This is a genomic window from Streptomyces sp. NPDC098781, assembly GCF_044759995.1.
Taxonomy (GTDB): domain Bacteria; phylum Actinomycetota; class Actinomycetes; order Streptomycetales; family Streptomycetaceae; genus Streptomyces.
In genome coordinates this window covers 1-57,671 of sequence record NZ_JBIWAK010000004.1, presented here as the reverse complement: position 1 = coordinate 57,671, position 57,671 = coordinate 1, and the positions used below count along the sequence as shown (strand labels likewise).

Annotated in this window: 44 protein-coding genes (1 of these 44 running past the window's edge); 33 read left to right on the top strand and 11 right to left on the bottom strand. The window is 70.9% G+C overall.

All coding sequences use genetic code 11. The features are described 5' to 3' along the window. Together ACIQWG_RS17135 and ACIQWG_RS17130 are read right to left on the bottom strand one after the other, a co-directional pair. A protein-coding gene (locus ACIQWG_RS17135) for a glycerophosphodiester phosphodiesterase (RefSeq protein WP_404096002.1) crosses the window boundary here: on the bottom strand, positions 1 to 363 show its 5' portion. Its footprint begins 333 nt before the window's first position; only the first 363 of its 696 coding nucleotides appear in the window; the start codon lies at positions 361 to 363; its stop codon lies beyond the left edge, outside the window. A gap of 37 nt (positions 364 to 400) precedes the next feature. Next, the gene (locus ACIQWG_RS17130) at positions 401 to 1,528 is read right to left on the bottom strand and encodes an adenosine deaminase (RefSeq protein ID WP_404097689.1); all 1,128 of its coding nucleotides are present in this window, start codon (positions 1,526 to 1,528) and stop codon (positions 401 to 403) included. 90 nt (positions 1,529 to 1,618) lie between these two features. On the opposite strand from ACIQWG_RS17130, the gene ACIQWG_RS17125 reads away from it, so the two are divergent. Beyond that, positions 1,619 to 2,392, top strand: coding sequence for a DUF4190 domain-containing protein (locus ACIQWG_RS17125; protein ID WP_404097767.1), 774 nt, complete (start codon positions 1,619 to 1,621; stop codon positions 2,390 to 2,392). Positions 2,393 to 2,500: 108 nt separating this feature from the next. Here ACIQWG_RS17125 and ACIQWG_RS17120 read toward each other — a convergent pair whose 3' ends face one another. Further along, the gene (locus tag ACIQWG_RS17120; RefSeq protein WP_404095999.1) at positions 2,501 to 3,085 is read right to left on the bottom strand and encodes an NADAR family protein; all 585 of its coding nucleotides are present in this window, start codon (positions 3,083 to 3,085) and stop codon (positions 2,501 to 2,503) included. A 167-nt stretch (positions 3,086 to 3,252) separates the two neighbouring features. Here ACIQWG_RS17120 and ACIQWG_RS17115 point away from each other — a divergent pair, with 167 nt between their 5' ends. The 8 genes from ACIQWG_RS17115 to ACIQWG_RS17080 all read left to right on the top strand — a co-directional run bounded on the left by ACIQWG_RS17115 (position 3,253) and on the right by ACIQWG_RS17080 (position 12,879). Further along, complete coding sequence (locus ACIQWG_RS17115; RefSeq protein ID WP_404095998.1) at positions 3,253 to 4,788, top strand: gamma-aminobutyraldehyde dehydrogenase; 1,536 nt, start codon at positions 3,253 to 3,255, stop codon at positions 4,786 to 4,788. A gap of 80 nt (positions 4,789 to 4,868) precedes the next feature. Beyond that, on the top strand, positions 4,869 to 6,116 hold the full coding sequence (locus ACIQWG_RS17110; RefSeq protein ID WP_404095995.1) for a PotD/PotF family extracellular solute-binding protein: 1,248 nt from the start codon (positions 4,869 to 4,871) through the stop codon (positions 6,114 to 6,116). 5 nt (positions 6,117 to 6,121) lie between these two features. Then, positions 6,122 to 7,267 (top strand): ABC transporter ATP-binding protein, encoded by a 1,146-nt coding sequence (locus ACIQWG_RS17105; RefSeq protein ID WP_404095992.1) that lies wholly within the window; start codon positions 6,122 to 6,124, stop codon positions 7,265 to 7,267. Then, positions 7,267 to 8,196: an ABC transporter permease gene (locus tag ACIQWG_RS17100; protein WP_404095989.1), complete on the top strand. Its 930-nt coding sequence runs from the start codon at positions 7,267 to 7,269 to the stop codon at positions 8,194 to 8,196. Before ACIQWG_RS17105 ends, ACIQWG_RS17100 begins: the two co-directional genes overlap by 1 nt. Then, positions 8,197 to 8,997, top strand: a complete 801-nt coding sequence (locus ACIQWG_RS17095) for an ABC transporter permease (RefSeq protein ID WP_404095987.1) — start codon at positions 8,197 to 8,199, stop codon at positions 8,995 to 8,997. It begins immediately after the preceding gene. A gap of 21 nt (positions 8,998 to 9,018) precedes the next feature. Continuing rightward, positions 9,019 to 10,446: an NAD(P)/FAD-dependent oxidoreductase gene (locus ACIQWG_RS17090; RefSeq protein WP_404095985.1), complete on the top strand. Its 1,428-nt coding sequence runs from the start codon at positions 9,019 to 9,021 to the stop codon at positions 10,444 to 10,446. 129 nt (positions 10,447 to 10,575) lie between these two features. Next, on the top strand, positions 10,576 to 11,019 hold the full coding sequence (locus ACIQWG_RS17085) for a hypothetical protein (protein ID WP_404095982.1): 444 nt from the start codon (positions 10,576 to 10,578) through the stop codon (positions 11,017 to 11,019). A gap of 69 nt (positions 11,020 to 11,088) precedes the next feature. Then, entirely contained in the window at positions 11,089 to 12,879 is a 1,791-nt protein-coding gene (locus ACIQWG_RS17080) for a chitinase (RefSeq protein ID WP_404095980.1), read from the top strand. On the opposite strand, the gene ACIQWG_RS17075 is transcribed toward ACIQWG_RS17080, so the two are convergent. Further along, on the bottom strand, positions 12,818 to 13,651 hold the full coding sequence (locus ACIQWG_RS17075; RefSeq protein WP_404097688.1) for a phosphatase PAP2 family protein: 834 nt from the start codon (positions 13,649 to 13,651) through the stop codon (positions 12,818 to 12,820). The two genes, ACIQWG_RS17080 and ACIQWG_RS17075, sit on opposite strands and share 62 nt — an antisense overlap. A 232-nt stretch (positions 13,652 to 13,883) precedes the next feature. Continuing rightward, positions 13,884 to 15,218: a 4-aminobutyrate--2-oxoglutarate transaminase gene (gabT, locus tag ACIQWG_RS17070; protein ID WP_404095977.1), complete on the bottom strand. Its 1,335-nt coding sequence runs from the start codon at positions 15,216 to 15,218 to the stop codon at positions 13,884 to 13,886. 261 nt (positions 15,219 to 15,479) lie between these two features. On the opposite strand from gabT, the gene ACIQWG_RS17065 reads away from it, so the two are divergent. The 3 genes from ACIQWG_RS17065 to ACIQWG_RS17055 all read left to right on the top strand — a co-directional run bounded on the left by ACIQWG_RS17065 (position 15,480) and on the right by ACIQWG_RS17055 (position 21,179). After that, positions 15,480 to 17,882, top strand: a complete 2,403-nt coding sequence (locus ACIQWG_RS17065) for an ATP/GTP-binding protein (RefSeq protein ID WP_404095976.1) — start codon at positions 15,480 to 15,482, stop codon at positions 17,880 to 17,882. 115 nt (positions 17,883 to 17,997) lie between these two features. Further along, positions 17,998 to 19,590, top strand: a complete 1,593-nt coding sequence (locus ACIQWG_RS17060) for a PucR family transcriptional regulator (RefSeq protein WP_404095973.1) — start codon at positions 17,998 to 18,000, stop codon at positions 19,588 to 19,590. 143 nt (positions 19,591 to 19,733) lie between these two features. Beyond that, positions 19,734 to 21,179, top strand: a complete 1,446-nt coding sequence (locus tag ACIQWG_RS17055) for an aldehyde dehydrogenase family protein (protein WP_404095971.1) — start codon at positions 19,734 to 19,736, stop codon at positions 21,177 to 21,179. Positions 21,180 to 21,276: 97 nt separating this feature from the next. Here ACIQWG_RS17055 and ACIQWG_RS17050 read toward each other — a convergent pair whose 3' ends face one another. Continuing rightward, positions 21,277 to 24,108 (bottom strand): glycoside hydrolase family 3 C-terminal domain-containing protein, encoded by a 2,832-nt coding sequence (locus tag ACIQWG_RS17050; RefSeq protein ID WP_404095968.1) that lies wholly within the window; start codon positions 24,106 to 24,108, stop codon positions 21,277 to 21,279. A 177-nt stretch (positions 24,109 to 24,285) separates the two neighbouring features. On the opposite strand from ACIQWG_RS17050, the gene ACIQWG_RS17045 reads away from it, so the two are divergent. From ACIQWG_RS17045 to ACIQWG_RS17015, 7 genes are read left to right on the top strand one after another with little or no spacing between them, the layout of a single operon-like run. Then, positions 24,286 to 25,983, top strand: coding sequence for an extracellular solute-binding protein (locus ACIQWG_RS17045; protein WP_404095966.1), 1,698 nt, complete (start codon positions 24,286 to 24,288; stop codon positions 25,981 to 25,983). A gap of 28 nt (positions 25,984 to 26,011) precedes the next feature. Then, entirely contained in the window at positions 26,012 to 27,055 is a 1,044-nt protein-coding gene (locus tag ACIQWG_RS17040) for an ABC transporter permease (protein ID WP_404095964.1), read from the top strand. After that, positions 27,052 to 27,987, top strand: a complete 936-nt coding sequence (locus ACIQWG_RS17035; RefSeq protein ID WP_404095961.1) for a carbohydrate ABC transporter permease — start codon at positions 27,052 to 27,054, stop codon at positions 27,985 to 27,987. The genes ACIQWG_RS17040 and ACIQWG_RS17035 overlap by 4 nt, the downstream gene beginning before the upstream one ends. Positions 27,988 to 28,027: 40 nt before the next feature. Then, on the top strand, positions 28,028 to 30,211 hold the full coding sequence (locus tag ACIQWG_RS17030) for a 1,4-beta-glucanase (protein WP_404095958.1): 2,184 nt from the start codon (positions 28,028 to 28,030) through the stop codon (positions 30,209 to 30,211). Further along, on the top strand, positions 30,211 to 32,205 hold the full coding sequence (locus ACIQWG_RS17025; protein ID WP_404095955.1) for a beta-galactosidase: 1,995 nt from the start codon (positions 30,211 to 30,213) through the stop codon (positions 32,203 to 32,205). Before ACIQWG_RS17030 ends, ACIQWG_RS17025 begins: the two co-directional genes overlap by 1 nt. Then, positions 32,202 to 34,412 (top strand): glycosyl hydrolase family 95 catalytic domain-containing protein, encoded by a 2,211-nt coding sequence (locus ACIQWG_RS17020; RefSeq protein ID WP_404095953.1) that lies wholly within the window; start codon positions 32,202 to 32,204, stop codon positions 34,410 to 34,412. The genes ACIQWG_RS17025 and ACIQWG_RS17020 overlap by 4 nt, the downstream gene beginning before the upstream one ends. Positions 34,413 to 34,447: 35 nt before the next feature. Then, a complete protein-coding gene (locus tag ACIQWG_RS17015) occupies positions 34,448 to 35,164 on the top strand; it encodes a hypothetical protein (protein ID WP_404095951.1) in 717 nt (238 codons plus the stop codon). A 53-nt stretch (positions 35,165 to 35,217) separates the two neighbouring features. Here the strand turns inward: ACIQWG_RS17015 and ACIQWG_RS17010 are convergent, their stop codons facing one another. Together ACIQWG_RS17010 and ACIQWG_RS17005 are read right to left on the bottom strand one after the other, a co-directional pair. Further along, positions 35,218 to 37,269 carry a TIM-barrel domain-containing protein gene (locus tag ACIQWG_RS17010; protein ID WP_404095950.1) on the bottom strand — a complete coding sequence of 684 codons (2,052 nt, stop codon included), beginning with the start codon at positions 37,267 to 37,269 and terminating at the stop codon, positions 35,218 to 35,220. Positions 37,270 to 37,326: 57 nt separating this feature from the next. Further along, a complete protein-coding gene (locus ACIQWG_RS17005; RefSeq protein WP_404095948.1) occupies positions 37,327 to 38,343 on the bottom strand; it encodes a LacI family DNA-binding transcriptional regulator in 1,017 nt (338 codons plus the stop codon). Positions 38,344 to 38,694: 351 nt separating this feature from the next. On the opposite strand from ACIQWG_RS17005, the gene ACIQWG_RS17000 reads away from it, so the two are divergent. The 7 genes from ACIQWG_RS17000 (at position 38,695) to ACIQWG_RS16970 (ending at position 48,290) form a co-directional block, all read left to right on the top strand. Further along, positions 38,695 to 40,629 carry an acyl-CoA dehydrogenase family protein gene (locus tag ACIQWG_RS17000; protein ID WP_404095946.1) on the top strand — a complete coding sequence of 645 codons (1,935 nt, stop codon included), beginning with the start codon at positions 38,695 to 38,697 and terminating at the stop codon, positions 40,627 to 40,629. 106 nt (positions 40,630 to 40,735) lie between these two features. Beyond that, the gene (dxr, locus tag ACIQWG_RS16995) at positions 40,736 to 41,992 is read left to right on the top strand and encodes a 1-deoxy-D-xylulose-5-phosphate reductoisomerase (protein WP_404095943.1); all 1,257 of its coding nucleotides are present in this window, start codon (positions 40,736 to 40,738) and stop codon (positions 41,990 to 41,992) included. A gap of 8 nt (positions 41,993 to 42,000) precedes the next feature. Next, complete coding sequence (locus tag ACIQWG_RS16990) at positions 42,001 to 43,293, top strand: M50 family metallopeptidase (protein ID WP_404097687.1); 1,293 nt, start codon at positions 42,001 to 42,003, stop codon at positions 43,291 to 43,293. Between the two features lie 202 nt (positions 43,294 to 43,495). After that, a complete protein-coding gene (ispG, locus tag ACIQWG_RS16985) occupies positions 43,496 to 44,653 on the top strand; it encodes a flavodoxin-dependent (E)-4-hydroxy-3-methylbut-2-enyl-diphosphate synthase (RefSeq protein ID WP_404095941.1) in 1,158 nt (385 codons plus the stop codon). 361 nt (positions 44,654 to 45,014) lie between these two features. Beyond that, entirely contained in the window at positions 45,015 to 45,863 is an 849-nt protein-coding gene (locus ACIQWG_RS16980; RefSeq protein ID WP_404095938.1) for a GNAT family N-acetyltransferase, read from the top strand. 84 nt (positions 45,864 to 45,947) lie between these two features. Further along, a complete protein-coding gene (locus ACIQWG_RS16975) occupies positions 45,948 to 46,514 on the top strand; it encodes a GNAT family N-acetyltransferase (protein ID WP_404095936.1) in 567 nt (188 codons plus the stop codon). 72 nt (positions 46,515 to 46,586) lie between these two features. Beyond that, the gene (locus ACIQWG_RS16970; RefSeq protein WP_404095935.1) at positions 46,587 to 48,290 is read left to right on the top strand and encodes a proline--tRNA ligase; all 1,704 of its coding nucleotides are present in this window, start codon (positions 46,587 to 46,589) and stop codon (positions 48,288 to 48,290) included. 66 nt (positions 48,291 to 48,356) lie between these two features. Here the strand turns inward: ACIQWG_RS16970 and ACIQWG_RS16965 are convergent, their stop codons facing one another. From ACIQWG_RS16965 to ACIQWG_RS16955, 3 genes are read right to left on the bottom strand one after another with little or no spacing between them, the layout of a single operon-like run. Then, a complete protein-coding gene (locus ACIQWG_RS16965) occupies positions 48,357 to 49,256 on the bottom strand; it encodes an aminoglycoside phosphotransferase family protein (RefSeq protein ID WP_404095933.1) in 900 nt (299 codons plus the stop codon). 48 nt (positions 49,257 to 49,304) lie between these two features. Beyond that, positions 49,305 to 49,769 carry a ferritin-like domain-containing protein gene (locus ACIQWG_RS16960; protein WP_404095931.1) on the bottom strand — a complete coding sequence of 155 codons (465 nt, stop codon included), beginning with the start codon at positions 49,767 to 49,769 and terminating at the stop codon, positions 49,305 to 49,307. Next, positions 49,766 to 50,320, bottom strand: a complete 555-nt coding sequence (locus ACIQWG_RS16955; protein WP_404095929.1) for a hypothetical protein — start codon at positions 50,318 to 50,320, stop codon at positions 49,766 to 49,768. The genes ACIQWG_RS16960 and ACIQWG_RS16955 overlap by 4 nt, the downstream gene beginning before the upstream one ends. Before the next feature lie 220 nt (positions 50,321 to 50,540). On the opposite strand from ACIQWG_RS16955, the gene rimP reads away from it, so the two are divergent. The 7 genes from rimP (at position 50,541) to truB (ending at position 57,580) form a co-directional block, all read left to right on the top strand. Next, complete coding sequence (rimP, locus tag ACIQWG_RS16950; RefSeq protein ID WP_404095927.1) at positions 50,541 to 51,038, top strand: ribosome maturation factor RimP; 498 nt, start codon at positions 50,541 to 50,543, stop codon at positions 51,036 to 51,038. Positions 51,039 to 51,040: 2 nt separating this feature from the next. Continuing rightward, positions 51,041 to 52,027: a transcription termination factor NusA gene (nusA, locus tag ACIQWG_RS16945; RefSeq protein WP_328422777.1), complete on the top strand. Its 987-nt coding sequence runs from the start codon at positions 51,041 to 51,043 to the stop codon at positions 52,025 to 52,027. Positions 52,028 to 52,129: 102 nt separating this feature from the next. Continuing rightward, positions 52,130 to 52,426, top strand: coding sequence for a YlxR family protein (locus ACIQWG_RS16940; RefSeq protein WP_404095924.1), 297 nt, complete (start codon positions 52,130 to 52,132; stop codon positions 52,424 to 52,426). 148 nt (positions 52,427 to 52,574) lie between these two features. Further along, complete coding sequence (infB, locus tag ACIQWG_RS16935; RefSeq protein WP_404095922.1) at positions 52,575 to 55,706, top strand: translation initiation factor IF-2; 3,132 nt, start codon at positions 52,575 to 52,577, stop codon at positions 55,704 to 55,706. A 185-nt stretch (positions 55,707 to 55,891) separates the two neighbouring features. Further along, the gene (locus ACIQWG_RS16930) at positions 55,892 to 56,185 is read left to right on the top strand and encodes a DUF503 domain-containing protein (RefSeq protein ID WP_383415671.1); all 294 of its coding nucleotides are present in this window, start codon (positions 55,892 to 55,894) and stop codon (positions 56,183 to 56,185) included. A gap of 37 nt (positions 56,186 to 56,222) precedes the next feature. After that, positions 56,223 to 56,678, top strand: coding sequence for a 30S ribosome-binding factor RbfA (rbfA, locus tag ACIQWG_RS16925; protein WP_404095918.1), 456 nt, complete (start codon positions 56,223 to 56,225; stop codon positions 56,676 to 56,678). Then, positions 56,675 to 57,580 (top strand): tRNA pseudouridine(55) synthase TruB, encoded by a 906-nt coding sequence (gene truB, locus ACIQWG_RS16920; RefSeq protein ID WP_404095915.1) that lies wholly within the window; start codon positions 56,675 to 56,677, stop codon positions 57,578 to 57,580. Before rbfA ends, truB begins: the two co-directional genes overlap by 4 nt. Positions 57,581 to 57,671: the final 91 nt, after the last annotated feature.

Below are 57,671 nucleotides of genomic sequence, written 5' to 3'. Positions count from 1 at the left end.
GGCCCCGCACTCGCGCACGACGTCCACGACCCGGCGTGCCGCCCGCACATCGGCGATGCCCGGCAGATCGATCATCACCCGGCTCCCGTCGGCCTCCGCCAGCGCCTCCGCCAGCGTCGGCACCCCGCCCGCCGTCAGCCCCCGCACCTCGGCCGCCGACAGCGCCAGCAGCGGCCGGTCCTGCTCCCACAGCCGCTTCAGCGTCTCGTCGTGCAGCAGCACCGGTACGCCGTCCTTGGTGAGCCGTACGTCGATCTCCACCGCGTCCGCGCCCAGGGCGAGCGCGGAGCGCAGGGAGGCGAGCGTGTTCTCGCGGACACGGTAGGGGTCGCCGCGGTGGGCCACGGCGGTCACGTTCTGCATGAGGACATTCTGGGGGTCGGCGCGGTGGCGTCGGGCCTCAGGGCGCGAGCCAGTCGGCGGTGTAGGTGTCGATCTCGTCGGCGATCCGTGCCTTGCCGGCCTCGTCCAGGAAGGACACGGCGACGGCGTTCTTGGCGAGCTCGGCCAGGCCCCGCTCGTCGAGGTCGAGGAGGCGGGCGGCGACCGCGTACTCGTTGTTGAGGTCGGTGCCGAACATGGGCGGGTCGTCGGAGTTGATCGTGACGGTGACGCCCGCCTGCACGAACTCCTTGAGCGGGTGCTCCTCGATCGTGCGGACCGCGCGCGTGGCGATGTTGGAGGTCGGGCACACCTCCAGCGGGATCCGGTGCTCGGCGAGGTGCGCCAGCAGCTTCGGGTCCCGCGCCGAGCTGGTGCCGTGCCCGATGCGCTCGGCGCGCAGCTGGGTGAGGGCGTCCCACACCGTCTCCGGGCCGGTGGTCTCGCCGGCGTGCGGTACGGAGTGCAGCCCGGCGGCGATGGCCCGGTCGAAGTACGGCTTGAACTGCGGCCTCGGTACGCCGATCTCGGGCCCGCCGAGCCCGAAGGAGACCAGGCCCTCCGGGCGCAGCCGGTCGTCGGTGGCGAGCCGCGCGGTCTCCTCTGCGGACTCCAGACCGGCCTCGCCGGGGATGTCGAAGCACCAGCGCAGCACGGTCCCGAACTCGGCCTCGGCCGCCTTGCGGGCGTCCTCGATGGCCGCCATGAAGGCGCGCTCGTCGATGCCGCGCCGGGTGGAGGAGAACGGGGTGATGGTCAGCTCGGCGTAGCGCACCTGCTGGCGGGCCAGGTCGCGGGCCACCTCGAAGGTCAGCAGCCGTACGTCCTCCGGGGTGCGGATCAGGTCCACGACGGACAGGTACACGTCGATGAAGTGGGCGAAGTCCGTGAACGTGAAGAAGTCGGCCAGCGCCTCCGGATCGGTGGGAACCTTGGAGTCGGGGTGGCGGGCGGAGAGTTCCGCGACGATCCGGGGGGAGGCGGAGCCGACGTGGTGGACGTGCAGTTCGGCCTTGGGCAGTCCGGCGATGAAGGCGTGCAGGTCATGCGGGACGCGGGCGTCGACGAGACGGTCGGTCAAGGTTCCTCCCCGGGAACGGCGCCCCCGGGCCGGGTCTGGGCCGGCGGGACGCGGTGATCGGCTGATCGGTGACTCGGGATCATCGTAGGCGGGGGACCGCGCCGGTGATGCCCGGGCCTTAGCATGACGGGACGTACAACAGAGGGGGTTCCGCGCATGTCCGACGACGCGCAGACGCCGGAGGCGCCGGAAGCTGGGGGTGGGGGGTCTTGGGCTGCTCCCGGGCATGCGGCCGCGCACTCTCCGGAGAAGAAGACGTCCCTGGACAAGCCGGTGGAGGGCGTGTCCGCGGTTCCTTCCGGGCCGGAGGGGCCCGGCTTCACCATCGCCTCGAACGAGCCGCCGGCCGCTTGGCCCACGCCGTCCGTGCATGATCAGCAGACCGTGACGTCCATGCCGCGCGACGCGGCGCCGGGTGCTCCGCAGTGGGCGATGCCCTCGACCGCGCCGACCGACTCGGTGGCCGATCCCTTCGCGGCACCCGGGGCGGGCGCGGGGCAGGGGCTCACCCCGTCCAACCCCTTCGCGCCGCCGACGGCGTCCGTCCCCTACGCCACGCACGGCGAGCCCGTGCCGCCGCCGCCCATCGCGCCCGACGGGCCGGGGCAGGTCCCGTACGGCTATCCCGGCGGCCCCGGCTACCCGTCGCCGGGCGGCTACTACGGCTGGCCCGGGATGCAGGCCATGCCGAGCAACGGGATGGGGACGGCCGGGCTGGTGCTCGGGATCATCTCGGCGGTGATCTTCTGCCTGTGGCCGGTGGCGATCGTCGTGGGTGTGCTGGCCGTGATCTTCGGCGCGATCGGGCGGGCGAAGGCCCGGCGGGGCGAGGCGACGAATCCGGGTCAGGCGCTGGCCGGGATCATCTGTGGGGTGGCGGGTGTGGTGCTGGGGTTGGGGATGGTGGCGTTGGTGGTCGCGACGGCGTAGGTGGACGTGGGCCTCGTCCTCAAACGCCGGACGGGCTGAAATCAGCCCCTCCGGCGTTTGAGGAGCGGGGGTCCAGGGGGCGGAGCCCCCTGGAGGCGGCGAAACCCCCTACCCCCGCAACCGCTCCCGCGCCTCCATCAACGCAAACCCCAACAAGTTCTCCCCCCGCCACCGCTCCGGATCCCCCGCGCCGTCATCCCTCGCCGCCAACCCGATCCCCCACACCCGGTCCACCGGACTCGCCTCGACCAGCACCCGCTCCCCGGTGCCCAGCAAATAGCCGCGCAGATCCGCGTGCGCCGCGAACTTGTGGACCGACCCCTCCACCACGATCCGGAACCGCTCCCGCTTCCACACCGCGTCGTCGAACCCCCGCACCAGCCGCCCCGCCTTCTTCGCCTCCGAAGGGTGCCCGGCCGCCAGGACCTGCCGCTCCGCCTCCGGGTCCCCGAACAGCCGAGCCTTCTCGGCCATCATCCAGTGCTCGGCGGTCGCGTAGGACACTCCGTCCACCGTGAACGGCGACGCCCACCACTGGCTCAGACAGCTCGCGCTCACCTGGCCGTCCGGCCGCGGCCGGTGCCCCCAGAAGTGCAGATACCTGACCCTCGCCCCCGCACGGACCTCCTGAATCAGGACGTCCCAAGAATCGATCTTCGTCATATGGCCGAGTCTCGCAGGCACCACCGACATTCCGTCCCCCGTTTTCCAGGCCAACTCGACACCTGGTCGACAGATTCCGTCGCGTAACCAAAAGGCAACAACGGAATCACTTGTTGGACTCCCCCTGCTCTGTCAGGATCGGCACTCAAATCGAGCCTGAGCCACGCCGGCCCCTGTTGGGGCACGGAGGGAGCGACATGCACAACCCGGGCACCGCCACCCCGGAACGATTCCCGGCCCAGGACCGCTTCGCGGACGGCGCGCAGTTCATCGCGGGCCGCCTGACGAAGGGGACCTCGGGGCGTACGCACACCGTCGTCGACCCTGCCACAGGCGAGGGCGTGTACACGTACGACCTGGCCGGCACCGATGATGTCGACGCCGCGGTCGCCGCCGCGCGGGAGGCGTTCCCCGCGTGGGCCGCCGCCACCCCCGGCGAGCGCTCCGACGCGCTGCACCGCTTCGCCGCCGTACTCGCCGAACGCGCCGAGGACTTCGCCCGCGCGGAGTCCCTCCAGTGCGGCAAGCCGCTGAAGCTGACCCGCGAGTTCGACGTTCCGGGCACGATCGACAACGCCGCCTTCTTCGCCGGTGCCGCCCGCCATCTTCAGGGGCAGTCCGCGGGGGAGTACTCCGGCGACCACACCTCGTACGTCCGCCGTGAGCCCATCGGCGTAGTCGGCTCCATCGCCCCCTGGAACTACCCCCTCCAGATGGCCGCGTGGAAGGTCCTCCCGGCCATCGCCGCGGGCAACACCATCGTGCTCAAGCCCGCCGAGCTCACCCCGCTCACCTCGCTGCTGTTCGCCCAGGCCGCCACCGACGCCGGGATCCCGGACGGGGTCGTCAACATCGTCACCGGGACCGGGAAGGAGGCCGGGGAGCACCTGGTCGGCCACCCCGACGTGGCCATGACCTCCTTCACCGGCTCCACCGCCGTGGGCAAGCGCGTCGCCGAGATCGCCACCGCCACCGTCAAGCGGCTCCATCTCGAACTCGGCGGCAAGGCTCCCTTCGTCGTCTTCGACGACGCCGACCTCGAAGCCGCCGCCCACGGAGCCGTCGCGGGCTCACTCATCAACACCGGTCAGGACTGCACCGCCGCCACGCGCGCGTATGTGCAACGGCCGCTCTACGAGGCCTTCGTCGAGCGCACCGCCGCTCTGATGGAGAGCGTCCGGCTCGGCGACCCGTTCGCACCCGGCACCGACCTCGGACCGCTGATCTCCCACGTCCAGCGCGACCGGGTCGCCGGGTTCGTCGAGCGTGCGCGTGCCTACGCGCGCGTGGTCGCCGGCGGCGAGGCCCCCCAGGACGAGCTGAAGAACGGCGCCTACTACCGGCCCACCCTGGTCGCGGACGCCGCCCAGGACAGCGAGATCGTCCAGTCGGAGATCTTCGGCCCGGTTCTGGTCGTGCTGCCGTTCGACAGTGACGACGAGGGGATCCGGCTGGCCAACGACACCCCGTACGGCCTCGCCGCCTCCGCGTGGAGCCGGGACGTCTACCGGGCGAACCGGGCCACCCGTGAGATCAAGGCGGGCTGTGTGTGGGTCAACGACCACATCCCGATCATCAGCGAGATGCCGCACGGCGGTTACAAGGCGTCCGGCTTCGGCAAGGACATGTCGGCGTACTCCTTCGAGGAGTACACCCAGGTCAAGCACGTCATGTTCGACAACACCGCGGTCGCCAGGAAGGACTGGCACCGCACGATCTTCGGGGACCGCTAGTCATCACACGGGCGCGGCCGGCTGCCCGACCAGCGACCGGCCTCCCCTCCTTCCCGATCTCCCGAAAGGGCACTACGCGCATGGAGCAGTTCGAGCCCGACCGCCTGTCCCCGGCCCAAGTGGCCGCCATGCGGCGCAGCCTGCGCAACGGCCGGGCCGCCATGACCCGCCGTTCCCTGCTGCGCGCCTCCGCGGGCGGCGCGCTCGCGGTGGGCGGCCTCGGGACGCTCAGTGCCTGCGGGATCCCCGCGGCCGGCAAGACCGAGGGCGGCACGTCCGCGGAGGACCACTCGGCGGCGGAGAAGCAGGTCTCCTTCTCCAACTGGACCGAGTACATGGACGTCGACGACAGCGGCAAGCGTCATCCCACGCTGGAGCAGTTCGCGAAGCGGACCGGCATCAAGGTCAAGTACACCGAGGACATCAACGACAACAACGAGTTCTTCGGCAAGATCAAGCCGCAGCTGGCGGCGGGGCAGGACACCGGCCGGGACATCGTCGTCCTCACCGACTGGCTCGCGGCGCGCCTCATCCGCCTGGGCTGGGTCCAGAAACTCGACCCGTCCAACCTGCCGCACGCCTTCGCCAACCTCTCCCCGCAGTTCCGCGATCCCGACTGGGACCCGGGGCGGGCGTACTCCTACCCCTGGCAGGGCATCTCGACCGTCATCGCCTACAACAAGAAGGCGCTCGACGGCGTCGAGGTGAAGACGGTCTCCGACCTGCTCGACAACCCCAAGCTCAAGGGCCGCGTCGGCTTCCTCACCGAGATGCGCGACACGATCGGGATGACCCTGCTCGACATGGGCAAGGACCCCGCGAAGTTCACCGACGACGACTACGACGCGGCGATCGCCCGCCTCCAGAAGGCCGTCGACAACAAGCAGATCCGCCGCTTCACCGGCAACGACTACACCTCCGACCTCACCAGCGGCGACTTCGCGGCCTGTCTCGCCTGGGCCGGGGACGTCGTACAGCTGAAGGCCGACAGCCCGGACATCGACTTCCTCATCCCGGACAGCGGCTACATGACGTCCAGCGACAACATGCTGATCCCCAACAAGGCACGTCACAAGACGAACGCCGAGCGGCTCATCGACTTCTACTACGAACCGAAGGCCGCCGCCGAGCTCGCCGCCTACATCAACTACGTCTGTCCCGTGGACGGCGTGAAGGAAGAGCTCGCGAAGATCGACGAGGACGCGGCGAACAACCCGCTGATCCTCCCCGACAAGGCCATGCAGGCCGCCTCCCGCGCCTTCCGCTCCCTGAGCTCGAAGGAAGAGACGGCCTACGAAGAGAAGTTCGCGAAGCTCACAGGGGCGTGACATCCATGACGAACGACACCAGCGGCGACGTCCGCCTCTCCGGTATCAGCAAGACCTACGGCTCCTTCACCGCCGTACACCCGCTCGACCTGACCGTCCCGCAGGGCTCCTTCTTCGCCCTGCTCGGCGCCTCCGGCTGCGGCAAGACCACCACCCTGCGCATGATCGCCGGCCTGGAGGAGCCCAGCGGCGGCACCGTCCACCTCGGCGAGCAGGACGTGACCGCGCTGCCGCCGTACAAGCGGCCCGTGAACACGGTCTTCCAGTCCTACGCCCTCTTCCCGCACCTCGACATCTTCGAGAACGTAGCCTTCGGCCTGCGCCGGCGCGGCATCAAGAGCGTGAAGAAGCAGGTCGAGGACATGCTGGAGCTGGTCCAGCTCGGGGAGCAGGCGCGCAAGAAGCCGCACCAGCTCTCCGGCGGCCAGCAGCAGCGCGTCGCCGTGGCCCGCGCGCTGATCAACCACCCCAAGGTGCTTTTGCTCGACGAGCCCCTCGGCGCCCTCGACCTCAAGCTGCGCCGCCAGATGCAGCTGGAGCTCAAGCGCATCCAGACCGAGGTCGGCATCACCTTCGTGCATGTCACACACGACCAGGAGGAAGCCATGACGATGGCCGACACGGTCGCCGTGATGAACGCGGGCCGCGTCGAACAGCTCGGATCGCCGACCGAGCTCTACGAGAACCCGGGGACCACCTTCGTCGCCAACTTCCTCGGCACCTCCAACTTCATCGAGGCCGAGGTCGACACCAAGAGCGGCGACGACATCGTGCTGAAGGCGGGCGGCGGCAAGCTCGTGCTGCCCGAGGCGCGGTGCGGCGCGCCCACCGCGACCGGCGGCAAGGTGCTGGTCGGCGTACGCCCCGAGAAGATATCCCTCACACACGCCGACGACGCCGGCGAGATACCCGAGGGCCGTAACCGCATCACCGGCAAGATCGCCGACTCCTCGTTCATCGGTGTCTCCACGCAGTACGTCGTGGACAGCCCCGTCTGCCCGGAGTTCGAGGTCTACGCCCAGAACATCGACCGCGACCCCCGGCTCGTGCCCGGCGCCGACGTCGTCCTGCACTGGAACCCGGCGCACACCTTCGGCCTCGACGCGGCCCAGGACATCGACGCCGGCATCCAGGAAGAGGCGGCGGTCTGATGGCGACAGTCACCGAGGCGCCCCCGCCTCTCAGCCCGGCGGCTCCCGAGACGAAGCCGCCCCGCAAGCGCGGTCGCCTGGTGCCGTACTGGCTGCTGCTGCCCGGCATCCTGTGGCTGGTCGTCTTCTTCGCGCTGCCGATGATCTACCAGGCCTCCACGTCCGTGCAGACGGGCTCACTGGAGGAGGGCTACAAGGTCACCTGGCACTTCGCGACCTACTGGGACGCCCTGTCCGACTACTACCCGCAGTTCCTGCGCTCGGTGCTCTACGCCGGCTCGGCGACCGTCCTGTGCCTGATCCTCGGCTACCCGCTCGCCTACCTCATCGCCTTCCGAGCCGGTCGCTGGCGGAACCTGATCATGATCCTGGTGATCGCGCCGTTCTTCACCAGCTTCCTGATCCGCACCCTGGCCTGGAAGACGATCCTCGCCGACGGCGGCCCGGTCGTCGGAGCCCTCAACACGCTGCACGTCCTGGACGTCACCAGCTGGCTCGGCATGACCGAGGGCGACCGCGTGCTGGCCACGCCGCTCGCGGTGGTGTGCGGTCTGACGTACAACTTCCTGCCGTTCATGGTGCTGCCGCTCTACACCTCGCTGGAGCGCATCGACCCACGGCTGCACGAGGCGGCCGGCGACCTGTACGCCAAGCCGGTCACCACCTTCCGCAAGGTCACCTTCCCGCTGTCGATGCCCGGTGTCGTCTCCGGCACGCTGCTGACCTTCATCCCGGCGGCCGGTGACTACGTCAACGCGGACCTGCTCGGCTCGACGGACACCCGCATGGTCGGAAACGTGATTCAGACGCAGTTCCTGCGGATCCTGGACTATCCGACGGCCGCCGCGCTCTCCTTCATCCTCATGGCCGCCATCCTCGTCATGGTGACGCTGTACATCCGCAGGTCCGGCACGGAGGATCTGGTTTAAATGACCGTCGTCAACTGGCTCAAGCGCAATCTCGTCGTCATCGCGGGACTGGTGACGCTCGCCTATCTGCTGCTGCCCAACGTCATCGTGACGATCTTCTCCTTCAACAAACCGAAGGGCCGCTTCAATTACGAGTGGCAGGAGTTCTCGACCGACGCCTGGAAGGATCCCTGCGGCGTTTCCGACCTCTGCGGCTCCCTCTCGGTCAGCCTCCAGATCGCGCTCTGGGCGACCGTCGGCGCCACGCTCCTCGGCACGATGATCGCCTTCGCGCTGGTCCGCTACCGCTTCCGCGCGCGCGGCGCCATCAACTCGCTGATCTTCCTGCCGATGGCGATGCCGGAGGTCGTCATGGCCGCCTCGCTGCTCACCCTCTTCCTCAACATGGGCGCTCAGCTGGGCTTCTGGACGATCCTCATCGCGCACATCATGTTCTGCCTGAGCTTCGTCGTGACGGCGGTGAAGGCGCGCGTGATGTCGATGGACCCGCGGCTGGAGCAGGCCGCCCAGGATCTGTACGCCGGGCCCTTCCAGACCTTCGTCCGGGTCACCCTGCCGATCGCCGCCCCCGGAATCGCGGCCGGCGCGATGCTCGCCTTCGCGCTGTCCTTCGACGATTTCATCATCACCAATTTCAACGCGGGCTCCACCGTCACCTTCCCGATGTTCGTCTGGGGCTCGGCCCAGCGCGGAACGCCCGTTCAGATCAATGTCATCGGTACGGCCATGTTCCTCATCGCCGTACTGTTCGTCCTGGCCTCCATGGCCATCGGAAACCGCCGTAAGAAGCAAAAGGCATAAGCCCTGTAGGGAGTTGAAATCATGGCCCCAAGCGCCATGAGTCGTGGCAACAACTGGACGAAATCCCTTTCCGACGCCCAGCCGGTCCCGTACTGGCTGGACGACCCCGGCCGCCCCCGCCCCGAGCCCGCCCTCACCACCGCCGAGACCTGCGACCTGCTGGTCGTCGGCGGCGGGTACAGCGGACTGTGGACCGCGCTCATCGCCAAGGAGCGCGACCCGCAACGGGACGTCGTACTGGTCGAGGGCCGCGAGGTGGGCTGGGCCGCCTCCGGCCGCAACGGCGGTTTCTGCGCCGCCTCCCTCACCCATGGTCTGCCCAACGGGCTGGCCCGCTGGCCGCAGGAGATCCACCAGCTGGAGGAGCTGGGCGCCCGCAACCTCGACGAGATCGAGAGCGCGGTCGCCCGCTACTCCCTGGACTGCGACTTCGAACGCACCGGTGAGATCGACGTCGCCACCGAGGCGTACCAGGCGCGGGAACTGCGCGACTGGTACGAGGAACTGCGCGACAAGGGCCTCGGCGAGGGCATCGAGTTCCTGGACACCGACGAGGTCAGGGCACAGGTCGACTCGCCGACCTTCCAGGCGGGCCTCTACGACCGGCGGGGCGTCGCCATGGTCAACCCGGCCAAGCTGACCTGGGGACTGAAGCGGGCGTGCCAGGACCTCGGCGTCCGGGTCTACGAGCACACCCCGGCCCTCACCCTGAAGCCGTACGGCGCCGGCATGGCCGTGCGCACCCCCTACGGCCGGATCCGCGCCCGCAAGGTCGCGCTCGGCACGAACATCTTCCCGAACCTGGTCAAGCGGGTCCGCGCCTACACCGTCCCGGTCTACGACTACGCCCTGATGACCGAGCCGCTCACCGAGGACCAGCTGGCGTCGATCGGCTGGAAGAACCGCCAGGGCCTCGGCGACTCGGCGAACCAGTTCCACTACTTCCGCCTCTCCGCCGACAACCGGATCCTGTGGGGCGGCTACGACGCCATCTACCCCTACGGCGGCCGGGTGCGCGCGGAGTACGACGACCGCCCGGAGACGTACGCCAAGCTCGCCGGACACTTCTTCACCTGCTTCCCGCAGCTGGAGGGCATGCGCTTCACGCACGCGTGGGGCGGCGCGATCGACACCTGCTCGCGCTTCTCGGCGTTCTTCGGGACGGCCCACCAGGGCAAAGTGGCGTACGCGGCGGGCTTCACCGGACTCGGCGTCGGCGCCACCCGGTTCGGCGCGGACGTGATGCTGGACCTGCTGGCGGGGGAGCGCACGGAACGCACGGAGCTGGAGATGGTCCGCAGGAAGCCGCTGCCCTTCCCGCCGGAGCCCTTCGCCTGGACCGGGATCGCGCTCACCAAGTGGTCGCTGGCCCGCGCCGACGCGCACGGCGGGCGGCGCAATCTGTGGCTGCGGACGATGGACCGGCTGGGCCTCGGCTTCGACAGCTGACCGCACGCCCGCCGCATGTGACCCGGTTCACCCCGAACGGGTGACAAGAACCCGCGTAATGCCTGCCGGGTGACCTCCCTCTCCCTCGTGACGCGATCGGCGTCCACGACAGAGAGGGAGGTCACCGTCATGACAGGGGCGAAGACGGCGGTGGAGTGGCTGGCATCCGTCGCACCGAATCCCGAGGCCTGCCGCTGGGAGTGGGAGCGCAGCCCCCTCGGGGTGGCGCTGCTGCCGGCCGGCAAAGCCTGGGACGTGCTGATCCTGCCGGCCGAGCTCGGCTATGCGACGCTCGATGTGCTCACCCGTATCCTCGACCAACTCGGCCCGGTCCTGGCCGACTTCGGCGACGCCCGGATGGGCTTCTTCGTGCCGCCCGGCACGGCCGCCCGCTGGCTGGGCACCGGTATCCGTACGGCCGGGGCCGGTACCTGGATCGTCGTTCCGTATCCGGGCCGTGCCACCGGCGGCATCCGCTGGCTGGTCCCGCCGGACGGCACCGGCACCCTCACCGACCCCGCGCTGCTCGAACTGGCCATGCACGAGGCGGCGGCCGGGCTCGCCGACTCTTGACAGGAAGATTGGTCTGGACCAAGTTGTGTGCGGCTCCCCCCTCCAATTCCCCCATGCCTGGAGGCAGTCGTGGATCGCTTCAGACCTCTCGCCCTGCTCACCGCCGCGGCACTGACCCTGCCCGGCGTCACCGCACTGTCGTCGGCCGCCCGTGCGGCCGACGCGGACCTCGCCCGCAACGGCGGCTTCGAGTCCGGCCTCGACGGCTGGACCTGCACCGCTGGCACCACGGTCAACTCACCCGTTCGCACCGGTAGTTCAGCGCTCCAGGCGACTCCGGCCGGCAGCGACAACGCCCGCTGCGCACAGACGGTGACCGTGAAACCGGACTCCCAGTACACGCTGTCCGGATACGTCCGCGGCGCCTACGTCCACCTCGGCGCGAGCGGCACCGGCACCACGGACGTCTCGGCCTGGACCCAGTCCGCTCCCGCCTGGCAGCAGCTCACGACGACCTTCCGCACCGGGCCCGGCACCACCCGCGTCACGATCTACACCCACGGCTGGTACGGCACCGGCGCCTACCAGGCCGACGACATCTCCCTCGTCGGACCCGGCGTCGACGCGGGCCAGCCACCCGCCGCACCGACCGGCCTGAGGACGGGCGCGATCACCTCCTCCAGCGTCGCCCTGTCCTGGTCGGCGGTCACCGGTGCGACCGGCTACGCCGTCTACCGCGACGGCGTCAAGGTCCAGACGGTGACCGGCACTTCGGCCACCGTCGCCGGGCTCGCCCCCGCCACGGCGTACGGCTTCCAGGTCGCCGCGGTGAACGACGCGGGCGAGTCGGCGAAGTCCGCCACGGTGCCCGCGTCGACGACCGAGGGCACCACCGGCCCGGTCGACCTCCCGGCCCACGCCCTGGTCGGCTACCTCCACGCGAGCTTCGCCAACGGCTCCGGCTACACCCGCATGGCCGACGTCCCCGACAGCTGGGACGTCATCGACCTGGCCTTCGGTGAACCGACCTCGGTCACCTCGGGCGACATCCGCTTCGACCGCTGCCCGGTCACGGAGTGCCCGAACGTCGAGTCCGACGCCGACTTCAAGGCGGCCATCAAGGCCAAGCAGGCGGCCGGCAAGAAGGTGCTGATCTCGATCGGCGGCCAGAACGGCCAGGTGCAGCTGACGACCGCCGCGGCCCGGGACACCTTCGTGACGTCGGTCTCGAAGATCATCGACGAGTACGGCCTCGACGGCCTCGACATCGACTTCGAGGGCCACTCGCTCTCCCTGAACGCCGACGACACAGACTTCAAGAACCCCAAGACCCCGGTGATCGTCAACCTCATCTCCGCCCTGAAGACCCTGAAGGCCAGGTACGGCGACGACTTCGTGCTGACGATGGCCCCGGAGACCTTCTTCGTCCAGCTCGGCTACCAGTACTACGGCACCGGCCAGTGGGGCGGCCAGGACCCGAGGGCTGGGGCGTACCTCCCGGTCATCCACGCCCTGCGCGACGACCTCACGCTGCTGCACGTCCAGGACTACAACTCGGGCCCGATCATGGGCCTGGACAACCAGTACCACTCCATGGGCGGCGCCGACTTCCACATCGCCATGACCGACATGCTGCTCACCGGCTTCCCGGTCGCGGGCAATGCGAACAACGTCTTCCCGCCGCTGCGCCCCGACCAGATCGCCATCGGCATGCCGGCGTCGACCAACGCGGGCAACGGACACGTCCCGCCGGCCGAGGTCACCAAGACCCTGGACTGCCTCACCAAGAAGACGAACTGCGGCTCGTACGCCACGCACGGCACCTGGCCGGCGCTGCGCGGCCTGATGACGTGGTCGATCAACTGGGATCGCTACTCGAACTGGGAGTTCCAGCGGACCTTCGACGGCTACTTCGGCTGAGGAACAGCCACAGCAGTGTGAGAAGCGCCGTGCACAGGCACCAACTGGCCACGACGTCCAGTGGCCAGTGGTAGCCGCGCCGGATCAGGCCGTAGCCGGTGCCGAGACCGAGGGCGGCGCACAGGGCGAGCAGGGCGCGGCGGGCGGGTACGGAGTCCAGCAGCGGGAGGAGCAGCAGCGTCGCCGCGCCGTACGCGACGGCGGCCGTCGCCGTGTGCCCGGACGGGTAGTAGCCGGTGGCCGGTGGTACGACCGGGGTGCCGGGGCGGTCGGTCAGTTCCTTGAGGGGGACGACCAGGGCCGGGACCAGTGCCATGAGGAGGGCGGCCGAGGTCGCCGGCAACCACCAGCGGTCTGTACCAATGCGCCGGTGCCGCCAGGTGACGTACCCGAGGGCGAGGGCCAGCACGGGCACCGCGACCGGCACATTGCCCAGGTCGGCGAGGAGTTCGGAGAGGCGGTCGGGGTGCACCAGGGCCCGGCTGGCCGCCTCGTCGAGGTCGATCAGCGGGCCGTCGGTCACGACCTGCCAGGTGATGAGCGTGAAGAGAAGGGCCGGAAGCCCGAGAAGAAGAGAGAGGGAGGTCGGCCACCCCGGAACAGGGGGGGTGGTTCCGGGGCGGCCGTCCGGATCGGATGGTCGCCCGCCCCGGGGGGTTTGGGGCGTGCGACTGTCCGATCGGTGAGGAGATCCGGAGCCGGAAGCTCCGGGTGTGTGCGCGAGGGCACGACCAGGTCGAAGCTGGGGAGGCCTCGGCCCGATGTCGTCCAGAGTCCCCTCTGGACGGGGTGTATCTCTCATCTGGTTAGAACCTACGACAGGGCGATGGCGTTCGACAGACGGAATCGCGTCCTGTCATCCACCTCGCACACCTTCTTCACACGCTCTGACGGTAGCCGCCCCAGCCCCGGAATCACGGATGACACCAGGACTGGGGCGGATGTGGTGCACGGGACCGGGGCCCGGTCGCTCACCAGTGGTTTTGCTGTGACCGTCCGGGGCCTCAGATACGGGTGAAGGCCTGCTCGATGATGTCGAGGCCCTCGTTCAGCAGGTCCTCGCCGATCACCAGCGGGGGCAGGAAGCGCAGCACGTTGCCGTAAGTGCCACAGGTCAGGACCACCAGGCCCTCGGCGTGGCAGGCCTTGGCCAGCGCGGCGGTCGCCTCCGGGTTCGGCTCCTTGGTGGCGCGGTCCTTGACCAGCTCGATGGCGATCATGGCGCCGCGGCCGCGGACGTCGCCGACGATGTCGAACTTCTCGGCCATGGCGCCCAGACGGGCCTTCATGATCGCCTCGATGTTCTTCGCCTTGGCGTTGAGGTCGAGCTCCTTCATCGTCTCGATGGAGCCCAGCGCACCGGCGCACGCGACCGGGTTGCCGCCGTAGGTGCCGCCCAGGCCGCCCGCGTGGGCGGCGTCCATGATCTCGGCGCGGCCGGTCACCGCGGCGAGCGGCAGGCCACCGGCGATGCCCTTGGCCGTCGTGATCAGGTCGGGAACGATGCCCTCGTCCTCGCAGGCGAACCACTGGCCGGTCCGGCAGAAGCCGGACTGGATCTCGTCCGCGACGAACACGATGCCGTTGTCCGTGGCGAACTTGCTGAGGGCCGGCAGGAAGCCCTTGGCCGGCTCGATGAAGCCGCCCTCGCCGAGCACCGGCTCGATGATGATCGCGGCCACGTTGTCCGGGCCGATCTGCTTGGTGATCTGGTCGATGGCCTGCGCGGCGGCCTCCGGACCGGCGTTCTGCGGACCGGTCGGCCAGCGGTAGCCGTACGCCACCGGCACCCGGTAGACCTCGGGAGCGAACGGACCGAAGCCGTTCTTGTACGGCATGTTCTTCGAGGTCAGCGCCATGGTGAGGTTGGTACGGCCGTGGTAGCCGTGGTCGAACACCACGACGGCCTGCCGCTTGGTGTAGGCACGCGCGATCTTGACGGCGTTCTCGACGGCCTCGGCACCGGAGTTGAACAGCGCCGACTTCTTGGCGTGGTCACCGGGCGTCAGCTCGGCCAGCGCCTCGGCGACGGCCACATAGCCCTCGTACGGCGTCACCATGAAACAGGTGTGGGTGAAGTCGGCCAGCTGCGCGGACGCCCGGCGTACGACGGCCTCGGCGGACGCGCCGACGGAGGTCACGGCGATGCCCGAACCGAAGTCGATCAGCCGGTTGCCGTCGACGTCCTCGAGGATGCCGCCGCTCGCCCGCGCCGTGAACACGGGTAGCACGGAGCCCACGCCCTGCGCGACCGCGGCCGTTCGGCGTGCCTGCAATTCCTGCGACTTCGGGCCGGGGATGGCGGTGACGAGGCGGCGCTCCTGCGGAAGTGCGCTCATGAGGGGCTCCTGGGGGTTTTGCGGACTCTTGTCTTGTCTTTTCTCGCAGGCTAGGGCGGGGAGCGGGGGGTGGGCATGCTCCATGTGGGCGTTGTCGGGCGGATGCGTTGTCCGTCGTGGACATAGCGACGCCGGGGGTGCTGGAACAGCTCGATCCGTTCCGTCGGCCGTGTAAGCGGTGAACTCCCCAGGAGAGGGCGTTAGATTGACTCGCTGATGGTGGATGCCACGGACGGAACGGCTGGTCAGGGGGCAAGGGCGATGGACAGCGACGGGACGCAGGACGCGCGAGGCACACATGCGACGCCTGTGCCCCGGCCGGCGATGCCGCCGGAGGTCCCCGCGGTGCCGCCGCGGCCGGCGCGGGCGCCGGGCGAGCCGGGGCAGCCCGCCCACGCACGGATCACGACCGTGGCCGACTGGCTCAATGAGCCCCGCCCTGCCGCCGGGACCGGAATCTGGCGGTTCGGGTACCGCCTGCCGAAGGGCGCGCAGAGCGAGTCGGAGCGGCTGGCGCCGGTCACCGTCGTCGGGCTGCTCGTGCCGCTGGTCGTGGGGCTGGTCGTGTGGTCGCTGTGGCGGCGCGGCAGCATTCCGTACCAGTTCTCCGTGCTGCGCCTGTTCACTCCGAACGACTGGTGGTGGGGCGGCACGATGGCGTCGCCCAAGGACTGGCAGGGGCAGGAGGCCCTCGTCGTCTACAGCGGCGTCTTCTTCGCCGTGCTCGTCTACGCGATGGGCCGGCTGGGCAGCTGGCCCGATGTCGTACGCCACTTCATCGGCCGCCGGCCCCAGCCCGCGCGGGCGCTGCTCGCCGCACTCGGTGCCGTCGTCACCCTGAGCTTCGTCTTCCCGAGCGCCTTCCCCGGCGTCGGCTGGGACGCGCTTCCCGTCGTTGCCCCCCTGTTCTCCCTGGTCGCCCTGATCTCGGGCGGCTTCGACCTCTTCGCCTCGGTGCTGTTCACCGACGGTCTGTACACGGTCGTCACCCTGCTGGTCCTGTGGCCGTTCGCCCGCGTCGGCGACTGGTGGGGGTATGCGAAGGCCCGCCTCGCCGCACGGCGTGCCGCACCGGAGGGAGTCGCGACGCCGGCCGTGGAAGTGCCGCGCGCCCAGTGGCCCGAACTCCGGCAGGCGGGACAGCACGAGGCGGCCGACCTGCTGACCGCCGAGGTGGCCGGCGGCCGTATGAGTGACGTGGACTGCGCCCGGGTGGCGCACTTCTGGACCGTGGCCAGGCAGGACGGTGCCCTGGCGACGTTCCGCGACACGGTGCTGCGCCAGGGCGCCGCCTCCTGGACCCACCCCTCCGGCGCCAGGGACCTGCCGCGCCGCCGCGCGACGCACGACCTGCTCGAAGGACAGGTGCGCATCGGCCGCTGGGTAGCCGCGGAACGGGCTCCTCGCCCCTATCACGACGCGGGCGCGGCGATCGGCACGGACGTGCTGGGCACCTCGCTGGTGGCGGTCGGACCCTCCGGGTCGGGCAAGACGCGGACTCTCATCGAGCCCCTGACGGAGTCGCTGGCACTCCAGGCGCTTACCGGACGCTGTGCCGTCGTAGCGGTCTCCGCCGCGGGCACCAGGCTCGCGGCGGACTCGGCGTTCGACGTGATCGTCCGTATCGGAGATCCCACGTCCGTCCACGACCTGGATCCGTATGCGGAGTCCGAGGACCCCGACGAGGCGGCCGCCATCCTCGCCGAGGGCCTGGTGGGCGACCTCGAAGGCGTGGGCACCCAGAGCGCGGCAACCGCCCTCGCCCAGCTGCTCGGCCCGTACCGGGCGGTGCACGGTCACTTTCCGACGCTGCCGGTGCTGCGGGAGCTCCTGGAGGGCGAGCCGTCGGCGCTGTCCGCCCTTCAGGACCTGCTCTCGTCCGACGAGCACGCCGTGATGAGGCGGGAACTCGACGCCCGCATCCGGCAGCTGGGGAGCCCCGCCGACGTGGGCCGTGCCCTCGCCGACCGGCTCGCGCTGCTCAACCGCCCTGCCTTCGCCGAGTTCTTCGGAGGCGGCGAGGGCACCCGCCCGTTCTCCCTGCGTGCCGTGGCCCACCACCCACTGCGGGTGCGCATCGATCTGCCCGAACAGGGCCACGAGGAGGCCGGCCGCTTGCTGACCCGGCTGGTCCTCGCCCAGTTCGGTGCCGTCGTACGCGGCGGGAAGCGCCGTCACTTCGCCTGCCTGGTCCTCGACGACGCCACCGGGGTGGTCACCGCCGAGTCGGTGCGCCGAATCCAGCGGCTGCGCTCACAGAACGCCGGAGTGGTCCTGGCCCTGCGCACGATCGGCGACGTACCTGAGGCGCTGCACGGCCCCCTGTACGGGGCGGTCGGGTGCCGTATGGCGTTCTCCGGCGTGACGACGTGGGACGGCAGCCGGTTCGCGCAGGCCTGGGGCACCGAGTGGGTGGAGACGCGGGAGGTGGCCAAGCACACGGTCTTCGCCGACCAGCCGATGACCCGCCTGATCCATGCCCTGCGCAAGCTCGTCACCGGCAAGGCCGTGACCACCGACGCGGTGACCGTGCGCCAGGTGGAGCGGGAGCGGTGGTCGGCGTCCGAGTTGGCGCACGCGGTGCCGCCGGGGCACGCGGTGCTGTCGCTCACCAGCGTGCAGGGCGAGCACGCGCCGCCGCTGCTGGTGGATCTGCGCGGGTGACCTGGGCATCCGCGCAGAGCGGCACGCGGGGACCGTACGGTGAGGCAGAATCGACACAGGTCGTTCATACACGGCAGCCAAAAGATCACAGAGATCGCACCGATTTGAAGGCCCTATGCCCCCCACGCTCTCCTCGCTCGTCCACCACTCCGCGCTGAAACTGACCGTGCGGGCGGGCGAGGACCACCTCGACGTGCCGGTGCGCTGGGCGCATGCCAGTGAGCTCACCGACCCCGTGCCCTATATGGAGGGCGGGGAGCTGCTGCTGATCACCGCGCTCAAGCTGGACGCGGAGAACCCCGAGGCGATGCGGCGCTATGTGCGGCGCCTGGTGGGCGCGGGCGTGGTCGGGCTCGGCTTCGCGGTCGGCGTCAATTACGAGGACATTCCCGAGGCGCTGGTCGACGCGGCCGTGGAAGAGGATCTGCCGTTGCTGGAGGTGCCGCGCCGGACGCCGTTCCTCGCCATCAGCAAGGCCGTGTCCGCGGCCATCGCGGCGGACCAGTACCGGGCGGTCACGGCTGGGTTCGCGGCCCAACGGGAGCTGACCAAGCAGGCGTTGACCGACGGACCGGAGGGGCTGCTGGCCGCGCTGGCCTCGCAGGTGGACGGCTGGGCGGCGCTGTACGACGCGTCCGGCGCCGTCGTCGCGACCGCACCCGACTGGGCCGGACGGCGGGCGGCACGGATCACCGCGGACGTGGAGCGGCTGCGGGAGCGGGCCGCGCCGGCGTCCTCCGTGGTGGGCGGCCCGGAGAACGAGGACCGGGTCGAACTGCACACCCTGGGCACCGGGCGCCGGCCGCGCGCGGCCCTGGCGGTCGGCACCGCCGCCGCGCTGGGCACGGCCGAGCGGTACGCCGTGCACTCGGCGATCGCCCTGCTCACCCTGACCACCGAGCGCTCGCGCTCGCTCCAGGCGGCCGAGCAGCGGGTCGGGACGGCGGTGCTGCGGATGCTGCTCGCCGGGGAGCCGGACCACGCCAGGACCGTGGCGGGGAATCTGTACGGCGATCTGCTCGACACCCCCTTCCGGGTGATCGTCGCCGTCTCCGACGCCGGCGGCGATCCCCTGGGCGCGCTCACCGAGGTCGTCGAGTCCGCGGCGGCCCGCGGCGGGGAGGCGGTGCTGGTGGTGCCGGAGGGGGAGAGCGAGACGGCCCGGCTGGTGGTGCTCGCGGCGGACGGGGGCGCGGCGGTCTCGGCGTGCGCGGAGTACACGGCGGCGCTGGAGGCGGCGCGGGCGGGCGGCGTACCGGAGCAGCCCGGCGGCCTCGACGAGGCCGAGCTGGTCGTCGGGCTGTCGGCGCCGGCCGGGCCCATCGCCGCCGCGTCGGCGTACAAGCAGGCCGAGCAGGCGCTGTCGGTGGCCCGGCGGCGCGGTCGGGTGTTCGTGGAGCACGAGCAGGTGGCGGCCGGGTCGGTGCTGCCGCTGCTCGCCGACGACGCGGTGAAGGCGTTCGCGGACGGGATGCTGCGGGCGCTGCACGAGCACGACGCGACGGGGCGCGGCGATCTGGTGGCCTCGCTGCGGGCCTGGCTGTCACGGCACGGGCAGTGGGACGCGGCCGCCGCGGACCTCGGCGTGCACCGGCACACCCTGCGGTACCGGATGCGGCGGGTGGAGGAGATCCTCGGGCGGTCCCTGGACGACGCGGATGTGCGGATGGAGCTCTGGCTGGCGCTGAAGGCGACGTCGGCGGAGTAGACACCCACCCACCGCTGCGCCAAAGCGTCGAACCCCGTTCTCCCATCACTACACCCCGGACAAATCCTCCTTCGCCTCCGCGCCCCTACCGTGGACCCCGACACCACCAGGACATCCCCAACGCGGAAGGGCCGGGAATCCATATGACTTCCACCCACGCCTTCTGGCTCGCCGGCCGCCAGGTCAGCGGCGAGGACAGCTTCGATGTGACCTCCCCGTGGGACGGGCGCGTCGTCGGCAAGGTCAGTGTGCCGACGGACGCCCAGACCGAGGAGGCCGTGGCCGCCGCGTACGCCGTCCGCGACGAGTTCGCCGCCACGCCGGCCCATGTGCGGGCCGCCGCCCTCGACCACGTCAGCCGGCGGCTGGTCGAGCGGACCGAGGAGATCGCCCGGTTGATCTCCGCCGAGAACGGCAAGCCCATGAAGTGGGCCCGCGGCGAGGTCGGCCGTGCCGTGTCCGTGTTCCGGTTCGCGGCCGAGGAGGCCCGGCGCTTCAACGGCGGCGAGGCCCAGCGGCTCGACACCGACCTCGGTGGCCAGGGGCGGCTCGCCTTCACCCGCCGCTTCCCCAAGGGTGTCGTCCTCGGCATCGCGCCCTTCAACTTCCCGTTGAACCTGTGCGCCCACAAGATCGCCCCGGCCATCGCCGCCGGTGTGCCGATCATCCTGAAGCCCGCTCCGGCCACCCCGCTGTCCGGCCTGATCATCGGTGACCTGCTCGCCGAGACCGAGCTGCCGGCGGGCTCCTGGAGCATCCTGCCGGTGCCGAACGACAAGATGCCCGCCCTGGTCCAGGACGAGCGTCTGCCGGTCATCTCCTTCACGGGTTCCGAGAAGGTCGGCTACGCGATCATGGACTCGGTGCCGCGCAAGCACTGCACCTTGGAGCTCGGCGGCAACGGCGCGGCGATCGTGCTCGCCGACTTCGCCTCCGACGAGGACCTCGACCGGGCCGCCGGCCGCATCGCCACCTTCTCCAACTACCAGGGCGGCCAGTCCTGCATCTCCGTGCAGCGGGTGATCGCGGACGCCTCCGTGTACGACCGGCTCGTGCCGCGCATCGTCGCCGCCGTCGAGGCCCAGGTCACCGGTGACCCGGGCGACGACGCCACCGACGTAGGCCCGCTGGTCAGCGAGGACGCCGCCCAGCGCGTGGAGACGTGGGTCGACGAGGCCGTCGCCGCCGGCGCCACCCTGCTCACCGGTGGCAAGCGCGACGGCGCCTCCTACGCGCCGACCGTCCTCACCGACGTACCGGCCGACGTCACGATCGCCTGCGAGGAGGTCTTCGGACCGGTCCTCACCGTGCAGAAGGTCGACGGGGAGGCCGCCGCCTTCGCCGCCGCCAACGACTCCAAGTACGGCCTCCAGGCAGGTGTGTTCACCCACGACCTCCAGACCGCCTTCCGTGCCCACCGGGCCCTGGAGGTCGGCGGCGTGGTCATCGGCGACGTGCCGTCCTACCGGGCCGACCAGATGCCGTACGGCGGCGCCAAGCAGTCCGGTGTGGGCCGCGAGGGCGTGAAGTTCGCGATGGACGACTACACCTACGAGCGGGTGATGGTCCTGACCGGGCTGGAGCTCTAGCTCATGGGAACCATTTTCATGTAAGGTCCCCGCAGGGGCCCGGCACCGATGCCTTCCGGTGCCGGGCCCCTTCCTTGTGCCGGCCTGTTCCGGACCCTCAACCGGAGAAGCCGACATGCGCGAGCCGCAGCGGGCCGCGCAGTTCGAGGCGCACGTCGCGGATGCCCTCGGCGGCGATCCCGGCGGTGAGCGTCGAGTAGTCGTACGGCCCCGACGCCTCCGAGGTCAGAACGGCCAGGGCCGGGCCGCCGTCCAGTGACACCTCGACGGTGCCCTCGCCCGCCACCGTCACCGACACCTCCCCGACGCCGTCACCGAAGTCGCAGGCCCGGTAGACCAGTTGACCCGCACCGCCCGGTACGGCCGTCACCGCGTCGCCCGACGTCTTCGTGCGGTCCACGATCGCCACGCCGCGCTGCTCGTCGAAGTCGGCCGCGGGCAGGCCCCGTCGGCGGACGGGGCGCGGGGCGGCGGCCTCGCCGTCCAGGATCACCGTCGTACGCAGCCGGACGTCCTCGCTGGAGGCGCCGGCCAGGATCTCGTGGGCGCCGGGCTCGCGGCGCCATCCGGGGCGCGACACGTCCCAGAAGTCGAAGGCGGACCAGGGGACCTCGAAGGTCAGCTCCCGCCGCTCGCCGGGGGCCAGGCGCACCCGGCTGTGCGCCAGCAGCTCGCGGCGCGGGCGCGGCACCGCGGGGTCCACCGCGCGCGAGTAGACCTGGGCCACCTCGTCGGCCGGCACGTCACCGGTGTTGGTGACCGTGAAGGACACGCGCAGCGCCTCATCCGTCGTAGCGGTGTCCAGGTCGGCGTAGGAGAACGTGGCGTACGACAGGCCGTGGCCGAACGGGAACAGCGGGGTTCCCTCGAAGTACAGGTAGGTCTGGCGCCCGCCGATCACGTCGTAGTCGAGGAGGTCGGGCAGGTCGGCGTCGGCGGCGTACCAGGTCTGCGGGAGGCGTCCGGCGGGGGAGACGTCGCCGGCCAGGATCCGGGCCAGCGCGGTGCCGGCCGCCTGGCCGCCGTGGGACGTCCACAGCATCGCCGGGAGCGAGGTGTGGTCGACGGCGTACGGATACGCGCAGACCAGCGCCAGCACGGTGTCCGGGTTGGCCGCGCGGGCGGCCCGCAGCAGGCGTTCCTGGTGGGCGGGGAGGGCGAGTGTCGTACGGTCCTCGGTCTCGCGGCCGTTGATGTGCGGGTCGTTGCCCGCGACGACGAGGACCGCGTCCGCCTGTGCGGCCACCCTGGTCACCGCGTCCTCGCCGCGCTCGACGACGACGATCTCGAAGATCTCCGGGTTCGCTTCGGCAACCCGGACGCCGTCGGCGGCCACTGAGACGTGGCGATCCGTACCGATGTGCCTCAGGAGGTGCCCGTTCCCGTGCGGTTCCAGGCGGAATGTCTCCCGCACGACCCAGCCGCCGGGCTGGTCGGCGGACGCGCGGACGTATCCGTCCTCGGCGACGGAGAGATAGCGGCCGTCGGGGGCGCGCAGGGTCAGCACGCCCTCGCCCCAGTCGGCCAGCGCGAGTTCGGTGCCGTCAGGGCCGGCCGCCAGCGGGGGCAGGTCCGTACGGCCGGTCAGCAGCGCCGGGTCGAGGGCGCCCCGCGCACCGCGCACCTCGTCGGCGGCGTCCGCCTCGGGGACGTACAGGAAGGCGCCGGTCGAGGTCCTGAGGCGGACCCGGTCGACGCCCTCGGCGAACTCCACGCGCTCCGCGCCGAAGCGCTCGTACAGGCCCTCCAGCGGGGTCGAGCGGTGCAGGAGCGTGCCGCTGTACCAGTCGAGCTTGCACTCGTCCGCGAGCAGGCCGACCACCGCGAGCCGGGTGTCCGGGGCGAGCGGCAGCAGGTCCGCGCCGTTCTTGAGCAGCACGACCGCCTGCTCGGCGGCCTCCTGGGCGAGGGCGCGGTGGGCCGGGGTGTCGAACTCGCCGGTGAGCGCGTGCGGATCGTGCTCCGGGTCGAACTCGCCGAGCCGGAAGCGGACCGAGAGCTGACGCCGTACCGCCGTGTCGATGTCCGACTCGGTCAGCAGCCCCCGGTCGAGGGCGCCGCGCACCCGGGCGGTGATCTTCGAGCTGTCGGTGCCGTGGTCGGTGAAGCTGTCGACGCCGGCCAGCAGCGCGGCGGCCGTCGCCTCCTCGTGGGTGTCGAAGTAGTGCTCGGAGTCGACCAGGTTGGAGGGCGCGCCGGCGTCCGAGCAGACGAGGAGGTCCTCGTCGGTCCAGGTGCGCAGGTGCTCGCGCAGATATGGCGAGACGTGGTTGGGGCGGCCGTTGACCAGGTTGTACGCCGGCATCACCCCGGCCGTCGCGCCCGCCTCGACCGTTTCGCGGAAGGCCCGCAGGTCGTACTCGTTGAGGACGCGCGGGCGGACCGAGGAGGACGTGACATCGCGGTCCGTCTCGTTGTTGTGGGCCAGCCAGTGCTTGAGCACGGGCGCGGTGCGCCAGTAAGTGGGGTGGTCGCCGCGCAGGCCACGGGTGTACGCGGTGGCGATGGCCGAGGTGAGCTTCGGGTCCTCGGAGTAGCCCTCCTCGCCCCGGCCCCACAGGGGGTGGCGCAGCAGGTTGACGGTGGGGGACCAGACGTTGAGGCCGACGCGGTCGTCGCGGGCCCGCATCGCCCGGGCCTCCTTGGACACCGCCTCGCCGACCCGGCGTACGAGATCGGGGTTCCAGGTCGCGCCGAGGCCGACCGCCTGCGGGAAGACGGTGGCGGGGCCCATCCAGGCGACGCCGTGGAGCGCCTCCTGGCCGGTCCGGAAGGCGGCGATGCCGAGGCGCTCGACGGCCGGTCCGAACTGGTGCAGGAATCCGATCCTCTCGTCGAGGGTGAGCCGCGCCAGAAGGTCGTCGATGCGCTTCGCGAACGGCAGCTGCGGATCGCGGAAAGGCGGCGTGAACGGCGTGGGTTCGGTCACGGTGGGGTCCCCTTGCGATGGAGCGGCTCGGTACTTTCGAAGCGCTTCGATGCTCTTTCGACCGTAGCGCGAGTGTCAAGACACCTGAAGGAATCTTGGAATCGACCCTTGTGCGCCCATGGGCGTTCACTTAACCTCGCTGCAACATCGAAGCGCTTCGACAGTGGGGTTGACGCAATGACGCCGAAAGCCGCCTCCTCCGCCACCTCCGGACCCAGCCGGAGAAGCTTCCTCGCCTCCACGGCGGTCGCCACCGCGGCGGTGGCCGGCGGGATGCCGCTGCTCGCCGCGTGCGGCGGCTCGGACAGCGGTTCGCGGGAGGGAACCACGTCGGGCAAGGACGCGAAGAAGATCCTGCCGACGTACGTGGCCGGCAATGTCGTCACGCCCGACATCCCGTCCCGCAACGGCTCCTCGAACGGCTTCACCGGCAAGCTCGACCTGGCGGACCTGAAGACCTCGGTTCCCGAGAAGCTCGGCAAGGGCGGCAAGGTCACCGTCATGTCCCCGTTCTGGGGCTCGCCGCCGAAGGGCGGCAACCCCTACTACACGGCGATGAACGACCTGATCGGCGTCGACGTCCGGTGGCAGAACCAGGACGGCAACACCTACGACCAGAAGCTCGGCGCGGTCCTCGCCTCCAGCGACGTCCCGGACGTCGTGGTGATCCCCGGCTGGAACATGGGCGGCAAAATACCCAGCGCCATCATCAGCAAGTTCGCCGACCTGGGCCCGCACCTGTCCGGGGACAAGGTCAAGGAGTACCCCAACCTCGCGGCGATCCCCACCGACGCCTGGCAGCGCTCCCTCTTCGGCGGCGCCCTGCGCGGACTGCCGATGCCCTCCTCGTACGTCACCAACATCGTGCCCCTCTACCGCCAGGACGTCTTCGAGAAGGAGGGGTACGAAGTCCCCGCCTCCACCGACGAGTTCCTGGCGCTGGCGAAGGACATCACCAACGCCAAGGCCAAGGTGTGGGCCTGCGGCGACATGAAGTGGAGCGCGTTCAACTCCTTCGGCGTGCTGTCCGGTTCGGAGAAGCCGCTCGGCTGGCACCTCGTGGACGGCAAGCTGGTCTACCGCATCGAGACCGACGAGTACCTCGAAGCGCTGGAATGGACCCGCAAGCTGTTCGCCGCCGGGGTCGTCCACCCCGACTTCGAGCTGGGCAAGAGCCAGGCCACCGACCCGCAGACCAAGTTCGCGGCCGGCGAGTTCCTGATCTACAACAACGACATCTCCAGCTGGTACGGCCTGACCGCCTCCCAGGCCACCCAGAACCCGGACTTCAAGGTCTCGGGCATGGACATCTTCGGCGCCGGCGGCAGCGAGCCGAGCCCCTGGGCCGCGCAGCCCGCCGGCATCTTCGCGTTCATCAACAAGAACGCCTCCGACGCCGTGATACGCGACGCGCTGGCCGTCGCCAACGTGACCGCGGCGCCGTACGGCACCAAGGAGTACATGCTCACCAACTACGGCGTCGAGGGCACCCACTACACCCTCAAGGACGGCGTCCCGGTCAAGACCGACCAGGGCAACAACGAGGTCCTCAACGCCTACGTCATGGTCGCGAGCCCCGCCTCCACCCTCGCCCACCCGGACTTCCCGGACGTCGCCAGGGCTCAGGTCGAGTGGCAGCAGCGGATGGGCGCCCGCACCAGGAAGTCGTCCTTCTGGGGCATGCAGATCACCGAGCCCGCCCGCTACACCAACCTCTCCAACGACTTCGAGCAGCTGGAGGACGACATCGTCCGCGGCCGCAAGAAGATCGGCGACATGCAGCAGGCCGTCTCCGACTGGAAGAGCAAGGGCGGCGACAAGCTGCGCGACTGGTACCGGAAGATCCTCGACGAGAACGGCAGCGCGGCCGGCTGATCCGGGCCCCGAAGGCAAGGAGAAGGCCGTGTCCCATAGCACGGTGCCTCGGAGCAGGGCCGAGGCGAAGCGGAAGACCCTGCGGGAGCGGACCCCGGTGGCGTCCGGCGGCGCCACCGGTTCCCCCGGGAAGCGTCCCTCCGGGCGACTGAGCCTCAAGGTCCGGTTCAGACGTGACCGGCTGCTTCTGCTGATGACCCTGCCGGCCGTCGTGCTGGTCCTGCTCTTCAACTACCTACCGATCCTCGGCAACGTCGTCGCCTTCCAGGACTACGACCCCTACATCAGCGACAACGGCGTCGTCTCCATCCTGAACAGCCCCTTCGTGGGCATGGAGAACTTCCAGCGGATCTTCGACGACTCGGCCTTCTGGAACGCCGTACAGAACACCCTGATCCTCTTCCTCCTCCAGCTCGTGCTGTTCTTCCCGATCCCGATCCTGCTCGCCCTGCTCATCAACAGCGTGGTCAGGCCGAGGGTGCGGGCGGTCTCCCAAGCGATCCTCTATCTGCCGCACTTCTTCTCCTGGGTGCTGGTCATCGCCGTCTTCCAGCAGCTGTTCGGCGGCGCCGGGATCTTCTCCCAGCTGCTGCGCCAACACGGGTACGACGGCCTCGACTTCATGACCGACCCGGACACCTTCCCGCTGCTGATCACCGCGCAGAGCGTGTGGAAGGACGCCGGCTGGGGGATCATCGTCTTCCTCGCCGCGCTCGCCTCGGTGCCGCCCGACCTCTACGAGGCCGCCGCGATGGACGGCGCCGGCCGGTGGCGCCGCATGTGGCACGTCACGCTGCCCGCACTGCGTCCGGTGATCGCCCTGCTGCTGGTGCTGCGCGTCGGTGACGCCCTCACCGTCGGCTTCGAACAGATCCTGCTGCAACGGGACATGGTGGGGCCGGGCGCCGCGGAGGTCCTCGACACCTTCGTGTGGTGGAACGGCGTGCGCAACCAGGACTTCGGCTACGCGGCCGCCGCCGGCCTGGTCAAGGGCGTGGTCAGCCTCGGACTGGTCCTCGCCGCGAACAAGGTGGCCCATCTGATGGGCGAGCAGGGGGTGTACAAGAAGTGACCGCCGTGATCGACAAGACCGCGCGCCCGCCGGGCCGTTGGGCCGCGCCGCCCCGGCCCAGCTGGGAGGAGGAGCCCTCCAGGGCCGGCCTCGCGGGCAAGGGCGTCGCCCTGACGCTGGCCTGCCTCGGGATCCTCTTCCCGCTGTGGATCGTGGTGGTCACCAGCCTTTCCTCCCGGAAGACGATCGACGAGGCGGGCGGGCTGGTGATGGTGCCGAAGGACATCACCTTCATCGCCTACCGGGAACTGCTCAGCGGAGGGCAGGTGACCCGGGCCGCGATCATCAGCGTCCTCGTCACCCTCGTCGGCACGCTGTTCTCGATGGCCGTGTCCGTGCTCTGCGCGTACGGACTGTCGCGGACCGGGTCGCTGGGGCACCGCTGGATCCTGATGCTGCTGCTGGCCACCATGTTCTTCAGCGCCGGCCTGATTCCGACGTATCTGCTGGTACAGACGCTCGGGCTGACGGACAGCTATCTCGCCCTGATCCTGCCGAGCGCGATCAGCGTCTTCAACATCCTGGTGCTGCGCGGGTTCTTCATGGGGATCTCGCAGGAACTCATCGACAGCGCACGGATCGACGGCGCGGGGGAATTCAGGATTCTCCGGCAGATCGTCATGCCGTTGTCCCGGGCCGTCATCGCCGTGATCACGCTGTTCTACGCCGTCGGGTACTGGAGCGCGTGGTTCAACGCCTCGCTGTACCTCAACGACCAGGACATGATGCCGCTTCAGAACGTCATGATCCAGCTGGTGCAGAAGCAGGAGGCGCCGGTGGGGATGGCACAGGCCATCAAGACCGGGCAACTGTCCGGGCTGGCCGTCCAGATGGCCGTGATGGTGATGGCGCTGCTGCCCGTCGCCGTGCTGTCTCCCTTCGTCCAGAAGCATTTCAAGAAGGGCATGCTCACCGGGGCCGTCAAGGGCTGACCGTTGTCCGCTGTTCCCCTCCGCAGGAGCGAGGTTTGCCATGCGCACGTCCCGGCCCAGCAGAAGAACCGTCCTCGCGGCGACGGCGGCCGCCGCCGCGCTCACCGCCGTCCCGTTCGCACCCGGCGTCGCTCAGGCCGCCACCGGCTACCGCTGGCGCAACGCCGTGATCGGCGGCACCGGCTTCGTCACCGGTGTCCTCTTCCACCCCTCCGTCCGCGGCCTCGCCTACGCCCGCACCGACATCGGTGGCGCCTACCGCTGGGACGACCGGACCGACCGGTGGATCGCGCTCACCGACCACATCGACTGGGACGACTGGAACCTGCTCGGCGTCGAGGCCATGGCCGTCGACCCCGCGCACCCCGACCGGCTGTACCTCGCCCTCGGCACCTACGCCCAGTCCTGGGCCGGCAACGGGGCGGTGCTGCGCTCCGACGACCGCGGGTCCACCTGGCGGCGCACCGACCTCACCGTCAAGCTCGGGGCCAACGAGGACGGCCGGGGCGCGGGGGAGCGGCTGCTGGTGGATCCACGGGACAGTGACACCCTGTGGCTCGGCACCCGGCACGACGGACTGCTCAAGTCGGCCGACCGGGGCGCCACTTGGCAGTCGGCGGACTTCCCGGCCGCCCCCGGCGCCACCGGTCAGGGCATCACCTTCCTGGTCGCAGCGGGCCGTACCGTCTACGCCGGCTGGGGCGACTCCGACGGCACGGCCGACGAGCCCACCCTGTACCGCACCTCCGACGGCACGACCTGGGAGCCCGTCCCCGGCCTGCCCACCGGCGCCGCCGCCAAGGTCCCGATCCGCGCCGCGTACGACCGCCACACCCGCGAGCTGTATGTGACGTACGCCGACGCGCCCGGACCCAACGGCCAGTCCGCCGGCAGCGTGCACAAGCTGCGCACGACGGACGGGCAGTGGACCGAGGTCACGCCGGTGAAGCCGGGCGGCACCGACACCTTCGGCTACGGCGGTGCCGCCGTCGACGCCCGCCGCCCAGGCACCGTGGTCGTCTCCACCAACAACCGGTGGGCCGCCATGGACACCCTGTACCGGACCACCGACGGCGGCCGCACCTGGACGTCCCTGAAGGACACGGCCGTCCTCGACGTCTCCGAGACCCCCTACCTCAAGTGGGGCGAGGAACAGCCCAAGTTCGGCTGGTGGATCCAGGCGGTCGCCCTCGACCCGTACGACTCGAAGCACCTCGTGTACGGCACCGGCGCGACCCTCTACGGCACCCGCGACCTGAAGCACTGGGCCCCGCGGATCCGTGGCCTGGAGGAGACGTCCGTGCGTCAGCTGATCTCGCCGCCGACCGGGAAGGCGCACCTGATCAGCGGCAACGGGGACATCGGCGTGATGTACCACGAGTCGCTCACCGCGTCCCCGCCCAGCGGCATGGCCGCCAACCCGGTGTTCGGCACGTCCACCGGACTCGCGCAGGCCGCGGCCAGGCCGTCGTACGTCGTCCGCACCGGCTGGGGCGACCACGGCAACGGCGCCCACTCCAACGACGGCGGCCGGACCTGGGCGCCCTTCACGGCCCAGCCCGCCCTCGCGAAGGACGCGCCGGGGCCGATCGCCACCAGCGCCGACGGCAGCGTGCTGCTGTGGTCCTTCGTGCACTGGGACGGCACCCCTTACCCGGCGCAGCGTTCCGCCGACAACGGCGCCACCTGGTCCGAGGTCACCTCCTTCCCCAAGGGGGCCACCCCGGTCGCGGACCCCGTCGACCCGGGCACCTTCTACGCCTTCGACACCGCCACCGGCACGCTGCACGCCGCCACGGACGGCGGTCTGACCTTCGCCGCACGGGCCACCGGGCTGAACTCCGGGGACAAGGAGTTCCAGCTGGCCATAGCGCCCGGCCGCCGCGGCGACCTCTGGCTCAGCCTCAAGTGGAACGGGCTGTACCGCTCCACCGACGGCGGCGCGACCTTCACCAAGGTCGGCAGCTGCTGGGCCTCGTACACCCTCGGCTTCGGCAAGCCGGCGCCGGGCGCCTCCTACCCGGCCGTCTACATGGTGGGGGCCACCGAGAGCAGCACCGCCGTGTACCGCTCCGACGACGAGGCGAGGACCTGGGTACGGATCAACGACGACCGCCACCAGTGGGGCTGGACCGGCGCGGCCGTCACCGGTGATCCGCGCATCCACGGCCGGGTGTACCTCGCCACCAACGGGCGGGGAGTGCAGTACGGGGAGCCCGCCTGATGCCGGACCGAGAAGGGCCCGCCCTGAGCGACGCCACCCGCGGCCGTCTGCTCTTCGGCGGCGACCACAACCCCGAGCAGTGGCCCGAGGAGACCTGGCACGAGGACGTCCGGCTGATGAAGGAGGCCGGGGTCAACTCGGTCACCCTCGGTGTCTTCTCCTGGGCGAAACTCGAACCCCGCCCAGGGGCGCGGGAGTTCGGCTGGCTGGACCGGCTGATGGACCTGATGGACGCCGGCGGCATCGGCGTCGTCCTCGCCACCCCCACCTCCTCTCCACCCCCCTGGATGGGCCGGCTCCACCCGGAGACACTCCCGCGCGACGAGGACGGCCGCACCGAGTGGTGGGGCTCGCGCCAGCACTTCTCCCACTCCAGCGCCACCTACCGCCGCTACGCCGCCGCCATCACCGAGGACCTCGCCGCCCGCTACGGCGGCCACCCCGCCCTGCGCATGTGGCACATCAACAACGAGTACTGCACCTACGACTGGGGCGACGAGGCCGAGGTCGCCTTCCGGGGCTGGCTCCGGGACAGGTACGGCACGCTCGACGCCCTCAACCAGGCCTGGGGGACCGCCTTCTGGAGCCAGGGATACGGCGACTGGGCCGAGGTGCTGCCGCCGCGCCGGGCGCACTACATGAAGAACCCGACGCAGGTCCTGGACTTCCAGCGGTTCACGTCGGACGCGCTGCTGGACTGCTACCTCGCCGAGCGGGACATCGTCGCCCGGCACAGCCCGCACATCCCGGTGACCACCAACTTCATGGCGCTGTGGCAGGGGCTGGACGCCTGGCGGTGGGCCGGGCAGGAGGACGTCGTGTCCGTCGACGTCTACCCCGACCCCCGCGACCCGCTCGGCGGGCAGTACGGCGCGCTGGTCCATGACATGACCCGCTCGCAGGCCCGTGGCGGCCCCTGGATGGTCATGGAACAGGCCGCCGGACCGGTCAACTGGCGCGGAGTGAACCACCCCAAGCCCGCCGGCCTCAACCGCCTCTGGTCGCTCCAGGCCGTGGCCCGCGGCGCCGACGCCGTCTGCTACTTCCAGTGGCGGCAGTCCCGGCAGGGGGCGGAGAAGTTCCACTCCGGGATGGTCGGTCACGCGGGGGAGCGGGGCCGTACCTTCCAGGAGGTCAAGCGGATCGGTGCCGAACTCGCCCTGCTGAGCGAAAAGGTGGCGGGCACGAGGGTGGCGGCCCCCGAAGTCGCCGTACTCCTGGACTGGAACGCCTGGTGGGCGAGCCGGCAGGACGGACGGCTGTCCTCCGAGGCCGACCACCCGCAGGTCGTCCGCGCCTGGCACCGCGCCCTGTGGGAGGCGCACACCGTCGCCGACTTCGCCCACCCCGAGGACGACCTCTCCGGGTACAGGCTGGTCGTCGTCCCGCAGCTCTACCTGATGACGGACGCGGCGATCGACAACCTCGTCCGCCACGTCGAACGCGGCGGCACCGTCGTCTGCGGCTTCCAGACCGGCATCGCCGACGAGGACGACCGGGTGCGCGAGGGCGGTATGGACGCCCGGCTGCGCGAACTGTTCGGCATCCGGGTCCTGCACGAGTGGTGGCCGCTCGACGCGGGCGAGACGGCGCACGTCGAGGGCTTCAGGGGCACCCTGTGGTCCGAGGAGATCGAGGCGACGGACGACGTCGACGCCGTCACCCCCTACCGGGGCGGCGAGCTGGACGGGCTCCCGGCCGTCCTGCGCAGGGGCCGCGCCTGGTACGTCTCCACCCTTCCCGAACCGCACGCCCTGCGCACCCTGCTCGCCGACATCGCCGCCGAGGCGGGTGTACGACCGACCCTCGCCGGGCTTCCCGCCGGAGTGGAGGCCGTACGGCGCGGCGGCCTGCTGTTCCTGCTCAACCACGGGCAGGACGGCGTCACCGTGCCGGTGCCCGGACGCCATCGCGATCTGCTGAGCGGTACGACGGTCGCCGACGGGATCGAGCTGGAGCGGTACGGGGTCGCCGTACTGGAGGCCGAGTCGTGAGCGGACCCGTGCACGGCACGTGGGAGCCGGCCCCGGCCGCCCGCTGGGAGGACGCCTTCCTGAGCGGGAACGGCCGACACGGCATCATGATGTTCGGCGACCCGAACGCCGACCGGGTGATCGTCAACCATCACACCCTGGTCCGCCCCAACGGAGGCGAACACGCCCGGCCGCCCCTCCTCGCGGCCGAACTCCCGTACCTCCAGGACCGGTTGCTGGCCGGGGACACCACCGCCGCCGAGGATTTCACCGACGGACGGGAGCTCCAGTGGGTGCAGCCGTTCCATCCCGCCTTCGAAATACGGCTACGGCGGCCGGACCGCCACGAGGAGCCCGGCGTCCACCGCCGCGAGGTCGACTTCACCACGGGTGTGATCACCGCCCGGCGCGGTGGCCTGCTCGGCGAGGCCTTCGTCTCCCGTGCCGATGACGTCGTCGTCCACCGCGTCACCGGGCCCGGCCTCACCACCGACGTCACCATGGACCCGCGACTGCCCGGCGCTCCACACGACTTGGCGGTCGGACACGGCGCCGTGCTCACCCCCGAGGGCGCCCTCCTCAACCTCCGCGTCCGCTACCCCGGCAGCGACCGGGCCTACACCGGCGTCACCCTCGCCCTTGTCACCGGCGGCCGTACCCACACCTCGCTCCCCGGCATCCGGGTCGAGGGCGCCCGCACCCTGCTGCTCCTCACGCGCGTCCGGCGCCACACCGGCGAGCTGGACGTCCTGGCCGAGGCGCGAGCCCTGCGCGCGCTGCTGCCCGAGGGCGCCGGCGACGACCCGTACGCCCGCCTCCTCGCCCGGCACACCGCCCTGCACCGCCCGGCCTACCTCCGGGCGGGACTCGACCTCGGCGGCGACGCGGCCGAACGGGCCCTTCCCGGCTCGGAGTTGCTCCGTCGCCCGAAGAGCCCCGCCCTGCTGGAGCGCCTCTTCGCGGCCGGCCGCTACCACCTGCTCTCCGCCGCCGGCATGCTGCCGCCCCGCCTCACGGGCCTGTGGACCGGCGACTGGAACACGGCCTGGTCGGGTGCCTTCACCACCGACGCCAACCTCAACCTCCAGACCGCGTCCGCGGCGGCGGCCGCGCTCCCGGAGGTGACCGAGGCCCACGCCGCCCTCGTCCAGGGCCAGTTGGACGACTGGCGGGACAACGCCCGCGCGATCTTCGGCACCCGGGGCGTCGTGGCCCCCGCCCACACCGACGGCGAGTCCGGGCACCTCTACCACTTCGGCCGCGCGTACCCCCTTCACCTGTGGACCGCCGGCGCCGACTGGCTGCTCAAGCCGCTCGTCGACCACGACGAGACCCGGGGCGAACACGACCCGCGCACCGCCGCCACCCTCGCCGAAGTGGCACGTTTCTACGAGGACTTCCTCACCCGCACCGACGGCGACGGCCGTCTGGTCGTCGTCCCCTCCTACTCGCCCGAGAACCGCCCGGCGAACGCGAGCTGGGGGACCGTCAACGCCGCCATGGACCTCTCGGCCGCCGGACACGCGCTGCGCACGGCCGCCCGGTACCACCCGGAGGACGCCGACCGCCTGCGCGCCCTCGCCGACCGGCTCCCGCCGCACCGGGTCAACGAGGACGGCGCCCTGTCCGAATGGGCGTGGCCCGGACTGCGGGACAACTACGACCACCGCCACCTCAGCCACCTCTACGGCGTCTGGCCGCTGGAGGAGATCACCCCGTACGACACCCCCGACCTCGCGGCGGCGGCCCACCGTGCCCTCGAACTCCGGGGCGCCGAGAACGACTCCGCGCACGGCCACCTCCATCACGCCCTGATCGCGGCCCGCCTCCGGGACGGCGACCGGGTCGCCCACGCCCTCGACCAGGTCCTCGGCGGTGACTTCTTCCACGCCTGCCTGATGAGCTCCCACTATCCGCACCGCGACGTCTACAACGCGGACGCCGCGCACACCCTGCCCGCCGTGCTGATCGAGATGCTGGTGCAGTCCACGCCGGACCGGCTGGTCCTGCTGCCCGCGCTGCCACCGTCCCTCCCGGCAGGCCGACTGCGGGGCATCCGCACCCGGTTCGGCGCGGAGGTCGACCTGACGTGGGCGCCGGGCGGGGCGAGGGCCGTTCTGAAGCCGTCACGAACCGTCCGCGTCGAACTCCGGACTTCCACCGGCGCCGCACAGCCGCTCGACCTCACCGCCGGAGAAGACCACGTCCTCAGCATCGGGGCGTGGTAACCCCCGCACCTCCCCCCACCCATGGAAGGGACACCATGGCAAAGAGCAAGCTCCGCAAGATCACCACGGCCCTGCTGGCCCCGGCGATGGCCCTCGGCGCCACCGTCGGCCTCGCCTCCGCCCCCGCATCCGCCGCCGTCTGGAACTCCTGCGACCAGTGGGGCAACACCAGCCTCAATGGCTACACGCTCTACAACAACATCTGGGGCTCCGGCGCCGGAAGCCAGTGCGTCTGGGCCAACTCCGGTACCAACTGGGGAGTCTGGGCGGACCACCCCAACACCGGCGGCATCAAGTCCTACCCCAACTCCAAGAAGGTGATCAACAAGACGATCGCCTCCCTCGGCTCGCTCACCAGCAGCTACAACGTCACCGTCCCGTCCTCCGGTGCGTACAACACGTCGTACGACATCTGGGACACCGACTACGACTACGAGATCATGCTCTGGGTCAACTACAACGGCGCCGTCGGGCCGCTCGGCACCTCGCAGGGCAATGTCACGCTCGGCGGCCACACCTGGACCGTCTACAAGGGCAGCAACGGGGCGAACGAGGTGTTCTCCTTCCTGCGCACCTCCGACTCCGGCTCCGGCACGGTGAACATCAAGCCGATCCTGACCTGGATCTCGGGCACCAAGGGCTGGATGTCCAGCAGCGAGACCATCGGTGACGTGCAGTTCGGCTACGAGATCACCTCGTCGGCGGGCGGGCTCGACTTCGTCACCAACAACCTGACCGTCAGCAGCAGCTGACATCTCCTCGGGGCCGGGGTCACCTCACACGGAGTCGACCCCGGCCCGCCTTCCTACTCCGCCACCGGCAGCCGCGCCCCGTCCCGCAGGAACAGCGGGATGCGGTCCAGCGGGGCGTCGACGGTCACCGTCGTACCGCCCGGGTACGTCTCCCCGGTCCACGCGTCCGTCCACGTGGCGCCCGCCGGAAGGTACGTCGTGCGGGCCGTCGCGCCCGCCGTGAGCACGGGGGCCACCAGCAGGTCCCGGCCGAAGAGGTAGGCGTCGTCGACCGTCCAGGCCCGCTGGTCCCCGGGGAACTCCAGGAACAGCGGTCGCATCACCGGCAGCCCCTCCTCGTGGGCCTCGCGCATCACGTCCAGGACGTACGGCTTCAGGCGCTCGCGCAGCCGGAGGTACTTCTCCAGGATCGCGCCGGCCCGCTCGCCGTACGACCACACCTCGTTCGGGCCGCCGGTCATGTCCGGGCCGAGCGGCATGCCCGGGTCGCGAAAGCCGTGCAGACGCATCAGCGGGGACAGCGCACCGAACTGGAACCAGCGCACCATCACCTCGCGGTACGCCTCGTCGTCCGGGTCGCCGCCGTGGAAGCCGCCGATGTCCGTGTTCCACCAGGGGATGCCGGAGAGCGCGGTGTTGAGTCCGGCCGCGATCTGGCGGCGCAGGGTCGGGAAGTCGGCGCCGATGTCGCCGGACCACAGGGCCGCGCCGTAGCGCTGACTGCCCGCCCAGGCCGAGCGGTTGAGGGTGACGATCTCGCTCTCGCCGGACGCCAGCAGGCCCTCGTGGAAGGTGCGGGAGTTCTCGGCCGGGTAGATGTTGCCGACCTCCAGGCCGGGACCCGCCCAGTAGCGCAGGTTCTCCGGGAAGCCCGGCTTCAGCTCCGGCTCGCAGGCGTCCAGCCAGAAGGCGGTGATGCCGTACGGGTCGACGTAGTTCTGCTTGATCCTCGACCACAGGAACTGGCGGGCGTCCGGATGGGTGGCGTCGTAGAACGCCACCTGGACCGTCGACGCCACCCCCTTGTCGGGCCAGTCGGCGTGCGCCATCGGGCCGTACTGGGTGCCGATGAGGTAGCCGCGCTGCTCCATCACGGCGTGGTTCTCGCTCAGCGGTGACACCGACGGCCACACGGACACGACCAGCTTGATGCCCAGCTCGTCCAGTTCGCGGACCATCGCCGCCGGGTCGGGCCACTCGGCCGGGTCGAACTTCCACTCGCCGAGGTGCGTCCAGTGGAAGAAGTCGCAGACGATCGCCGAGACGGGCAGGCCCCGGCGCTTGTACTCCCTCGCCACGGCGAGGAGTTCGTCCTGGGTGCGGTAGCGCAGCTTGCACTGCCAGAAGCCCGCCGCCCACTCCGGCAGCATCGGCGTACGGCCCGTCACCGCGCTGTAGCGGCGCTGGCCGTCGGCCGGGGTGCCCGCGGTGATCCAGTAGTCGATCTGGCGGGCCGAGTCGGCGACCCACCGCGTGCCGTTGTGCGCCAGTTCCACCCGGCCGATCGCCGGGTTGTTCCAGAGCAGGGTGTAGCCACGGCTGGAGGACAGCACCGGGATGCCGACCTCGGCGTTGCGCTGGACCAGGTCGAGGACCAGGCCCTTCTGGTCGAACCGCCCGTGCTGGTGCTGGCCGAGGCCGTACAGCCGCTCGTCGTCGTAGGCCGCGAAACGCTGCTCCAGGCGGTGGTGGCCGTTGCCGACGGCGGTGTAGAGGCGCGGGCCCGGCCACCAGAAGTGGGCGCGCTCCTCGGCGAGCACCTCCGTGCCGTCCTCGGTGCGCAGGAAGCGGACCAGGCCCTCGCCGTCGACCTCGACGGTCAGCGCGCCGACGGTCAGCGTCCCCAGGCGGTCCTCGATCTTGACCGCGGACTCGGTGGGCGGGGGCGACGCCGACAGCGCGCCGGGCAGTCCGTCGAGGACCGGGCCGCCGAGCCGGGCCCGCACCCGCACCGCGTCCGGGCCCCACGGCTCGACACGCACGGTCTCCTGGCGGCCGCTCCACTCCAGCGCGCCGTCCCGCTCGCGGAACGTGCCGACGGTCGGGGAGGACTGCGCGAGGCTGACCGTGCCGGGCTGGGACTGTTTCTGGGCAGGCTGGTTCACGGGAGCGCTCCTGAAGAGGGCGGGGGATGCCCGCGAGGGCACGAAGGTCGACGTGGGTCAGTGGGCGGTGGACGGCGCCGGGCCCGTGCTCGCCCGGACCGTCAACTCGGGCGCGATCAGCAGGACTTCCTCGCTGCCGCGCCCGTCCAGCTTGGCGACGAGCTGCTCCACGGCGTGCCGGCCCATCTCCTGCGCGGGGATGGAGACCGACGTCAGCCGCACCGAGGCCTGCGTCGCGACCTGGTCGGGGCAGATCGCGACCACCGACACGTCCTCCGGCACGGCACGGCCCTGCTGGCGCAGCAGGGCGAGCAGCGGCTCGACCGCCGACTCGTTCTGCACGACGAACCCCGTGGTGCCGGGACGCTCGTCGAGGATCCGGGCGAGGGTGACGGCCATCGCGTCGTAGCCGCCCTCGCACGGCCGGTGCAGCAGCCGGATCCCCAGCTCCTGGGCCCGCAGCCGCAGTCCGTCGAGCGTGCGCTCGGCGAATCCGGTGTGCCGCTCGTAGACGGCCGGCGCCTCCCCGACGACAGCGATGTCACGGTGCCCCAGCGTCGCCAGATGCTCCACGCACAGCGCGCCGGTCGCCTTGAAGTCGAGGTCGACACAGGTCAGCCCGGAGGTGTCGGCGGGCAGCCCGATCAGCACGGACGGCTGGTGGGAGCCGCGCAGCAGCGGCAGCCGCTCGTCGTCCAGCTCGACGTCCATCAGGATCATCGCGTCCGCCAGCCCGCTGCCGGTGACCCGGCGCACGGCGTCCGGGCCCTCCTCGCCGGTGAGCAGCAGGACGTCGTAGCCGTGGGTGCGGGCCGTGGTGGCCACCGCGATGGCGATCTCCATCATCACCGGCACATACATGTCGGTGCGCAGGGGGATCATCAGCGCGATGATGTTCGACCTGCTGCTGGCCAGCGCTCGGGCGCCCGCGTTCGGGTGGTAGCCGAGCTCGCGGATGCTCTGCTCGACCCGCTGCCGGGTGGTCGCGGAGATGGACCGCTTGCCGCTGAGGACATAGCTCACCGTGCTCGCCGAGACTCCGGCGTGCTGGGCGACCTCGGCGAGGGTGACCATCCGCTCTCCAGGCTGTGTGAAGCGCTTCGACAGTGCGCGGTGCGAACATGGGCGGGAGTGAGGGTGGTTCGACAGTAGCTGCGGCGCGCGTGGGTGTCCATAGGTTGTCGAAGCGCTTCGACAGTTTTTCTCGTACGGCGTGAGCACCCGTTCGGCGCAAGCCAGCCGGCCGGGTCCGGCGCCGGATCCGGGCCGTCCGGCCCGCCCGAACGCCGGGTCCCGATCCCTCAACGGCGGCTGAACGGACGCGCGCAGGGTGGTGGGGCGGCCCGGAATCGGGTACATACGATCGGGTAGCACCCGTCGGTAACCAAACGGCCCATGATCCCGATTCGCGGCGAGGTGAGCCTCATGTCCGCAGCACCCACGAAGCCTACTGTCACTGAGCGTGAGGCACGCCAGGTGGCGGAGGAGGCCCGGCAACAGGACTGGCGCAAGCCCAGCTTCGCCAAGGAACTGTTCCTCGGCCGCTTCCGCCTCGACCTCATCCACCCCCACCCCATGCCCACCGACGAGGCGGCCCAGCGCGGCGAGGAGTTCCTCGCCAAACTGCGCGACTTCATCGAGACGAAGGTCGACGGCGCCCTCATCGAGCGCGAGGCCCGCATCCCCGACGAGGTGATCGACGGGCTCAAGGAGCTCGGCGCCTTCGGCATGAAGATCGACACCAAGTACGGCGGTCTCGGCCTCGGGCAGGTCTACTACAACAAGGCCCTCACCCTGGCCGGCTCGGCCAGCGCGGCGATCGGCGTCCTGCTCTCCGCCCACCAGTCGATCGGCGTACCACAGCCGCTGAAGCTGTTCGGCACCCCCGAGCAGAAGGAACTGTTCCTGCCGCGCTGCGCCCGCACCGACATCAGCGCCTTCCTGCTGACCGAACCCGACGTCGGCTCCGACCCCGCCCGCCTCGCCACCTCCGCCGTGCCCGACGGGGACGACTACATCCTCGACGGGGTCAAGCTGTGGACCACCAACGGCGTGGTCGCCGACCTCCTCGTCGTCATGGCGCGGGTGCCGAAGTCCGAGGGCCACAAGGGCGGCATCACCGCCTTCGTCGTCGAGACCAACTCGCCCGGCATCACCGTCGAGAACCGCAACGCCTTCATGGGCCTGCGCGGCATCGAGAACGGCGTCACCCGCTTCCACCAGGTCCGCGTCCCCGCCGCCAACCGCATCGGCCCCGAGGGCGCCGGCCTGAAGATCGCCCTGACGACCCTGAACACCGGACGGCTGTCGCTGCCGGCGTCCTGCGTCGCGGCCGGCAAGTGGTGCCTGAAGATCGCCCGTGAGTGGTCGGCGGCGCGCGAGCAGTGGGGCAAGCCGCTCGCCGACCACGAGGCCGTCGGCTCCAAGATCTCCTTCATCGCGGCCACCACCTTCGCCCTGGAGGCCGTCACCGACCTCGCCTCGCAGATGGCCGACGAGGACCGCAACGACATCCGTATCGAAGGCGCCCTCGCCAAGCTGTTCGCCTCCGAGATGGGCTGGCTGATCGCCGACGAGCTCGTCCAGATCCGCGGCGGCCGCGGCTTCGAGACGGCCGACTCGCTCCGGGCCCGTGGCGAGCGCGGTGTCCCCGCCGAGCAGGTGCTGCGCGATCTGCGCATCAACCGCATCTTCGAGGGCTCGACGGAGATCATGCACCTGCTGATCGCCCGCGAGGCCGTGGACGCCCACCTGTCGGTCGCCGGTGACCTCATCGACCCCGACAAGTCCCTCCAGGACAAGGCGAAGGCGGGCGCGAACGCCGGCGTCTTCTACGCCAAGTGGCTGCCCAAGCTGGTCGCGGGCCAGGGGCAACTGCCGTACTCCTTCGGTGAGTTCAAACGCGGCGTCGACCTGTCCGCGCACCTCCGCTACGTCGAGCGCACCGCCCGCAAGCTCGCCCGCTCCACGTTCTACGGAATGTCCCGCTGGCAGGGCCGTATGGAGACCAAGCAGGGCTTCCTCGGCCGGGTCGTCGACATCGGCGCCGAACTGTTCGCCATGAGCGCGGTCTGCGTCCGCGCCGAACACCTGCGCGCCCAGGGCGAGCACGGCCGCGAGGCGTACCAGCTCGCCGACGTCTTCTGCCACCAGTCCCGGCTGCGGATCGAGGAGCTCTTCGGCCGCCTGTGGTCCAACACCGACGACCTCGACCGCAAGGTGGTCAAGGGCGTGATGTCGGGCACCTACGAGTGGCTGGAGTCGGGCATCGTCGACCCCTCGGACGACGGCGGCGTATGGATCGCGGACGCCACCCCCGGCCCGAGCGAACGGGAGAACGTGCACCGCCCGATCCGGTGACCGCCCGGTGAGGGGTGACCGCCCGCGCTCACCCCTCACCATCCTGTTACCCGCCGGATGGGGACGCCCTGTCCTCCCGGCCGGCGCTTGCGGCCACAATGGGGGAATGAGCGACAGCCCATCCCCCCTCGCCGACCCGCATCTCGTCTACGACCCCGTGGCGGGCGACGGCCCCAAGGACGTGGTGATCCTCGGCTCCACCGGTTCCATCGGCACCCAGGCCATCGACCTCGTGCTGCGCAACCCCGACCGGTTCCGGGTCACCGCCCTGTCCGCCAACGGCGGCCGGGTCGCCCTGCTCGCCGAGCAGGCGTACCGGCTGAAGGTCCGGACCGTCGCGGTCGCCCGCGAGGACGTCGTACCGGCGCTGCGTGAAGCGCTCCAGGCGCTGTACGGCACGGGGGAGCCGCTCCCCGAGATCCTGGCCGGCCCCGACGCCGCCACCCAGGTCGCCGCCTCCGACTGCCACACCGTCCTGAACGGCATCACCGGCTCCATCGGACTCGCCCCCACCCTCGCCGCCCTGGAGGCGGGCCGCACCCTCGCGCTCGCCAACAAGGAGTCCCTGATCGTCGGCGGCCCGCTGGTCAAGGCCCTCGCCAAGCCCGGGCAGATCATCCCGGTCGACTCCGAGCACGCGGCCCTGTTCCAGGCGCTGGCCTCCGGCTCACGCGCGGACGTACGCAAGCTGGTGGTCACCGCCTCCGGTGGCCCGTTCCGCGGCCGTACGAAGGCGGACCTCGCCCGGGTGACCGTGGAGGACGCCCTGGCCCACCCCACCTGGGCCATGGGCCCGGTGATCACGATCAACTCCGCGACCCTCGTCAACAAGGGCCTGGAGGTCATCGAGGCACACCTCCTCTACGACATTTCCTTCGACCGCATTGAGGTGGTCGTGCATCCCCAGTCGTATGTTCACTCGATGGTTGAGTTCACCGACGGATCCACGATCGCGCAGGCGACGCCGCCCGACATGCGCGGGCCGATCGCCATCGGCCTCGGCTGGCCGGAGCGGGTCCCCGACGCCGCACCGACCTTCGACTGGAGCAAGGCGTCGACCTGGGAGTTCTTCCCGCTCGACAACGAGGCCTTCCCGTCGGTCGGCCTGGCGCGCCATGTCGGGCAGCTCGCGGGCACGGCGCCCGCGGTGTTCAATGCCGCCAACGAGGAGAGCGTGGAGGCCTTCCGGGCCGGCGCGCTGCCGTTCAACGGGATCATGGAGACCGTGACGCGGGTGGTGGAGGAACATGGCACCCCGCGCGCGGGAACTTCGCTGACCGTCGCGGACGTCCTCGAAGCGGAGACCTGGGCCCGAAGCCGGGCGCGGGAACTGGCGGCACACACGGCGGAGGCCCGTGCATGACGACCCTGATGTTCATCCTCGGCATAGTGCTGTTCGCGGTCGGGCTGCTCGCCTCGATCGCCTGGCACGAGCTGGGCCACCTGTCCACGGCCAAGATCTTCGGCATCCGGGTGCCGCAGTACATGGTCGGCTTCGGACCGACCCTCTGGTCGCGGAAGAAGGGTGACACCGAGTACGGCGTCAAGGCGATCCCCTTCGGCGGCTACATCCGCATGATCGGCATGTTCCCGCCGGGACCGGACGGCCGCCTGGAGGCACGCTCCACATCCCCCTGGCGCGGCATGATCGAGGACGCCCGCTCGGCGGCCTTCGAGGAGCTCAAGCCGGGCGACGAGACCCGCCTCTTCTACACGCGCAAGCCGTGGAAGCGGGTCATCGTGATGTTCGCGGGCCCGTTCATGAACCTGATCCTGGCCTTCGGTCTGTTCCTCACCGTGCTGATGGGCTTCGGCATCCAGCAGCAGACCACCACCGTGAGCTCGGTCTCCCCGTGTGTCATCGCCCAGACCGAGAACCGCGACGAGTGCAAGGCGTCCGACCCCAAGTCGCCGGCCGAGGCGGCGGGCATGAAGGCCGGCGACAAGATCGTCGCCTTCGACGGGGTGCGCACCCAGGACTGGAACACCCTCTCCGACCTCATCCGCGACAGCGCCGGCAAGCAGGTGCCGATCGTCGTCGACCGGGGCGGCGAGCAAGTGACCCTGGAGGCGACCATCGCCACCAACCGGGTCGTGAAGAAGGACGCTGCCGGGGCCTATGTCGAGGGCGAGTACGTCAAGGCCGGCTTCCTCGGCTTCAGCTCCGCCACCGGCGTCGTCAAACAGGACTTCGGTGAATCCGTGTCCTGGATGACCGACCGGGTCGGCGAGGCCGTCGACTCCCTGATCGCTCTGCCGTCCAAGATCCCCGCACTGTGGGACGCGGCCTTCGGCGACGGCGAGCGCGAGCCGGACTCCCCGATGGGCATCGTGGGCGCGGCGCGGGTGAGCGGCGAGATCGCGACGCTGGACATCCCGGCGTCCCAGCAGCTGGCCACGTTCGTCTTCCTGCTGGCCGGCTTCAACCTCTCGCTCTTCCTCTTCAACATGCTCCCGCTGCTGCCGCTCGACGGCGGCCATATCGCGGGCGCCCTGTGGGAGTCGCTGCGCCGCAACCTGGCGAGGGTGCTGCGCCGGCCGGACCCCGGCCCGTTCGACGTGGCGAAGCTGATGCCGGTGGCGTACGTGGTCGCCGGAGTCTTCGTCTGCTTCACCCTGCTGGTGCTGGTGGCGGACCTCGTTAACCCGGTCAGAATCTCCTAGCCACATGGAGTTCGAGGCGGCCCGGGATCGTAGGTACCGGGCCGCCTTCCATTGAGTGGGTTTACGGGCGATGGGGGTCCCCCCGCCGAGTGCATTCGAGGTGGGGGAGTGCTGGGGTGAGGGCCGGTGCCGTAATCTCGAAGCCTGGAGCCCGCCGCTGACGGGACCGGACCTTGATCCACTACTTGGGGTTGCACAGCAGATGACTGCGATTTCTCTCGGCATGCCGTCCGTACCGACCAAGATCGCCGAGCGTCGGAAGAGCCGTCAGATCCAGGTCGGATCCGTGGCCGTCGGCGGCGACGCGCCGGTCTCGGTCCAGTCGATGACCACGACGCGTACGTCGGACATCGGCGCGACGCTCCAGCAGATCGCGGAGCTGACCGCGTCCGGCTGCCAGATCGTCCGCGTGGCGTGCCCCACACAGGACGACGCCGACGCCCTCTCGACCATCGCCCGCAAGTCCCAGATCCCGGTGATCGCGGACATCCACTTCCAGCCCAAGTACGTGTTCGCCGCGATCGAGGCCGGCTGCGCCGCGGTGCGCGTCAACCCCGGCAACATCAAGCAGTTCGACGACAAGGTCAAGGAGATCGCGCGGGCCGCGAAGGACCACGGCACCCCGATCCGGATCGGCGTCAACGCCGGCTCCCTGGACCGGCGCCTGCTCCAGAAGTACGGCAAGGCGACGCCCGAGGCCCTCGTCGAGTCGGCCCTGTGGGAGGCGTCCCTCTTCGAGGAGCACGACTTCCGGGACATCAAGATCTCGGTCAAGCACAACGACCCGGTCGTGATGATCGAGGCGTACAAGCAGCTCGCCGCCCAGTGCGACTACCCCCTCCACCTCGGTGTGACGGAGGCGGGACCGGCGTTCCAGGGCACGATCAAGAGCGCGGTCGCCTTCGGCGCCCTCCTCTCCCAGGGCATCGGCGACACGATCCGCGTCTCCCTCTCGGCGCCGCCCGCCGAGGAGGTCAAGGTCGGCATCCAGATCCTGGAGTCCCTGAACCTCAAGCAGCGCGGCCTGGAGATCGTCTCCTGCCCGTCCTGCGGCCGCGCCCAGGTCGACGTGTACAAGCTGGCCGAGGAGGTCACGGCGGGCCTCACCGGCATGGAGGTCCCCCTCCGTGTCGCGGTCATGGGCTGCGTCGTCAACGGCCCCGGCGAGGCCCGCGAGGCCGACCTCGGCGTCGCCTCCGGCAACGGCAAGGGCCAGATCTTCGTCAAGGGCGAGGTCATCAAGACGGTCCCCGAGTCCAAGATCGTGGAGACCCTCATCGAGGAGGCCATGAAGCTGGCCGAGCAGATGGAGGCGGACGGCGTGGAGTCGGGCGAGCCGTCGGTGGCCGTGGCGGGCTGAGAGAGTTCTTCGCCCCCGCCGCCCCTACCCGTCCCATCCCCAGGGGGCTCCGCCTCCCAGGGGCGCGGGGAACTGCGCGACCAGCCCCCACCACCCGCGGCCGCCAACCCTCGGAGCGGCCCGAGTTCATGGGCGCCCGGTCCAGCTTCTCGGGCGCCGGTGCAGGCCGTCTCAGCCCGTGCGGCGTATGAGGACGAGGCCCGTTCAGGGCCGAAGCGGGGGTCCGGGGGCGGCAGCCCCCAGAGGGCGACCGCAGCCGACAGTCACGTCCAAAGCGGCGGCAACCTACACAGGGCGGCGTGGCTCAGCTTCCGCAGGTACAGTGCGGGGACCAGCAGAACCCCAGCGTGAGGCCCCGCACGTGTTGACCCAGACCACCTCACGGGTGCTCGAACCGAGTGACCTGGACGCCGCGCTCGCCGTCCTCGACCGCGAGCCGGTCGCGAACGCCTTCGTGACGTCCCGCGTCCAGATCGCCGGCCTCGACCCCTGGCGCCTCGGCGGCGAGATGTGGGGCTGGTACGAGGACGGCATGCTGACGTCCCTGTGCTACGCGGGCGCCAACCTCGTCCCGATCTGCGCGACCCCGCGAGCCGTACGCGCCTTCGCGGACCGCGCCCGGCGCGCCGGCCGCCGCTGCTCCTCCATCGTCGGGCCCGCCGAGTCCACCGCCCAGCTGTGGCGCCTGCTGGAGCCCAACTGGGGCCCGGCCCGGGAGATCCGCGCCCACCAGCCCCTCATGGTCAGCGACCGCATGCCGGCCGACATAGCCCCGGATCCGTACGTCCGCCGTATCCGCAAGGACGAGATGGACACGATCATGCCGGCGTGCGTGGCGATGTTCACCGAGGAGGTCGGCGTATCGCCGCTGGCCGGCGACGGCGGACTGCTCTACCAGGCCCGGGTCGCCGAACTCGTCGGCTCCGGCCGCTCCTTCGCCCGCCTCGACCAGGACGGCAAGGTCGTCTTCAAGGCGGAGATCGGCGCCGCCACCGACCGCGCCTGCCAGATCCAGGGCGTCTGGGTGGCCCCCGAGTACCGCGGCCAGGGCGTCGCGGCCCCCGGAATGGCGGCGGTCCTGCGCTACGCCCTCGCGGATGTCGCCCCGGTGGTCAGCCTGTACGTCAACGACTTCAACACGGCGGCGAGAAGGGCGTACCAGAGGGTCGGCTTCCGAGAGGTCGGCGCCTTCATGAGTGTCCTGTTCTGACCCCCAGGGGCGCCCGCACGCGGCGAGCGACCCCAGCCGAGCCGCGGCCCGAACGCGGCGCGAACGCCCCTGTAGGCTCCCCACATGCGCCTTCCCGGTCACGGTCACCGCAGCCACCCCCACGACATCGTGATCGGCCCGCTGGATCTGCCGTCCCGTGTCGACGAGGCCCTCGCCGTCCAGGCCGTCGCCTTCGGCCTGGGCCCCGACGAAGTGGCCGTACGCCGCCAGATCGTCCTGCGGCACATGACCTACCCGGGAGCGCGGGCCCTCGGCGCGACCGTCCAGGGCGCCCTCGCCGGATTCGTCTACGGCATGCCCAACGACCGCAGCCACTGGTGGTCCACCGTCGTGGAGCCGTACCTGCGGACCCAGGGCCACGACGACTGGCTCGACGACTCCTTCGTCATCACCGAACTCCACGTCCACCCCGGCTACCAGAACCGAGGCGTGGGCCGCTCCCTGATCACCACGATCACCGCCGCCGCCCTCGAACCCCGCTCGATCCTCTCGGCGATCGACGTCGACAGCCCGGCCCGCGGCCTGTACCGCTCCCTCGGCTACCAGGACCTCGCCCGCCAGGTCCTCTTCCCCAGCGCCCCGATGCCGTACGCCGTGATGGGCGCCCCCCTCCCGCTCCGCCGCCGTTAACCGATTTCCACCGTCCCGTCCCGCCCGGCTAACCTCCTGCCATAACCCACATCCGGCAGGAGTACGAGAACCATGGCGAACGCACCGGTCCAGCGCATGTCCCAGTTGATGGCGAAGACGCTGCGCGACGACCCGGCGGACGCCGAGGTCCTCAGTCACAAGCTGCTGGTCCGCGCCGGCTACGTCCGCCGCACGGCGGCCGGCATCTGGTCCTGGCTGCCCCTCGGCAAGCGGGTCCTCGCCAACGTCGAGCGCGTCGTCCGCGAGGAGATGGACGCCATCGGCGCCCAGGAGGTGCTGCTCCCCGCGCTGCTGCCGCGTGAGCCGTACGACGCGACGGGCCGCTGGGACGAGTACGGCCAGGAGCTGTTCCGTCTCAAGGACCGCAAGGGCGGCGACTACCTGCTCGGTCCCACCCACGAGGAGATCTTCACTCTGCTGGTGAAGGACCAGGCGTCCTCCTACAAGGACCTGCCGGTCATCCTCTACCAGATCCAGCACAAGTACCGCGACGAGGCCCGCCCGCGGGCCGGCATCCTGCGCGGCCGTGAGTTCCTGATGAAGGACTCGTACTCCTTCGACACCGACGACGAGGGCCTCGGCCAGTCCTACGCCCTGCACCGCCAGGCCTACCAGCGCGTCTTCGAGCGCCTCGGCCTCGACTACCGCATCTGCGCCGCGACCGCCGGCGCGATGGGCGGCTCCAAGTCGGAGGAGTTCCTCGCCCCGGCCGAGGCCGGCGAGGACACCTTCGCGGACTGCCCGAACTGCGACTTCGCGGCCAACACCGAGGCGATCACCTACCAGCTCAAGCCGGTCGACGCCACGGGCGTGGCCGCGCTGGAGGACATCCCGACCCCGGACACCCCCACCATCGAGACCCTCGCCGCCTCCCTGGGCGTACCGGCCTCCGCCACCCTGAAGAACCTCCTGGTCAAGGTCGACGGCGAGATCGTCGCCGTCGGTGTCCCCGGGGACCGCGAGGTCGACCTGGACAAGGTCGAGGCGCACTTCGCCCCGGCCGTCGTCGAGATGGTCACCGAGGCGGACTTCGCGGCCAACCGCGAGCTGGTCCGCGGGTACGTCGGTCCGCAGGGCCTGGGCGAGAAGGTCACGTACATCGCCGACCCGCGCGTGGCCCCCGGCACCTCCTGGATCACCGGCGCCAACAAGGAGGGCATGCACGCGAAGAACGTCGTCGCGGGCCGTGACTTCGAGGTCGACGCGTACGTCGACGTCGTGGTCGTGCAGGAGGGCGACCCCTGTCCGAAGTGCGGCACCGGCCTGAAGCTGGACCGCGCCATCGAGATCGGGCACATCTTCCAGCTGGGCCGCAAGTACGCGGACGCCCTGAAGCTCGACGTCCTCGGCCAGAACGGCAAGCCGGTCCGCGTGACCATGGGCTCCTACGGCATCGGCGTCTCCCGCGCCGTCGCCGCCCTCGCCGAGCAGACCGCCGACGACAAGGGCCTGTGCTGGCCCGCCGAGATCGCCCCGGCCGACGTCCACGTGGTCGCCGCCGGCAAGGCCCTTCAGACCGAACTCGCCCTCGACGTCTCGGAGAAGCTGGCCTCGGCCGGCCTGCGCGTCCTGTGCGACGACCGGGCCGGTGTCTCGCCGGGCGTGAAGTTCACCGACTCGGAGCTGATCGGCGTACCGCAGATCCTGGTGGCCGGGCGGCGCGCGGCCGAGGGTGTCGTCGAGCTCAAGGACCGCAGGACCGGTGAGCGCGAGGAGCTGACGGTGGACGAGGCGATCGCCCGCCTGACGGCGTAAGGGAATTCCGCGGGCCGTTCCCCGACCGCAGGACGTGACAGCACGTCAGCGCGGGAGGGGAGCGGCCTACAGCCAGCCGGCGAACTCCAGCAGCAACTCCGCGTCCTTGGACCGCCCCACCCGCAGCGCCCGCACCCCCGACTCCACGGCCCGGAACAGCGTCCACCCCCGCAGCCGCTCCTGATCCACGTCCAGGGACTCCGCGAGCCGCTTCACGCGCCGCCGGGTCGTCGACGCCCCCGAGGGCGAGGCGATCAGATCCTCCACCCGGTCCCGTACGAGCCGCGCCAGATCGAAGGCACACTCGCCGACCACCGGATCCGGCCCCACCGCCAGCCACGGCATCCGCTCCCCGGCCAGCACCTTGCTCTGCCGGAACGTCCCGTGCAGCAACCGCGGCTCGGGCGGCGCCGCCAGCAGTTCCGCACGGGCGGCCAGCGCGCCGTCGACCAGCACGCCCACTTCGTCGAAGGCGGCCGCCGCCGCTCGCATGGCCTCGGCCTGCCGCCCGGTCCGCTCGGCCACGGTCTCGAAGACCTGCCCGACCGGCGGCTCCACCCATAGCCGGCGCAGCGTCCCCGCCGCCTCCAGCAATGCCTTCGCCTCCGGCAGCGACCGCACCGACAGATCCGGACGCAGCCGCTCCAGCAGCAGCACCCCTTCCGTCACGGACGGTTCCAGCAGCTGTACGGCGCCCAGTCCGCCCCAGTGCGCGAGCGCGGCACGCTCGCTCTCCGGGCGGGACCGGGGCGGGGCCAGCTTGAGCACGGCGGGCGTGCCGTCCGCGCGCCGCACCAGGACCACCAGGCTGCTGCGGCCACCGGGCACCTGCACCCGTTCCACGGTCAACTCGCGTAGCGCGACGGCCCGGTGGGCCGCCTCAGGCAGCTTCTCCAACCAGTCGTCACCGTCCGGTGCCGTCTCACCGAGCGCCCTGACCAGACGCTGCGGCGGTTCGAAAGCCATGCGCGAGTCGTTCCCTTCCGTACTGCCCGTACGTGTGCTGGGCCCGCGTCAGGCGGTGGGCGCCGCCGACGTCGCCGGGGAGCCCGCCCGCTCGGCGAGCCCAGGGAAGGCTACGCTCTCGCCGCGCCAGCGCACCGCCCGCACCGCGGCCTCCCGCAACGCCTCGGCCGCCGTACCGCGCAGCGCGCCCTGAGCCGCGCGCACCAGGTCGGAGTAGACCCCGGCCAGCCGGTCCTCCAGTTCGGTGGCCAGCCGGACGGCCGCGGCCGAGTCCGGCACCGGGAACGGCAGCGCGTACCCGGCGCTCGCGGCCACCGGCTTCGCGCCCAGGTCACGTACCTCGCGCGCCAGCGCGTCCCGGCGCGCCCGGTGCGCGTCGTACGCCGCCAGTGCCTCCGTGCGCCGCGCCTCGCCGATCAGGCCGCCTACGACGCCGTAGCCGTACACGGCCGCGTGCTCGGCGGCCAGCACCGCCTGGAGAGCGGCGACCGTCGCCTTCTTCGCCTCGCTCACTTGGCTCCCTCCGTCAGCAGGTACGCGTGCGCCGCCCCGGCCGCCGCCACGGAGGCCAGCAGCCGCGCCAGTTCACCGGGCACGTCGAGCAGTGCCTTGGCCCGCCGGTCGGCGAGCGTGCGTTCGGCGGCGGCGAGCTCGGCCAGGGCGGCCTTCTCGTTCGTGGGCACGGCGGCCGACGGGGAGACCGACGGCGACGCGCTCCCGGCCCGCGGCGGCGCGGACGTCGTGGAAGAGCCCGCGGACGGCGCGGATGTTCCCACGCCGAACGCCTCCGCGTGCCGGGCCGCCTCCGACCGCAACGGGCCTACGAACGCGGCCAGTACCGGATGGGCGGCGAGCACCGCGTCGTACCGCTCGACCAGCCCCGCGCTGTCGCGGGCCGCACGCGCGCGGGTCCGCTCGGCGAGCGAAGGACTGCCGCCGCGGCCGCCGTCCGAGTCGTCGGGCCGCAAGGAGCAGCCGGCCAGGAGCGCGGCCCCGGCGGCGGAGGCGAGCAGGGTTCTTCTGCGCGGCCCGGAGGGCGGGCGCGACGGCGAGGGGAACGGCACGGCAGACGTCCTCGGGGGGCTCGTACGAAAGCAGTTGCGAAAGCGGCTGCGGAATCGGCGGACCGCAGGGCCGTGATCACCGTACCCGCGCACACGCCCCGTACCACTCATCGGCACCGCTCACGCGCAGGTGGACGGCAACACTCTCCGCGACCCGATACCCTTTGACCAGACACGCGACCCATCCCACAACAGCACACGCGGCCGAGGAGTCACCCGGATGAGCACCACCCAGAGCGAGAGGCTGCGAGAACTACTGGAACCGCTCGTCAGCTCTCAGGGCCTGGACCTCGAAGAGATCGCAGTGGACTCCGTCGGACGCAAGCGTGTGCTGCGTGTCGTCGTCGACTCCGACACCGGGGCGGACCTGGACCAGATCGCCGATGTGAGCCGTGAGCTCTCGGCGAAGCTCGACGAGACGGACGCGATGGGCCAGGGCGAGTACACCCTCGAAGTCGGCACCCCGGGCGCGGAACGCTCCCTCACCGAGCACCGGCACTATGTGCGCGCCGTCGACCGGCTGGTGAAGTTCCAGCTGACCGAGGGCGGGGAACTGGTGGCCAGGATCCTCGAGGTCGACGACGAAGGTCTCGACCTCGAAGTGCCCGGCGTGAAGGGCCGCAAGGCCACGAGTCGCAGACTCGGCTTCCCGGAGATCGACAAGGCGCGTGTGCAGGTCGAGTTCAACCGCAAGGACAAGAAGGAAGAGGAGGCGTAGCCGTGGACATCGACATGAGTGCCCTGCGGGGCTTGGTTCGGGAGAAGGAGATCTCCTTCGACCTGCTGGTCGAGGCGATCGAGTCGGCCCTCCTCATCGCCTACCACCGCACCGAGGGAAGCCGCCGCCACGCGCGCGTGGAGCTCAACCGGGAGACCGGCCATGTGACCGTGTGGGCGAAGGAGGATCCCGAGGATCTGGAGGAGGGCCAGGAGGCCCGCGAGTTCGACGACACCCCGTCCGGCTTCGGCCGTATCGCCGCCACCACCGCCAAGCAGGTCATCCTTCAGCGGCTGCGCGACGCCGAGGACGACGCGACGCTCGGCGAATACGCCGGCCGCGAGGGCGACATCGTCACCGGTGTGGTCCAGCAGGGCCGCGACCCGAAGAACGTGCTCGTGGACATCGGCAAGCTGGAGGCCATCCTCCCGGTCCAGGAGCAGGTCCCGGGCGAGACGTATCCGCACGGCATGCGGATCCGGTCGTACGTCGTACGAGTGGCGAAGGGCGTCCGCGGTCCGTCCGTCACCCTCTCGCGCACCCACCCGAACCTGGTGAAGAAGCTCTTCGCCCTGGAGGTGCCGGAGATCGCCGACGGCTCGGTGGAGATCGCCGCCATCGCGCGCGAGGCCGGGCACCGCACCAAGATCGCCGTACGGTCCACCCGCAGCGGTCTGAACGCCAAGGGTGCCTGCATCGGCCCGATGGGCGGCCGGGTGCGCAACGTCATGGGCGAGCTGAACGGCGAGAAGATCGACATCGTCGACTGGTCGGACGACCCGGCCGAGATGGTGGCGAACGCGCTCTCCCCGGCCCGCGTCTCCAAGGTGGAGGTCGTGGACATGGCGGCTCGCTCCGCGCGCGTGACCGTGCCGGACTACCAGCTGTCGCTGGCGATCGGCAAGGAAGGGCAGAACGCCCGACTCGCCGCCCGGCTCACCGGCTGGCGGATCGACATCCGCCCGGACACCGAGCAGGCCGGGGAATAGATCCAGACCGTCAAGCGCTTGGATCACGTCAGGTTACCGAGCGGCAACTGTTCGAATCCTGCCCCAAAGGGGTGAGGTCGGCACGGGGAGGTAGACTTAGTGATGTCTGGCCGGACACGCGCTCGGGCCTGCCCTGAACGAACCTGTGTGGGGTGCCGGGAGCGAGCGGCCAAGACTGATCTGCTGCGGATCGTGGCGATCAAGGACGAGTGCGTCCCTGATCCAAGCGGTACGCTGCCCGGCCGGGGTGCGTATGTGCACCTCGCCCTGGTCTGTCTCGACCAGGCGGTACGCCGTCGGGCGTTCACGCGGGCGCTGCGCGCCCCGGGAGCGCTGGACACAAAGGCGTTGCGTCGGTACGTCGAGCAGACAACAGTTGCTGAGCAGGCAACACCGTAAGAAAGCGTCGTGCGGAACCGCCGTGCGGCCCAGGTACCCCGCGAGTTGGAAGTAGGTCGAGATTGCGATGAGCACTCGATGAGCACGCGATGAGTACGCCCATGAAGTAGCGACGGTCCGGCCGCAACCCGGACCTAAAAGGAGCGAAGTGGCTAAGGTCCGGGTATACGAACTCGCCAAGGAGTTCGGTGTGGAGAGCAAGGTCGTCATGGCCAAGCTCCAGGAACTCGGTGAATTCGTCCGTTCGGCGTCTTCGACCATCGAAGCGCCCGTTGTCCGCAAACTGACGGACGCCCTCCAGCAGGGCAACGGAGGCGGCAAGCCCGCCCCCGCCCGCAAGGCTGCCCCGGCGAAGCCGGCAGCCCCCTCTCCGGCGCAGGCTGCCCGTCCGGCACCGCCGCGTCCGCCGGCCCCCAAGCCGGCCGCCGCCGAGAAGCCCGCGGCTCCCGCCGCGCCGGCCTCTTCCGGCCCCCGTCCCACTCCGGGCCCGAAGCCTGCGCCGCGGCCCGCCCCGGCGTCCCCGGCTCCGACCTCGCCCGAGTTCACGGCGCCCCCGTCGGCCCCCGCGGCCCAGGCCCCGGCCCAGGGCTCCGGCCCGCGTCCGGGCGCTCCGCGTCCGGGTGGCCAGGCCCCGCGTCCCGGCGCTCCGCGTCCGGGTGGCCCCGGTCAGGGTGGTCAGGGCCGTGGTGAGCGCGGCGAGCGTGGCGAGCGCGGCGAGCGTCCCGGTGCCGGTCGTCCCGGTGGCGGCGCCCCGCGTCCCGGTGCCCGTCCGGCCGGTCCGCGTCCGGGTAACAACCCGTTCACCTCTGGTGGCTCCACCGGCATGGCGCGCCCGCAGGCGCCCCGTCCGGGCGGTGCCCCGCGTCCCGGCGGCCCCGGTGCCCCCGGTGGCGCCCCGCGTCCGCAGGGCCAGGGCGGCGGTCCCCGTCCCCAGGGCGGCGCGGGCGGTCCCCGTCCGCAGGCTCCGGGCGGCGCGCGTCCCACCCCGGGCGGCATGCCCCGTCCGCAGGGCGGCGGCCCGCGTCCCGGCGGCGGCCCCGGTGGTCCGCGTCCGAACCCCGGCATGATGCCGCAGCGTCCCGCTGCGGGCCCGCGTCCCGGCGGCGGTGGCCCCGGTGGCCGTGGTCCCGGTGGCGGCGGTCGTCCCGGTGGCGGCGGCGGTCGTCCCGGCGGTGGCGGCGGCTTCGCCGGTCGTCCCGGTGGCGGCGGCGGTGGCGGCGGTTTCGCCGGTCGTCCCGGTGGTCCCGGTGGCGGTGGCGGCGGTTTCGCCGGCCGTCCGGGTGGTCCCGGCGGTGGCGGCGGTGGCCGTCCCGGCTTCGGCGGTCGTCCGGGTGGTCCCGGTGGCCGTGGTGGCACGCAGGGCGCCTTCGGCCGTCCCGGCGGTCCCGCGCGTCGTGGCCGTAAGTCGAAGCGGCAGAGGCGCCAGGAGTACGAGGCCATGCAGGCCCCGTCGGTCGGCGGTGTGATGCTGCCTCGCGGCAACGGCGAGACTGTTCGCCTGTCGCGCGGTGCCTCGCTCACCGACTTCGCGGAGAAGATCAACGCCAACCCGGCGTCGCTCGTCGCGGTCATGATGAACCTCGGCGAGATGGTCACGGCCACGCAGTCCGTCTCCGACGAGACGTTGCAGCTCCTCGCCGGCGAGATGAACTACGAGGTTCAGATCGTCAGCCCCGAGGAGGAGGACCGCGAGCTGCTCGAGTCCTTCGACATCGAGTTCGGCGAGGACGAGGGCGACGAGGAGGACCTGGTGGTCCGTCCGCCGGTCGTCACCGTCATGGGTCACGTCGACCACGGTAAGACCCGACTGCTCGACGCCATCCGCAAGACGAACGTCATCGCGGGCGAGGCCGGCGGCATCACCCAGCACATCGGTGCCTACCAGGTCGCGACCGAGGTCAACGACGAAGAGCGCAAGATCACCTTCATCGACACCCCGGGTCACGAGGCGTTCACCGCCATGCGTGCCCGTGGTGCGCGGTCGACGGACATCGCGATCCTGGTCGTCGCGGCCAACGACGGCGTCATGCCGCAGACGGTCGAGGCGCTGAACCACGCCAAGGCGGCCGAGGTGCCGATCGTGGTCGCGGTCAACAAGATCGACGTCGAGGGCGCCGACCCGACCAAGGTGCGCGGTCAGCTCACCGAGTACGGGCTGGTGGCCGAGGAGTACGGCGGCGACACGATGTTCGTCGACATCTCCGCCAAGCAGGGTCTGCACATCGACTCCCTGCTGGAGGCCGTGATCCTCACCGCGGATGCCTCGCTCGACCTGCGGGCCAACCCGCACCAGGACGCGCAGGGCATCTCGATCGAGTCCCGTCTCGACCGCGGCCGTGGTGCCGTGTCGACGGTCCTCGTCCAGCGCGGCACGCTGCGGGTCGGCGACACCATGGTGGTCGGCGACGCGTACGGCCGAGTCCGGGCGATGCACGACGACAACGGCAACAGCGTGGCCGAGGCCGGCCCGTCGACGCCGGTCCAGGTCCTGGGCCTGACCAACGTCCCGGGTGCGGGCGACAACTTCCTGGTGGTGGACGAGGACCGTACGGCCCGTCAGATCGCCGAGAAGCGCGCCGCCCGTGAGCGCAACGCCGCGTTCGCCAAGCGCACGCGCCGCGTCTCGCTCGAGGACCTGGACAAGGTGCTCAAGGCCGGCGAGGTCCAGCAGCTCAACCTCATCATCAAGGGTGACGCTTCTGGTTCCGTCGAGGCCCTGGAGTCCTCCCTGCTCCAGCTGGACGTCGGCGAAGAGGTCGACATCCGCGTCCTGCACCGCGGTGTCGGTGCGGTCACGGAGTCCGACATCGACCTGGCCATGGGCTCCGACGCCATCGTCATCGGCTTCAACGTGCGCGCCGCCGGGCGTGCGCAGCAGATGGCCGAGCGCGAGGGCGTGGACGTCCGGTACTACTCGGTCATCTACCAGGCGATCGAGGAGATCGAGGCGGCCCTCAAGGGCATGCTCAAGCCGGAGTACGAAGAGGTCGAGCTCGGTACGGCGGAGATCCGCGAGGTCTTCAAGTCGTCCAAGCTGGGCAACATCGCGGGTGTTCTCATCCGCTCCGGCGAGGTCAAGCGCAACACCAAGGCGCGCCTGGTCCGCGACGGCAAGGTCATCGCGGAGAACCTCAACATCGAGGGTCTGCGTCGCTTCAAGGACGACGTCACCGAGATCCGCGAAGGGTTCGAGGGCGGTATCAACCTCGGCAACTTCAACGACATCAAGGTCGACGACGTCATCGCGACGTACGAGATGCGCGAGAAGCCGCGGGTGTAACAGCCGACGGTCTGTGCTGGCCGGCGGGACTTCGGTTCCGTCGGCCAGCGCGCCGTTTGGTGCCCGGTCCACGGAACGTAATATCCGTCGATCGGCCCGCCCCTTCGATGTACCGTTCTGATGTCCCTGCCCGACCAGCCGGCGGGGCCATCGATCCCGGGCCGGCGGGTGAACCGGTTGCCTACATGTATGTGGGGACTCTGTCCTTCGACCTGCTCCTCGGTGACGTGCGCTCACTGAAGGAGAAACGCTCTCTCGTCCGTCCGATCGTGGCCGAGCTCCAGCGCAAGTACGCGGTGAGCGTGGCGGAGACGGGGCACCAGAACCTCCACCGCAGGGCCGAGATCGGGCTCGCGGTGGTCTCCGGGGACACGGGACACCTCACCGACGTACTGGACCGCTGTGAGCGGCTGGTCGCCGGGCGGCCCGAGGTGGAACTGCTCTCGGTTCGACGCAGACTCCACAGCGACGAAGACTGAAGCAAGCAGCAAGAGAAGTTACTAAGGAGACGGACCAGTGGCCGACAACGCGCGGGCGAAAAGGCTGGCGGACCTCATTCGAGAGGTGGTGGCCCAGAAGCTCCAGCGCGGGATCAAGGACCCGCGACTCGGCTCGCACGTCACCATCACGGACACCCGCGTCACGGGTGACCTGCGGGAGGCGACCGTCTTCTACACGGTGTACGGCGACGAGGAGGAGCGGCAGGCCGCGGCCGCCGGACTGGAGAGCGCCAAGGGCGTCCTCCGGTCGGAGGTCGGACGGGCGGCCGGTGTGAAGTTCACGCCGACCCTCACCTTCGTGGCCGACGCCCTCCCGGACACCGCACGCACCATCGAGGACCTCCTCGACCGGGCGCGCCAGTCCGACGAGAAGGTGCGCGAGGCGTCCGCGGGCGCGAAGTACGCCGGCGAGGCGGACCCGTACCGCAAGCCGGACTCGGACGACGAGACGGACGGCGACACCGCGGAATGACGCAGAAGCACACCACGCCCGACGGCCTTGTCATCGTCGACAAGCCGTCGGGCTTCACTTCGCACGACGTGGTCGCGAAGATGCGCGGCATCGCGCGCACCCGCCGCGTCGGGCACGCCGGCACCCTCGACCCGATGGCGACGGGCGTCCTCGTCCTCGGCGTGGAGAAGGCGACCAAACTCCTCGGTCATCTGGCCCTGACCGAGAAGGAGTACCTGGGCACCGTCCGGCTGGGCCAGACCACGCTCACCGACGACGCCGAGGGCGAGATCACGGGGTCCACCGACGCCTCGAAGGTCACCCGAGAGGCCGTCGACGCCGGGATCGCCAAGCTGACCGGCGACATCATGCAGGTGCCGTCCAAGGTCAGCGCCATCAAGATCGACGGGGTGCGCTCCTACAAGCGGGCACGGGACGGCGAGGAGTTCGAGATCCCCGCCCGGCCCGTGACCGTCTCGTCCTTCGGCGTGCACGACGTCCGGGAAGCCGTCGCCGACGACGGCACCGCGGTCCTCGACCTGGTCGTCTCGGTGGTCTGCTCCTCCGGTACGTACATCCGGGCCCTCGCTCGTGACCTCGGCGCCGACCTCGGCGTCGGCGGCCACCTCACGGCGCTGCGCCGCACCCGTGTCGGGCCGTACAAGCTGGACTCCGCCAGGACCCTGGACCAGCTTCAGCAGGAGCTGACGGTGATGCCGATCGCGGAGGCCGCCACGGCCGCGTTCCGGCGCTGGGACGTCGACTCCAGGCGCGCCCGGCTGCTCCTCAACGGGGTCCGCCTCGACATGCCCGACGAGTACGCCGGGGCCGGTCCCGTCGCCGTGTTCGATCCCGAGGGCCGGTTCCTGGCGCTCGTGGAGCAGCACAAGGGCAAGGCGAAGAGCCTCGCCGTCTTCGGCTAGGTGTGCTGTCCCGGGACGTTGGTGACAGGCGACACGCCTTGAGCGGTCCTTGAACGGGGCGAGGGCCTCTGGGTTCGGTGTGGATTGCGAT

What these genes read in the sequence shown, in the direction of transcription:
- ACIQWG_RS16990 (WP_404097687.1), top strand. Translation starts at nt 42,001, where the DNA reads ATGTTCATCCTCGGCATAGTGCTGTTCGCGGTCGGGCTGCTCGCCTCG.
- ACIQWG_RS16940 (WP_404095924.1), top strand. Translation starts at nt 52,130, where the DNA reads ATGTCTGGCCGGACACGCGCTCGGGCCTGCCCTGAACGAACCTGTGTG.
- ACIQWG_RS16975 (WP_404095936.1), top strand. Translation starts at nt 45,948, where the DNA reads ATGCGCCTTCCCGGTCACGGTCACCGCAGCCACCCCCACGACATCGTG.
- ACIQWG_RS17000 (WP_404095946.1), top strand. Translation starts at nt 38,695, where the DNA reads ATGTCCGCAGCACCCACGAAGCCTACTGTCACTGAGCGTGAGGCACGC.
- ACIQWG_RS17005 (WP_404095948.1), bottom strand. Translation starts at nt 38,343, where the DNA reads ATGGTCACCCTCGCCGAGGTCGCCCAGCACGCCGGAGTCTCGGCGAGC.
- ACIQWG_RS16965 (WP_404095933.1), bottom strand. Translation starts at nt 49,256, where the DNA reads ATGGCTTTCGAACCGCCGCAGCGTCTGGTCAGGGCGCTCGGTGAGACG.
- ACIQWG_RS17055 (WP_404095971.1), top strand. Translation starts at nt 19,734, where the DNA reads ATGACTTCCACCCACGCCTTCTGGCTCGCCGGCCGCCAGGTCAGCGGC.
- ACIQWG_RS17105 (WP_404095992.1), top strand. Translation starts at nt 6,122, where the DNA reads ATGACGAACGACACCAGCGGCGACGTCCGCCTCTCCGGTATCAGCAAG.
- dxr (WP_404095943.1), top strand. Translation starts at nt 40,736, where the DNA reads ATGAGCGACAGCCCATCCCCCCTCGCCGACCCGCATCTCGTCTACGAC.
- ACIQWG_RS17045 (WP_404095966.1), top strand. Translation starts at nt 24,286, where the DNA reads ATGACGCCGAAAGCCGCCTCCTCCGCCACCTCCGGACCCAGCCGGAGA.
- ACIQWG_RS17100 (WP_404095989.1), top strand. Translation starts at nt 7,267, where the DNA reads ATGGCGACAGTCACCGAGGCGCCCCCGCCTCTCAGCCCGGCGGCTCCC.
- ACIQWG_RS17060 (WP_404095973.1), top strand. Translation starts at nt 17,998, where the DNA reads ATGCCCCCCACGCTCTCCTCGCTCGTCCACCACTCCGCGCTGAAACTG.
- gabT (WP_404095977.1), bottom strand. Translation starts at nt 15,218, where the DNA reads ATGAGCGCACTTCCGCAGGAGCGCCGCCTCGTCACCGCCATCCCCGGC.
- ACIQWG_RS17110 (WP_404095995.1), top strand. Translation starts at nt 4,869, where the DNA reads ATGGAGCAGTTCGAGCCCGACCGCCTGTCCCCGGCCCAAGTGGCCGCC.
- ACIQWG_RS17125 (WP_404097767.1), top strand. Translation starts at nt 1,619, where the DNA reads ATGTCCGACGACGCGCAGACGCCGGAGGCGCCGGAAGCTGGGGGTGGG.
- ACIQWG_RS17085 (WP_404095982.1), top strand. Translation starts at nt 10,576, where the DNA reads ATGACAGGGGCGAAGACGGCGGTGGAGTGGCTGGCATCCGTCGCACCG.
- ACIQWG_RS17025 (WP_404095955.1), top strand. Translation starts at nt 30,211, where the DNA reads ATGCCGGACCGAGAAGGGCCCGCCCTGAGCGACGCCACCCGCGGCCGT.
- truB (WP_404095915.1), top strand. Translation starts at nt 56,675, where the DNA reads ATGACGCAGAAGCACACCACGCCCGACGGCCTTGTCATCGTCGACAAG.
- ACIQWG_RS16930 (WP_383415671.1), top strand. Translation starts at nt 55,892, where the DNA reads ATGTATGTGGGGACTCTGTCCTTCGACCTGCTCCTCGGTGACGTGCGC.
- ispG (WP_404095941.1), top strand. Translation starts at nt 43,496, where the DNA reads ATGACTGCGATTTCTCTCGGCATGCCGTCCGTACCGACCAAGATCGCC.
- rimP (WP_404095927.1), top strand. Translation starts at nt 50,541, where the DNA reads ATGAGCACCACCCAGAGCGAGAGGCTGCGAGAACTACTGGAACCGCTC.
- ACIQWG_RS17065 (WP_404095976.1), top strand. Translation starts at nt 15,480, where the DNA reads ATGGACAGCGACGGGACGCAGGACGCGCGAGGCACACATGCGACGCCT.
- ACIQWG_RS17015 (WP_404095951.1), top strand. Translation starts at nt 34,448, where the DNA reads ATGGCAAAGAGCAAGCTCCGCAAGATCACCACGGCCCTGCTGGCCCCG.
- ACIQWG_RS17120 (WP_404095999.1), bottom strand. Translation starts at nt 3,085, where the DNA reads ATGTCGGTGGTGCCTGCGAGACTCGGCCATATGACGAAGATCGATTCT.
- ACIQWG_RS17115 (WP_404095998.1), top strand. Translation starts at nt 3,253, where the DNA reads ATGCACAACCCGGGCACCGCCACCCCGGAACGATTCCCGGCCCAGGAC.
- ACIQWG_RS17090 (WP_404095985.1), top strand. Translation starts at nt 9,019, where the DNA reads ATGGCCCCAAGCGCCATGAGTCGTGGCAACAACTGGACGAAATCCCTT.
- ACIQWG_RS16970 (WP_404095935.1), top strand. Translation starts at nt 46,587, where the DNA reads ATGGCGAACGCACCGGTCCAGCGCATGTCCCAGTTGATGGCGAAGACG.
- ACIQWG_RS17030 (WP_404095958.1), top strand. Translation starts at nt 28,028, where the DNA reads ATGCGCACGTCCCGGCCCAGCAGAAGAACCGTCCTCGCGGCGACGGCG.
- ACIQWG_RS17095 (WP_404095987.1), top strand. Translation starts at nt 8,197, where the DNA reads ATGACCGTCGTCAACTGGCTCAAGCGCAATCTCGTCGTCATCGCGGGA.